We start from the raw sequence: 55,961 nt of genomic DNA, 5'->3' as shown, positions 1-55,961 counted from the left end.
CCATAGGTCTTGGGGTCCATCGGCCAGCCGATGGTGTGGACGATCAGGCCCGGCTTCGACTGGGAGGGATCGACCTCCCACAGCTCCTTGATGCCGATGCCGTATGTCTGCGGCTGGCAGTCGCGGCGCAGGTCGAACTTCTCGAACAGGGTCTTGGTCAGCGACCCGCGGCAGCCCTCGGCGAAGATGGTCTGCTTGGCGTGCAGTTCCATGCCGGGCGTGTAGTTGCCGGTCTTCTCGCCGTCCTTGCCGATGCCCATGTCGCCGGTGGCGACACCCTTCACCGCGCCCTTGTCGTCATACAGCACTTCCGCGGCGGCGAAGCCGGGATAGATCTCGACCCCAAGCTCTTCCGCCTGCGTCGCCATCCAGCGGGCCAGATTGCCCAGGCTGATGATGTAGTTGCCGTGGTTGTTCATCTGCGGCGGGGCGAAGGGCGACTTGTAGGCCTTCGTTTCCGTCAGGAACAGGAAATGGTCTTCGCGCGCCTTGGTGGTGAGGGGGGCGCCCTTTTCCTTCCAGTCCGGGACCAGCTCGTCCAGCGCATGCGGTTCGAAGACGGCGCCGGACAGCAGGTGGGCACCCACCTCCGACCCCTTCTCGATCACGCAGACGCTGAGTTCCTGCCCGGTCTCGGCCGCGCGCTGCCGCAGACGGATCGCGGCGCTCAGGCCCGACGGGCCAGCGCCGACGATCAGAACATCGTATTCCATGACCTCGCGCGGTTCGCGTTCCATCACCACACTCCCCCACCGTCTTGTTTTGGTACTGTTTCCCTCGGGACGCCCTATGGTCTTTTTGCGGGCGCGTGCTTGTAGCACGGTTTGCGCCGCACCCAAATTGGGTATCTGGACATGTAAGACCACACGATCTGTGGTAAGGTCAAACGATGATTGACGTATGCGACATCCTCGACGCGCTGCGCTGGCATGCCGATATCGGCTGCGACGAGGCCATCGGCGACGAGCCGACCGACTGGGCCGCCCTGACCGCCCGGCCGGTGGCGCGCGCACCGTCCGCCGGCGCGGCCGCGGCCGGTGGCGCCGCTTTCGGCCCCGCTGCGGGGCCCAATGCGGCGCGCAGTTCCACCCCGACTCGGGCGCCGGCCCCGGCGGCAGCGCGTCCGGCAACCACCCTCTTCGCCTCGCCCGACCAGCCGCTGGGCGCCAGCGAGGCCGGAATCCAGGCCCGTGCCCGCGCCGGAGACGCGCAGACGCTGGAGGCGCTGGAGGCGGCCCTGCGCAGCTTCGACGGCTGCCCGCTGAAGGCGACGGCGATGAACACCGTCTTCGCCGACGGCAACCCGCAGGCGCGGGTGATGCTGATCGGCGAGGCGCCGGGCGAGGACGAGGACCGGCAGGGCAAGCCTTTCGTCGGGGTCAGCGGCAAGCTGCTGGACCGCATGCTGGCCCAGATCGGCCTGGACCGCAGCGCTGTCTACATCTCCAACATCCTGCCCTGGCGCCCGCCCGGCAACCGCAGCCCGACCCAGGCGGAAATCGCCGCCTGCCTGCCCTTCCTGGAGCGGCATGTGGAGCTGGTGCGGCCGAAGCTGCTGGTGGCGCTGGGCGGGGTTTCAGCCAAGACCCTGCTGAACCGGGCGGAGGGAATCACCCGCCTGCGCGGACAGTGGCGGACCTACGAGGTCGCGGGAACTCCCGTTCCGCTGATGCCCATGCTCCATCCGGCGTACCTCCTGCGCAACCCCATCGCAAAACGGGAAGCGTGGCGGGACATGCTTGCGTTGCAGCAAAAGATCGCCGAAGAAGGGATCAAGTAATCGAAAGAGAAAATGGGATGTCACAGAGCCGCCGAAATCGTTCGTATGATTGCGATCGCCGCGCAGCACAAATGTGGTCAGGCCATGCCGAAAGGCATTTTCCCAACGGGCTAGAGCCTTTTTCCCATCTTTGTTAAAGCGTTGTAACATCTGGCGAATACCGGGGCCGACACATTCCGAGCGAATCCGTTGCTTGCGGTTCGCGCCGACGTGAGGTATCCCAAAGCCATGCTCCGGATATTTTGCAGTGCAGCATACCGGGTCGCGAGCGCGGCCCCGCTGCGGCGGAACCTTCTGGGGGTGCTGGGTCTCACGGTGGCTTACACCCTGGGACCCGACGGTGCGGTCGGGTTCCGGCCCGCTTGCGCCGCCCTCATCATCCACGCGCCGGACGGTCACGCCGTCGTCCCGCCCGGCGGGGATTCCGTGCCTGACCCCGCCAGCCCCGTTTTCGCCGACGCGCCAATCGATCCTGCGCCGCTCGATCCAGCGATAGGGCTCCCCGAAACCGCCACCCCCGATTCCCCCACCCCTGATTCCTCGACTGCCGATTCCGCGGCATCCGGCAACCCGACCGCCGGGACGGCGCCATCCGCCGTCATGGACGACTCCCCCGCTTCCGCCGGCGCGCCGCTGCTGCTGGCGTCCGACGAGACGGCCCGCACCGTCCAGCTGGACGAGGTGGATGCCGCCCGCTACCGCCGCATCTTCGCAGCCCAGGAACGGGCCGAGTGGGATGCCGCAGATGCCGAGATGGCGAAGCTGAAGGACCGCCGGCTGATCGGCTATGTCCTGCGCCAGCGCTATCTCCACCCCGACCGCCGCGCCGGCTACGAGGAACTCGCCCGCTGGATGCAGGATTACGGCGACCTTGCCGGGGCGGAGCGGATCTACACTCTGGCCCAGAAACGCCAGCCCGCCGGCCAGCGGGCGCCGAAGCCGCCGCGGGGCGAGGATCGTGTCCGCCTCGTCGGGTCGCTGGAGCGGCTGGGCGGCCTGCGCACCGTCGCCAGCAACGAGGAGGAGGACGACGACAGCGTCACCGTCGCCCCGCGCAGCCGCACCGTGTCCCGTGCCCGCAGCGACCGTGCGGCGGTGGCCCGGGTGGAAGAGCTGCTGCGCTCCGGCCGCACCAACAGCGCGCTGAGCCTGCTGGGCCAGGACGAGTTCGGCGGCAAGCTCGACACCGTGCAGTACGACGCCGCCCGTGCCCGCATCGCGACATCCCTCTATTATGCCGGCGAGACGGCCCAGGCACTGACGCTCGCCTCGGCCAGTGCCGCGCGGTCGGGCGACATGCTGCCGGAAGCGCATTGGATCGCCGGTCTGGCGGCATGGCGGCTGAAGCAGACCGACCGTGCCGCCCGCCATTTCACCGGCATGGCCGCCGCCGGCCCTCGCAATCCCTGGAAGGCCGCCGCGGCCGATTACTGGGCGGCCCGCGCGCTGGCCCGCAAGCCCGGCAAGGAAAAGGAAGCGGCGGAGCATCTGGCCGCCGCCGCCCGCTATCCCCACACCTTCTATGGCCTGATCGCCCTGCAGACGCTGGGCAGCCTGGGCGACGTGCGCTGGCAGGCACCGGATCTGACCGGGCGGCAACTGGCGGCGGTGGCGGCCAAGCCGGCAGGATCCCGTGCCATCGCCCTGCTCCAGGCCGGTCAGCGCGAACTGGCGGGGCTAGAGCTGCAACGCATCGACCCGCAGGGCGAGCCGCTGATCGAACAGGCGATGGTCGCGCTGACCGACCGCGCCGGGGTGGCCTCGCTGGCGCTGCGGCTCGGCAATGCGGTCGCCGGTCCGGACGGCGCCCCCTATGCCGCCGCACTCTACCCGCTGCCCCATTGGACGCCGCGCGACGGCTTCGCGGTCGACCGTGCACTAGTCTTCGCGGTGATGCGGCAGGAATCGCGCTTCGACCCGCGGCTGGTCAGCTCCGCCGGAGCGACGGGGCTGATGCAGATCCTGCCAAGCACCGCCCAGCATGTGCGGGAGCGCAACGCCGACATCGGCAGCGACGACGCCAACCGCGACGCCCTGTTCGATCCGTCCCGCAACATGGAGCTTGGCCAGCGCTACCTGTCGGAACTGCTGGGCATGCCGGAGATCGACGGCAACATGTTCCTGGCGACGGCCGCCTACAATGCCGGGCCGGGCACGCTGGCGCGCTGGCGACGGGATCTGAGCGACATCACCGATCCGCTGCTGTTCATCGAAAGCCTTTCCTTCGGCGAGACGCGCGACTATGTGGAGAAGGTGATGGCGAATTTCTGGATCTACCAGCTTCGGCTGGGCCAGGAGACCGCCTCGCTCACCGCCGTCGCCGACGGGAAATGGCCGGCCTATGTTCCCATGGACGGCCGTCCGCCTCAGGTCGCCGCCCGTCCAGACCCGCAGCCTGCGGCGAAGGCGGCTTCACCGGCTGCCGATTTGCCTGTCGCGGCGGCCCCGGACCCGGTGGAAACGGCGCCAATGGGACCGATCCCAGCGGGAACGGTGCCGGTTGAAACGGTTGCTGAGCGGGGAGAGGCCAGCCCGATACCCTGACCGCCGGCGCCCATGTCGGGCTCCGGCCCGACATGAGGACACGCCTGCCGCCATGCCGAAGATCGACGAGAGCCGCCCCTTCCTTCCCGTGAACATCGCCGTGGTGACGGTGTCCGACACCCGCAGCGCCGCCGACGACCGCTCCGGCGATGCGCTGGCGGAGCGGATCGCCGGGGCCGGCCACCGGGTCGCCGCCCGCACCATCGTCCGGGACGACATCGCCGCGATCCGCGCCCAGGTGCAGTCCTTCATCGCCGATCCGCAGGTCGACGTGGTCCTGACCACCGGCGGCACCGGCGTCACCGGCCGCGATGTGACGCCCGAGGCTGTCGAGGCCCTGTATGAGAAGGCGATCCCCGGCTTCGGCGAGCTGTTCCGCTATCTCAGCTATGCCAAGGTCGGCACCTCCACCATCCAGAGCCGGGCGACCGGCGGCGTCGCCAACGGCACCTACATCTTCGCGCTGCCCGGATCGCCCAGCGCCTGCCGCGACGCCTGGGACGACATCCTGGTCTGGCAGCTCGACAACCGCCATCGCCCCTGCAATCTGGTCGAGCTGATGCCCCGCCTGCGCGAGCACATGGCGTGAGCGAACCCTTGGGCTTTGCGATGGAGGCGCTGCACGCCGCCCTGATCCGGCTGCCGCGCCTTGCCGATCTCTCCCCCGACGCGCTGGAGCCGATGCCGCTGAAGGGCGTCGCCCACGACCATGTCCGCCTGCGCGGCCGGCGGCTGGTCGCCCGCATCCCGCGCTGGAGCCAGCTCGGACTCGATGCCTGGACCGCACTGGACCGGCAGGCCGCCGCCTTCCGGCGGGCAGAGATGTCGGGCCACACCCCGCGCTTCGCCGGCCTGCTGCCGCCCGGCGAGGGGCTGCCGCTGGGCGCCCTGGTGGTGGGCGAGGTCGAGGGGCGGACGCCCGTCCTGCCCGGCGACATGCCGGCCATCGCTCGCGCGCTGGCGGCATTGCACCGCATGGCGCCGCCGGACTTCTACGAGCCGCTGCCCGCCCCGCCCGATCCGGTCGCCGCATTGCTGGCCCAGGTCGAACGGCAGGCGGCGTGGTTCGACAATGCCCCCCTGTCGACCGAGGCCCGCGTCCTGATCGCAGAGGAGCTTGCCGCCGCCCACGTCGGCGACCTCTTACCGCCGCCCGAAACGCCGATGCCGCTGACCGCGGTCGGGGTTGATGTGCATCCCGGCAATTTCCTGATCGACGGCCACGGCAAGGCTTGGTTCACCGACCTGGAGAAGCTGCAATACGGCCATCCGGCCAGCGACCTTGCCCATGCCAGCCTCTATACCTCGACCAGATGGGACCCGGCGGTGAATGCGGAACTGGCCCCGGAGGACATCGACGCCTTCGTCGCAGCCTGGGCGATGGCGGTGCCGGGCGACCTCGCCGACGAGGTGCTGCCCTGGCTGAAGCCACTGCGCCGGCTGACCTGGCTGCGCACCCTGTCCTGGATGGCCCGCTGGTCGGTGGAAGGCGCCAGCCTGTCGCCGGGCATGCCGGAAGACTTGCGCGCCCATATGGACGCCCACGCCACCGACATCCTGCGGCCGGAGCGGATCGAGCAGGTGCGGCGGGAGTGGCGTTAGCAGCCGCGAAAAGGGGAAGCGCGCGAAAGTCTCTTGCCCGCGCCCTGCCGAAGATGATGGGATACCGACTCGGAAAACGAGGTGACGAGAGCATGACGAGGTTCCGACGCCGGTTGCTGCCGGTCTCCCTGGCCATCCTGATGTCCGGGACCACCCTGACGCCCGCCCTCGCCGCCGGTCCCGGTGTAGACCGGGGCGCGGATGGCGGTGGATCGGCCACCGGCAGCTATCTGGCCGGCCGCTATGCCCAGCACCAGGACGATTGGACCGCGGCGGCGCGCTTCACCGCGCAGGCGCTGGCCGCCGACCCGGACGACCCCGCCCTGCTGGGCCGCACCTTCCTGCTGCGGCTGGGCGAGGGGCGGATCGAAGCGGCGATCGACCATGCCAACCGGCTGCTCAACGGCCAGGGCGAGCCGCAGATGGCGCTGACCCTGCTGGCCGCCGATGCGCTGGCCAAGGGCAAGCTGGACGAAGCCGACGGCTATGCCGCCCGGCTGCCGTCCGACGGGATCGGCCGCTTCCTGACGCCGCTGACCCGCGCGTGGCTGGTGACTGCCCGCGGCAAGACGGACGAGGCGCTGGCCGCCCTGCAGCCGCTGTCCGACGTCAAGGGTTTCGAGGCGCTTTACAACCTACATGCCGCGCTGATCCTCGATCTTGCCGGCCGCAACGACGAAGCGGCGGCCCGCTACGCCAAGGTGACGGACACCGATGCGCCGCTGCGGGTGGTGCAGATCGTCGGCAACTTCATGACGCGCACCGGCCGCAAGGACGAGGCGCGCAAGCTCTATCAGACCTTCCAGGGCAACAACCCCGACGGGCTGCTGGTGGAGCCGGCGCTGGCCGCCATGGCAAATGCGCCGTCGGAAGCCCGCCCGGTCCCCGATGCCCGGTCCGGTCTGGCGGAGGCGCTGTTCGACCTGGGCAGCGCGCTGCACCACGAGAATGCCGACGAGCCGGCCTTGCTGTTCGGCCGCATCGCCCTGCATCTGCGTGACGATCTGGCGCTGGCCCATCTGCTGATCGGCGATATCACCGCCTCGCGCGATCATCACGAGGAGGCGCTGGCCGCCTACAAGCGGCTGGAGACGGATCCGCTGCTGGGCTGGACCGCCCGCATGCGCGAGGCCGACAGCCTCGCCCGCATGGATCGCAACGACGAGGCCATCGCGATCCTCAAGGATCTCTCCGCCGAACGGCCGGAACGCACCGACGCGATCACCCGGCTCGGCGACATCTACCGCTACTCCAAGCGCTACGCCGAGGCGATCCCCGCCTACACCACGGCGCTGGAGCGGATCGGCACGCCGCAGGAGCGGCATTGGCCGCTGCTCTACGCCCGCGCGATGTGCTTCGAGAAAACCAAGCAGTGGCAGCAGGCCGAGGCCGACCTGCAGACCGCGCTGAAGCTGCGCCCGGACGAGCCGTCGCTGCTCAACTTCCTCGGCTACAGCTGGATCGACCGCGGTGAGAATCTGCCCAAGGCCAGGGCGATGGTGGAGCGCGCGGTGGAACTGCGCCCGCGCGACGGCTACATCGTCGACAGCCTGGGCTGGGCGCTCTACACGCTGGGCGATTACGAGGCGGCGGTCGCCAAGCTGGAACGCGCGGTCGAGTTGAAGCCGGGCGATCCGACCATCAACGACCATCTCGGCGATGCCTATTGGCGGGCCGGCCGCCGGAACGAAGCCCGCTTCCAGTGGATGCGCGCGCTGCGCAGCGCCGACGAGGAGACCGACAAGGGAGCCATCCAGGCCAAGCTCGACAAGGGCCTGCCCGACCAGAAAGCCGCGGCGAAGCAGTGAAGAAGCCCCTCTCTCCTTCGGGGGAGAGGGAATTGTCCCGCCTTATGCAAGCTGTCCCACATAGGGCTTGTACTGGCTGTCGGTCTGCTGGATGTGCTCCACGAACCAGTCCTTGAGCAGCAGGATCAGGTCCACGCGCAGCATGGTGGGGTTGTCGCCCTCGAAGTCGCGGGCCAGTTTCTCCACCTCGTCGGCGAAATAGCGGTGCGCGGCGAGATGGCCGTCCAGGTCGGGATAGCCGCAGCGCACCATCATCGCCTCCTCCCGCGCGAAATGGACGGCGACATAGTCGCGGAGGCTGGCGAGCAGGCTGGACAGCTCCTCGCGGTTGGCAGGGGTGATGCCGCTTTCCAGCAGGCCGTTGAACAGGTCGAGGAGCCGCCGATGCTCGTCGTCGAGCACGGGCACGCCGACGCTCATGGATTCGTCCCAGACGACATAGCTCATCGCAGCGATCTCCCCCCTCGCATCCCGCAATTGCAGGTGCATCCCGCGGAATCAAGCGGTTGCGGCCGGCCATGGCAGGGTTGTGGACATCTTGACAGGGATCCTAAAACCGGCAACCGTGCCAGTCCAAGCGGCAAATCCCCGCAGGGGGGCGGCAGGATGCGCGGTGCGCCACCCCCTCCCCTGCCAAAGCGACAGAGTGACCGATGGCCCTGCTCGACGAGATCGCGGAGAAGAAACGGGCGTTGGACGCCGCACGCCCCCTGCCGCAGGAGGTCGTCCACGGCATCGCCGACCGGTTCGAGCTGGATTTGACCGCCGCCGCCGCGGCGCTGGAGGATTATCCGCTCAAGCGCGCCGACGTGAAGGCCATACTGGAGCGCGGCAACGTCCTGCGCCACCGTGCGGTCGAGGAGCAGCGATTCGTCCTGAATCACCGCGCCGCCCTGGAGTTGATGGCGCGGCTGTCCTTCGATCCGTCGGGGGCGGTCACCGAGCGCACCGTCACCGCCTTCCACAATGTGCTCTATCGCGGGATCGACGACGACGCCGGCAAATACCGCAATGCTGCGCCGAAGGACGATCCGGCGGAAACCGCACCGGATCCGGCCAAGCTGCGCGTGTCGATGTCGGCGCTGTCGACCTGGATGCGCAAGTCCGACGCCGGCCCCGACACCGCCTTCGAGGCGCATCACCGGCTGAGCGCCATCCGTCCCTTCGATGCCGGCAACCGGGCGACGGCGCTGCTCCTGTGCAACCTGATCCTGAACCGTTCCGGCTATCCGCCGGTGGTGATCGGCGCCGACGACCGCAGCCTCTATCTCGACCTTGTCGAGCGGGCTTGGTCTGTCGGCGACAAGACGCCCTTCCGCGACCTGATGCTGCGTTTCCTGTCGCAGAGCCTCGACTTCTGCCTGGAGGCCGCCGGCCAGGGCACGGAAGGGAACGAGACGCCTTAGGCGGACAGGCCGGCCGGCAGGCGCAGGCGCGAAGGCCGGTCGGGACCGCTGTGGATCAGCACCGTGATCGGCAACGCATCGACCCGGCGGGTCTCGCCGGGTTCCGCCCCGGTGCCGGGATTGACCGGATAGGCCGGGAAGCAGGAGCCGGCAAGGCTGAGGCGCAAGGCCGATCCCGGCGCCAGGGTGGCGCAGGTCGCCCGCATGGCGACGGTCAACGGCCGGGTCGGGTTGCCCGGTTCCACCCGGGTATGGCCCTGGGTCAGCGGCAGTACCTGCCCGTCGGGCCGCACCACCGACAGCACGGCGCTGACGTCGAAGGACGGAGCGTCGGCCTCCACCCACACCTCCAGCGCCACCCGCCCGGCCAACGTCAACGGTTCGTCCAGCGGCAGGCTGGTGTAGGTGGCGACATCCGGGCGGCGGTCCACGGCGGCGCGATCGGGGCGGCCGCAAGCGTCCGGCACCGCATGGCCGCCGACCGTCGGCACCGGCGTGCGCGGATCGTGGACCACCACGTCGAGTGCCTCCATTTCGGGCATCTCCAACTCCAGCCGCCCGCCCTGCCGGTTGGCGAGGCCGTCGCTGGATAGATGCAGGACAGCCTCGGCCGCCGGAAGGTCGGGCAGGTCGTGCCAGCGCCCCGCTTCCACGTCATGCAGGCGGACCGGACCGCCGCGGTCGGCCACCTCCCCCTTCAGCACCCGTTCGAACCAGGCAAGCTGCAGCGTGTCGAGCGTCGGCACCTGCCCCGGCGCCGCTGCCGGTCCGTCAGCGCTCCAGGGGCCGACCACCAGCCGCACCGGCGCCCGCCCGCGTGTCTTGAGGCGGTCGTGGGCATCCAGCATCCCGGCCAGCCGCGGATCGTACCAGCCGCCGATCTGCAGGACCGCCACATCGGCCGGCATGCTGTCCTGCATGGCCTTGGGCGACAGCGCGGCCCAGGCCGGGCCGGGCGCCGGGTTGGTCAGCCAGTCATCGTAATGGGTGTAGCGGGCGTAGTCGCGCAGGGCCTGCGGCCGTGACGGGATTTCGTCATCGATCGGCAGGCTGCGCGCCGCGTCCGACAGCACGCGGTGGCCGGTGCCATCCTCGACCCGCTTTGCCGCGTCGGCGGCGGTACGCAGGGCCCAGACCATGGCATCTGCAAGCCGGAAGGCCCCACCTTCGTAAGCCCAGTCGGAGAACACGTCCCAGCCGGCGAAGGCCGGCGCCACCGCCCGCAGGGCCGCTGGGGCCTCGGCCAGCGCCAGCCACTGCGCCATGCCGGCATAACCGCAGCCATACATCGCCACAGCCCCCGACGATCCCGGCAGGGACGCCGCCCAGGCCACGGCGTCGGCCCCGTCCTCCCGCTCCGCCTCGAAGGGTCGGAACCGGCCGTCGGAGGTGCCGCAGCCGCGCATATCCTGCACCACCACGACATAGCCGCGCGCAGCATACCAGCGCGGGTGGGCGTAATGGCTGGTCAGGGCGACACGACGGCCGCAGGGAACGCGCAGCAACAGGACCGGCCAAGTCCCGGCGGCGTCGGGGCGGTAAAGGTCGGCGTCCAGCTTTACACCATCCCGCGTCCGCATCGACACGGTTTCCGGCGGCCGGACCGGCAGCAGGCTGTGCAACGGGTGGATCATCGGGGCCAGATGGGTCATGGCGGGTCGGGCTCGCTCGATGACAGACAACGAAACATGTGTTGTCGTGGCAAAGCTCGTGCCAGAGCGCCTGCACCAAATTGTATAAATCTTTGAGCCAGGTCTTGCGTCTCTCAAAGCCCCTCTGCCCTTGTGGGAGAGGAGTTGAGGTGAGGGGTGCGGCGGTTGGAAGGCCAACGGAAATCCAGGGTTTGCAACCCCTCACCCTAACCCTCTCCCACAAGAGGAGAGGGATCCGTCAGGTGGGCAGGCTCCCGGCTTCCCGACCGACCACCTCCGCTCGATCCTCAGGCTTCTGCTGTTTCCTTGGGCAAATCGCCTGCTCAGGCGGCAATCAGCTCGAAGCGGTCGACATCGACCATGCCGCGGTCGGTGATTTTGAGGTGCGGGATGACCGGCAGCGGCAGGAAGGCCAGTTGCAGGAAGGGCTCGGCCAGCGGGCAGCCCATGGCGCGGACGGCGGCGCGCAGGGACCGCAGCCTCACCTCCACCATCTCGAACGGCTCCAGGCTCATCAGCCCGGCCAGCGGCAGGGCCAATTCGCCGACCACCAGTCCGTTGCGCACGGCAACGAAGCCGCCCTGAAGCTCGATCAGCCGGTTGACCGCGACGCGCATGTCGGCGTCGCTGGCACCGACCACGCAGATGTTGTGGCTGTCATGGCCGACCGACGAGGCCAGCGCCCCCTCCGCGATGCCGAAGCCCTGGACGAAGCCGCGGCCGATGTTGCGGTTGCTGCCATGGCGGGCGAAGACGCAGATCTTCAGCAGGTCGCGCGACGGATCGGCAACCATCCGGCCGCCCACCGCCGGCACCTCGATCCGGCGGTGTTCGGTCAGGATCCTGCCCGGCTCCAGCCCGATCACCGATTGGACCGACCCGCCGGCCGGCACGACGAAATCCTCGTCCGCCACCGGCTCCAGCTTCACCGAAGCGAGCCCCACCGGCGTTACCGCCGGCCGGCCGTCGAAACTGTGCGGCCCGACGACTTTGCCGTTGCGGATGACCCGGTTGACCGCACAATCCTCCAGATCGTCGAGCAGGACGAGGTCGGCGCGATGCCCCGGCGCCACCAGCCCGCGGTCATAGAGGCGGAAGCCGCGCGCCGCCGACCAGGTGGCGGCACGGTAGACATGGGCGACCGGCGCACCGAGGCGGATGGCGCTGCGGATCAGGTGATCCATGTGCCCCTCCTCCGCGATGTCCAGCGGGTTGCGGTCATCGGTGCAGAAGCCGAGGAAAGGGGAGGTTTCCGGCGTGATCACTTCGGCCAGGGCATGGACGTCCTTCGACACCGAACCGTCGCGGATCAGCACCTGCATGCCCTTGCGCAGCTTCTCCATCGCCTCATCCGCGCTGGTCGTCTCGTGGCAGTTGCGGATGCCGCAGGAGAGATAGGCGTTCAGCTCCTTCCCCGACACCAGCGGGGCGTGGCCGTCGATGTGGCGCCCGTCGAAGGCGGCCAGCTTGTCGAGCACCCCGTCCACCTTGTGGAAGACGCCGGGGAAGTTCATGAACTCTGCCAGCCCCAGCACGCGGGGATGGTCCATGTGGCGGATCAGGTCCGGCGCCTCCAGCCGGGCACCCGACGTTTCCAGCTCCGTCGCCGGCACGCAGGAGGACAACTGCACGAACAGGTCGAGCGCCGTCCCGCCGGCACTGTCGAGGAAATAGCGCAGCCCCTGCTCGCCCAGCACATTGCAGATCTCGTGCGGGTCGCAGATGGCGGTGGTGGTGCCGCGCGGCAGGACGCAGCGGTCGAACTCCTGCGGGGTGACGCAGGTGGACTCGCAATGGACATGGGTGTCGATGAAGCCGGGAACCACGGTCAGCCCGCGCCCGTCGATCTCCTCCACCCCATCATAGGACTCGTAGGTGCCGACGATGACCTCGCCGCAGACGGCGATGTCGCCTTCCGCGATCTCACCAGTCACGACATTGAGAAAGCGCGTGTTCTTGATGACCAGATCGGCCTTCGCCTCGCCCAGCGCCTGCCCGATGCGCGTCTTCAGATCGTCGCGGCTTACAGTCATGTCCTACTCCGCCAGTCTTCCATTCAAAGAGGCAAGGTGGCCCGCCTCACCATGCCGTGCAAGCACCTATCGGCCATCCCGTTGCCGGTAAGGGGAGCGGGCCTGCTCCTGCGCGAATTTGGCGAGAGCCTTTGCGTTGTACAGATCCAACCCTTCCGCGACCGCGCCGCGCATGTTGGTGTGAAGGAACCAGTGGCAGGCATGGGCCAGCACCGGCAGGAAACCGCGTTCAAGCTTGTGCGGCCCGCCGCGCCCGCCATTCACCCGGCTCAGGCCATGGGCAATCGCCCGTTCGATGCTGCGGTAATAGCAGGTTTCGAAATGAACGAAGCGCGCCTCCTCTCTCGCCCCCCAGGTTCGGACATAGAGGCAGTCATCTCCTTCCACCGTCATCAGCGCACCGATCGCAACGCCGCCTGATTCGGCAAAGGTCAGCGTCACGGCATCGCCCAGAACGGCACAAAGCCGCAGAACGAAATCCATGGTCAGTGCCTGACGCCTTCCCCGGCGGAGATGAAGGTCGCTCAGCAAGTCCAGGAAAATCGCGACATCGGCCTCTGCGACCCGGCTGCCCGGCACCTCGCGGAACCGCACCCCGCTCGCAGCGATTTTGCGGCGCTCCCACAGCATCACTCTGCGCCGGTGGCTCGACAGGGCGGCGGTGAAATCGGCGAAGTCGCGATATCCCTCGTTCCGCCACTCGTAATCGACGGCATGGCGGGTCAGCCATCCCGCCGCCTCGAAACGGGCCCGGTCCTCTTCGTCGGGAAAACCGACATGAATGGACGACAGTCCGTGCTTGTGGGCCAGCGACCGCAGGGTGCCGATCAGCGCATCGGCAGTGCCGGACGGCGCCCCATTCCGCAGCAGGATGCGCGGCCCGGTCACCGGCGTGTAGGGAATCTCCATGACCATCTTCGGGAAATAGCGGCCGCCCGAAGCCTGATAGCCATCGACCCAGGCCTGATCCGGCCAGAATTCGTCCGTCGAGCGGTCGCGCAGATAGAGGGGAGCCGCGCCGACCAGCCGGCCAGACGCCTCCCGTACGATCATGTGGGCGGGGCGCCAGCCGATGTCCGGGCCCGCCAGACCGCTTTCCTCCACCGCCCTGAGATAGGCATGGCTGACGAACGGCCCTTTGCCGGCGGCGCAGGCATCCCATTCCAGCGGATCGACCCCGGAAATCCCGAACACCATCGCGACCGACAACGGCACATCGTTCCGGTCGCCGTCCTGCGCCGCCGGTTCCTGTATCACAGACATGTCATTCCCTGATTGTTCCGAGCCCTGGCTATTCCCCGTCATACGGCAACGCCACCGGCAGGCGTACGCTGACCGTCGTGCCTTCCCCTTCGCGGCTGCGGATGTCCAGCGTGCCGTTCAGCAGATCGACGAAGGACCGCACCAGCGGCAGGCCCAGTCCGGTGCCGCCGGACCGCCGGGACAGCTGGCTGTCGACCTGACCGAAGGGTTGCAGCGCGATGGCGATGCCCTCCGCGCTCATGCCGATCCCGCTGTCCGCGACCTCGATCAGGATGCGGTCGCCCTCCGGACGGACCCGCAGGGCGACGCTGCCGCCGACGGGGGTAAACTTCACCGCATTGCTCAGCAGGTTCAGCAGGATCTGCTTCACCCGCACCGGGTCGCCCAGCAGGTGGGGGGTGTCGGGGGCGATGTCCTGGGACAGGGTCAGTCCGCCCTCCTCCGCCCGCTCGGCGATCAGAAGGAGCGAGCTTTCCACCGCGTCGCGGACATCCATCGGCTGGGGGTGCATTTCCAGCTTGCCGGCCTCGATCTTGGCGACGTCCAGGATGTCGCTGATGACCGCCAGCAGATGCTGGCTCGACTTGCCGATCACCTTGGCATAGTCGAGATATTTGGGATGGCCGAGCGGCCCGACGATCTCGCTCTCCATCATCGAGGAAAAGCCGATGATGGCATTCAGCGGCGTGCGCAGCTCATGGCTCATGTTGGCCAGGAACTCGCTCTTGGCGCGGTTGGCCAGTTCGGCCTGCTCCTTGGCCTGGATCAGCGCCTGCTCGGCGCGGCGGCGTTCCTGAACCTCCTGCATCAGCGCGCGGGTGCGCTCGACCACCCGCATCTCCAGCTCGTCACGGGCCTGCCGCAGGGCCAGTTCGGCCCGCTTGCGCCGGGTGATGTCCTGGCCGACGCACAGGATACCGGCAGAACCACCGTCGGCCTTCGGCAGGCGGTTCAGGTTCCACAGCAGCACCCGCTCGCTCATGCAGTCCTGCTCGCGCAGCACCTGCTCGAAGTTGCGGACCTCCGTGCCCATCGCGGCGACGGAAAGCTGGGCGGCGAAGGGGCCGGTCGGCTGCTCCCTCATCGCCTCGGCCCAGAGGCGGCCGATGGCGCTGCCGGCTTCCAGCCCGAAGGCGCGCTCTGCATCGCGGTTGGCCTCCACGATGCGGCCGTCCTCGCCCAGAACCAGGATGATGCTGGCCGCCGTCCGCAACAAGGATCGGAATCGGGCTTCGCCGGCCCGCGCCTCGCTCTGGCGGAGGGCGCATTCCAACTCGGCGATGCGGCGTTCCAGCCGGCGGACGGTGTCGGCCGGACCACCGCCTGCCGGCTGGTCCGGGCCGGAGAAAAAGGTCGGGTCGGTCACGCCGCCGCGTTTTCCGGCTGCATCATGTCGCCCAGCTTCGCCAGCAGGAATTCCAGATCCTCCGGCGCCAGATCCTCGTACTGGGTCAGGATGCGCTCGATGACGCGGCGGCGGTGGCGTTCGCGGTCGCCCGGCTCGCCGTCATAGGGGGTCTCCTTCAGCACGTCGATGGCGATGCGGCAGGCCGGCAGCAGAGCCGGCGGCAGCTTGGCCTTGTCGTACAGCGACTTCAGCCCAAGCCGGCCGGCATCGTGGATCAGCAGCCGGGCATTGGTCATCGGCACATTCGCCATGCGCGACATCGCCGTCTCGAAGAAGGCGATGTCGCCGGTGCACAGCGAACGCACCAGCAGCGACGGCGTCAGGCGGCCGGTACGGGCAAGCTGCGTCACCAGACGGTCCAGCGCCCCTTCGTCGCTCTCGCCGGTGAACAGGGCGACGGTCGCCCGCTCGCGGCTCTGCAGGATCAGTTCCGACGCGACCTTCGACGGCAGTTCGTGATGCGAAACCAGATGCTGGCGCAGCCGTTCCGACACCACCGCCACCAACCGTTCGGCGATGGTGATCGGCAACCTGGAGCGGTGGACCAGCGGGTCCTGCACCGCCTCGCTGGCGCCGAAACGGTCGATGACGCGGCCCAGGCTCTGCTCGCCCAGTTCCGCCCCCTCGTTGGCGACCAATGCTGCGACCGCGCGTTCGGACCCGCTTTCGATCAGCGCGTCGGCGACGGCGGCCGGCACGGTCGGGCGCTGGGCGATGGCGGTGCTCTTGGCGTCGGCACCGGAGCGCACGATCTCGACCAGATCGGCCGGAGTCAGCACGGTGGAGACGCTCAGCACCGGAATCGCCACCGCCTCCACGTCGCGGGCCAGGGTCAGGGCGACGTCCCGCGGCAGGGAGGGGCTGGATTTCAGGTTCTCCGCCAGGGTCTGGCGGACGCGCAGGACCGTGTCCTTGACCATGACGCGGATGATGTCCTCCGCCAGCTTGCGCTCCGCCTGCGACAGCTCGGGACTGTCGAACTGCTGGGACAGCTTGGCGGCCAGATCGGTCCGGCTGTTCGGCGACGGGTCGGCCAGAAGCCGCGCCACGTCCTGCTGGGTCAGATGACCCGACTTGAAATCGTCACTCATGGGTCCCGGACCCTTCCTGCCCTGGTCCGTCTCCATATTGGACGCGGAACGCAAAACCCGCGCGGGTGTGGGCGGAGACTTGTCCACACGTTCAGGATCTTCCGAAACGGTTGAACCTTCCTTAACGCCCTGCGGTCATAAGTCCAACGGCCGGGACGCCGATCACGGGATTTCGACGAAACTGGGCGGTTCCGGCAGGATGGAGCCGCGGCGGCGCGTCCCGCGCAGGTGCAGCGCCACCTCGGCGATCTGCCGCTCCACCGAGATGTGGCGCTGCGAGGCGACTTCCAGACCGCGGTCCTCGTAGACATAGGCATCGGGATGGCTGTCGGCCCAGTCCCGGATGGCGATGTCGCGTTCGCGCAGCAGGGCGACGACGGTCGGGCGGAACAGCCGCATCATCGCCGTGATCCAGCGGTTGGCCGGCCAGGACGGCCGGGCGTGATCGATCTCGAAGGCGTCCAGCATGGCGATCACGTCATCCGCCTTGTACCAGGTCTCGCCCGTCACCCAGCGGTTGGTCGTGAACAGCCGCACCGGCTGGCCGGCGACGTCCATGGCGATGCCGATCAGGTGGGACAGCGCGTCGTTGTCGTTGTCAGGCGCCACGAAATCGGCCAGCGGCGCCGGCCGCAGGCCCGGCGGCATGCCGTGCGGGCGCAGGAAGGTGTGGAAATGGCCGTGCTCGCCGTGCGGCCGCTCGCCTTCGGGATGACAGTGGTAATAATACTGGGCATGGAACTCGGCGTCGTAGACGTCGCCCGGCGGATAATGCTTCCACTCGTACAGCGTGCCGTGGCCGCGCAGAAGCTCGCCCACCACCGTGTCGCCGGTCTTGGCAAGGACGCGCTGGCACAGGCGCACTTCGCGTCCCGCCTCGGCCATCGCCTCCAACTCTTCCCGGGACACGTCCGACAAATCCGTCATCGCCCGATCCTGCGCTGCGCGAACATCCCTATTACGTACGCGGCTATGCGGGCGTGGCAAGGCCTTTTCGGAAATCGCACCTGCGGTTGCAACCCCGCCTGCGCTTCCCCGCCATCAGCTGCCGGAAGGGCGGACGCGCTGCGACAGCGACCAGCCGACCAGTTCGGCGGTGACCTGTCCCAGCGCCTGGTCGAAGGCGGCGATCACGTCGGTGAAGGAGCGGCCGCGCACCGGGGCCGACGCCTCGAAGGTCTCGCCGGCCTCGATGGTCCGGCGCGGCATGGCGACCAGCTTGGCCGACAGCCGAACATGCACCCGGTCCGGCATGGCGGCACCCGGCGTGGCGTATTCCGCCTGGAAATCGCGCAGTTCCGACTTCAGCACATAGTCGGAGCGCAGCCCCACCGTGTCGCGCCCGACCGAGACGATGCGGCCGCTGTCCTCGAAGGTCTGGACGATCAGCCCCTGCACCATGTTCGGCGCCCTGTCGGCCCAGGACACGTCGGCGAAATAGTCGAGCGAGGTCGGCGTGCGGGCCAGCGCAATGCGCGGCGTGTCGATCCCCGCCGCCGCCGCCGGCGTCTCCACCAGCAGCTGCCAGTCGGCCTTCGGGCCGGCGGCGACGCTGGCGCGCGGGGTCAGGGTGTAGAGATGCGGCGCCGTCGGGTTCAGCGTCGAACAGGCGGCCAGCCCCAGCAGCAGGGCCGCCCCGCACATCCCGCGCACGACAGCCCCTGCAAACCCGCTCCGCACCATCGTCACCCGCCTCATTTCCCACGCACCTCCACGCCCTGCCGCGTTCCGCCGAAGAGGAAGTTCGACGGGTCGTTCTCGATCCGGGTGACCACCCGCGACAGCTGTCCGGACAGATCGCGCAGCTGGGTGATCAGCAGCGTCAATTCATACAGCCCCGTGGCGGTAAAGTCGCGCACCGGCTCGCGGTTTTCGGCGACCAGCGAATTCAGCGTGTCCGACGTGCGCTTCAGCGAGCGCAACAGCTCGCGCGTCTCGCCGCCCAGCTGCTTGGCGGTGCCGTCGACCGTCGCCAGCGTGTCGTGCGCCTGGGCCAGCGTGCGGTCCAGCTGCGGCCCGACCGTCTCGAAGCCGTGCAGCGTCCGGCGCGCCTGGGTCATGGTTTCCTCCAGACCGGCGCTGGCACGGGCAAGCTCGGCGCTGATGGTGCGGGCGTTGGCCAGGATGTCGCCGATGGCCTTCTGGTTCTCGCCGTTCAGCATCTCGCCCAGCTTGGTGATGACCTCCAGCGAGCGGTTGACCAGCTGCGGCGCGCTGTCGACCACCGCGGTCAGCGAGCTGGGGCGCGACGGGATGGTCAGCACGCCATCGGCATCGGTGGCGGTCAGACGCTTGCCCCCCACATTCCCGCCGGAGATCTGGACGTAGGCGCCGCCGGTGATGCCCTGCACCTCCAGCGAGGCGATGGAGTCGGACATGATCGGCGTGCCGTTCTGCACCATGATCGTCACCCGGACCCGCGTCACGTTGTCGGGGTCGAGCCGGATGTCCGACACGGTTCCCACCGGCACGCCGCGGTAGCGCACCGGGCTGCCCTGCTGCAACCCGGTGACGGAGCCGGTGAAATAGATGCGGTAGGTCTCGCGCGTTTCATCGAGCTGGACCTTGGCGATCCAGGCGGTGAAGACCAGCAGGCCGGCGACCAGAGCCAGCACGAAGCTGCCGACCAGAATGTAGCTGGCGCGGGTTTCCATGACGTGCCCCTACCCTTTCGCAAGACGCCTGGCGTCTTCTTCTTCGTGGCGTCGAGCCTGGTTGCGCTCTTTGGCGTCGAGGGCCGCGCGGCCGCGCGGTCCGTGGAAATAGTCGTGGATCCAGGGGTGCGGGTCGGCCAGATGCTGGGCCAGGGTGCCCACCCGGATCTTCTTGTCGACCAGCACGGCGATGCGGTCGCAGATGGAGGTCAGGCTGTCCAGGTCGTGGGTGACCATGAAGACGGTCAGCCCCAGGCTGCGCTGCAAGCCCTGGATCAGCGTGTCGAAGGCGGCGGCGCCGATGGGGTCGAGGCCGGCGGTCGGCTCGTCCAGGAACAGGATGTCGGGGTCGAGCGCCAGGGCGCGGGCGAGGCCGGCGCGCTTGATCATGCCGCCCGACAGCTGGGCCGGATGCTTGGTGCCGGCATCGGGCGGCAGCCCGGCCATGGCGATCTTCACCCGCGCCACCTCGGCGATCAGCGCCGGGGAGAGGTCAGTGTGCTCCTTCAGCGGCAGCATCACATTCTCTGCCACCGTCATCGAGCTGAACAGGGCGCCGTTCTGGAACAGCACGCCGGTGCGGGCCTGCAACGCGGTGCGCTCCGCCCGGTCCAGGTCGGCGGTGTCGTGGCCCAGCAGCTCGATCCGGCCGGCAGCAGGGTCGATCAGGCCGAGAATCTCCTTCAGCAGCACCGACTTGCCGGTGCCGGAACCGCCGACGACGCCCAGCACCTCCCCCCGCTCGACATCGAGGTCGAGGCCGTCATGGACGGTCTGCGGGCCGAAGCGGGTGACCAGTCCGCGCACGCGGATGACGGGGGATCCTGCCATCACACCCCCAGCATGGAGAAGAGGACGGAGAACACCGCGTCGATGACGATGACCAGGAAGATGCCCTCCACCACCGCCTTGGTGGTCATGATGCCGACGCTCTCCGCACTGCCGGAGACCTTCAGCCCCTCGTAGCAGCCGACCATGGCGATCACCAGGGCGAAGACCGGCGCCTTGATCAGGCCGGCGATCACCGTGTTGATGCCGACGGCGCTGTGAAGCTGGCGGATGAACTGCCCGAAGGTGATGTCCAGCGTGGCATACGCCATCACGGCGCCGCCGAACAGCCCCATCACGTCGGCGTAGAAGGCCAGCAGCGGCAGGGTGACCATCAGCGCCAGCGCCCGCGGCACCACCAGCAGTTCCACCGGATCGAGGCCCATGGTGCCGATGGCGTCGACCTCCTGGTTGACCTTCATGGTGCCGATCTGCGCGGTGAAGGCGGAACCGGAGCGGCCGGCGACGATGATCGCAGTCATCAGGATGCCGATCTCGCGCAGGACGGAGATGCCCAGCAGGTTCACCACATACAGCTCCGCCCCGAAGCGCTTCAGCTGGTCCGCCCCCTGGAAGGCCAGCACCACGCCGATCAGGAAGGACAGCAGCCCCAGGATCGGCAGGGCGTTCAGCCCGGTCTGCTCGATGTGGAACAGGACGGAGGTCAGCCGCAGGCGCGACGGGCGCAGGATCAGCCGGGCGAAGGTGACGGTGACGAGGCCGAGGAAGCCGACGAGGTCGAGGATTTCCTTGGCGGCGTTCACCGTCGTCTGGCCGGTGCGCACCACCATGTCGAGAACCGGGTGGTGTTCGCGTTCGATCGGGTGGGGCGGCGCCTTGCCGGCGTCGCGCACGGCGTCGAACAGGGCGGCATGCTCCGGCCGGAGGCCGGCCACCGACACGGCATGCCCGTCGGCCCCCAGCCGTTCGGCCAAGCGGTTCAGCAGATAGGCGCCGACGGTGTCGAGCGCCTCCACCCGCGCCAGATCGAGCCGCACCGCGGCGCCGCCCGGCGGCTTGGGCGCACGGTCCAGCGCATCCGACACGGCAGTGGCCCATTCCAGGGTCCAGCGACCGGCGGCGGCGATCCGCCACCCGCCGTCGGGCAAGCCCGGATCGTTCCCGGCTTCGATCCGGGCACCGTCCTTCGCCGCTCCGTCCTTCGCTAATGTCGCTGCCACAGGCTCCGCCGCACGCATCCGCATATATCGACCGGTACGTTCGGCCGGCACGCCTGGAACGTGGCGGAGCATCGCCGGATGGTCAACCCCATCCGGCAAATCCCGCTCATCCGGGGCAAAGCGACACCTTGGCCTGCGGCCAATCGCGGCTTTGCGCCGGGGTGGCCAGCGGCTAGAGTGCCGGAAGGCGGACCGGGCCATGCATGCCGGCTTGCGATTCTTTACGGACAAGACCTCCGATGAACTTCAAAGACCATATCCGCGACATCCCGGATTTCCCGAAGCCCGGCATCCTGTTCTACGACGTCTCGCCGCTGCTGGCGAACGGCGCCGCCTGGAAGGCCGCCATCGACGCGCTGGCCGAGGCGGTGCGCCCGCACAAGCCGGAGCTGCTGGTCGGGATCGAATCGCGCGGCTTCCTGGTCGCCGCGCCGCTGGCGCTGACGCTGGGCATCGGGTTCATCATGGTGCGCAAGCACGGCAAGCTGCCGGGCGACAAGATCGCCCATTCCTATGACCTCGAATACGGCACCGACACCATCGAGGTGCAGGCCGACGCGGTGAAGCCCGGCCAGCGCGTGGTGGTGCTGGACGACCTGCTGGCGACCGGCGGCACCATGGCCGCCGCCATCAGCCTGCTGCGCCAGGTCGGCGCCGACGTCCGCGCCGCCGCCTTCCTGGTGGAGCTGACCTTCCTGAACGGCCGCGACCGGATCGACGTGCCCAGCCTTTCGCTGATGGCGTACGATTCCTGAGGTCAGCGCCGGCTGAGCCAGCCGTCGATGCTGAAGCGCCCGCCGCCCGATGCGACCAGCGAGAGGAAGCCGCCGATGATGGCGAGGTTCTTCATGAACTGGGTCTGCTGCATCTTCATGGCGTCGGGCGCCGAATCCCAGTAGCGGTGGGCGATCAGCGTCGCGGCGACGGTGAAGACCGCGACCAGCAGCGCCGCCAGCCGGGTCCAGGCGCCCAGCACGATGGCCAGACCGCCGAACGCCTCCACCAGCGCGCCGATGGGGGCGACGATGGTGGCCATCGGCACACCCTGGCTCTCCATCCCGGCGATGAAGCCGCTGAGCGCCATCAGCTTGCCGAAACCGCTCTGCACGAAGATGGCGCCCAGCAGCACGCGGGCCGCCAGCAGCAGCGCGTCCTGCCCGGTGGTGGCGGCGCCGTATCCCGCCGGTGTGGTCGCATAGTTCGTCATCCCGGATATCCCTTTCAATCTGTTGGAAGATGAGACGACGGCGGGCGGCCGGTTATTCCCACAGAAAACTCAGGCCGTCTTCCACAGGCTGATGATCATGACGCCGGCGACGGTCAGGGCGGCACCGGCCAGTTGCAGCCAGCCCATCGGTTCGGCCAGCACCAGATAGCCGAAGACCGCGGCGGAGACCGGGCCGATGGCGCCGCTCAAGGCCACCAGATTGGGGCCGACCCGCCGCAGCGCCTCCGCCGTCATCAGCACCGGCAGCACGGTGCAGACCACCGCCATCACGGCCGACAGCCCATAGACCGGCAGCGGCAGGTCCAGCGCCGACAGGGGCCGCAGCACCAGGAATTGCAGGATGCAGCACAGGCAGGCCGCCGTCATCGCATAGGCGGTGAAGCGCATGGAGCCGATCCGCTGGACCACGCGGCTGCTGCCGACCAGATAGATCGAATAGAGGAAGGCACCCATGAAAACCAGAGCCGCCCCGGTCGCGAAGTCGGGATGGCCGGTCCCGATCTCCGACCAGACCACCAGGGCCACGCCGGCATAGGAGACGACCAGCGCCACCACCTCGCGCAGGCCGATCCGTTTGCCGAGGAACATCGCCGACAGCAGCACGACGATGGTCGGGTAGAGGAACAGCAGAAGCCGCCCCATCCCGGCCGAGACATAGCGCAAGCCCAGGAAATCGCAGAAGCTGGCGGCGTAATAGCCGGTGACGCCCAGCGCCACCGTCAAAGCGAGGTCGCGGCCGGCAATCGGGGCGCGCTCTCCCTTCCTCGCCCCTGCCCACAGCGCCATGCCAAGGAAGAAGGGCAGAGCGAAGACCATGCGCAGCATGATCAGGGTGACCGGATCGACATTGTAGCGGTAGGCCAGCTTGATGATGACCGGCCGCAGCGAGAAGGCGACCACCCCGGCCACGGCAAGCCCCAGCCCGGCCAGCATCTGGACGGGCGGCAGCAGGCGCGTCCCGGACAGGTCGGGCGCGGTCGCTTCGGAAGACAGGCTGGACTGGGACAAGGGGCGAATCCGGGGACTGGAGGGGGGAGGCCATTCAAGCATCCCCGCCGCCGTTTGGCTTCCGTCAAGGCCATGTCGGGCCATGACCGGTGCCATACCCTGGATTGCACCAGCCGCGACGCTGATGGTGAAGGGAGTGAACCGTCAGCCGCCCACTGCCCCGGCGGCGACGGCGGTGCCGGACATCGGCTCCAGGCCGGTGAAGGTGATCCGCGCCTGCTGGCCGATGGCGATGGCATGCACGCCGGTCAAAGCACCGGTGGAAATCCACTGCCCGGCCTTCAGCGGACGGCCGAGCCGGACCGCGATGCTCAGCGCCACCGCGACCGCGGCGGCGATGCCGCCCGGCAGCTTGGCGCTGCTGCCGACGCCGACGCTCTGCCCGTCGATCAGCACCTCGGCGCGCAGGGCATCGCTGCCCTCGACGCCGCCGACGATCTCCTCGCCGACGATCAGGCCGTTGTTGTTGCCGAAGACGGCGGTGGAGGCGGTGGGCCCCAGCGTGTTGACGGGAGCCAGCGGCCCGCCCGCCACCTCGATGGCGACATGGACGGCGGCGATGAAGGCCGCGGCCTCCGCCGGGCTGTAATCCAGCTTGTCGGCGGGGGCGTCGGCGGCGATGCGCACCGCGAACTCCGCCTCGACCGCCCCGAAGCCGCCGGGGATGACCGGGAAGGTCAAGGGACCGCCAGCACCCGTCACCACGGTGCCGGCGAAGATCGGGCCGATGTAGCGCATGGCGCCCAGCGTCTCCTCCAGGGCCGGCGGCACCCGCGCCACCTTCCAGCCGGCGACCTCGTCGGGCCAGGCGGCGGTCGCCGTCGCCTGGATGGCGTAGGCGGTGGCGAGGTCGGCCGGCAGCGGGCCGGGGAAATCGGCAAGGCCGGTCGCGCTGCGGCGGGCGTCGACGAAGCGGGCCGCGGCCTCGGCGATCACCGGGTCGGCCAGGGTCGGGGCGCTCAGCCCGATGGGATGCGTGACGGTCATAGAGGATCTCCACTGAGAGGCGCCGCGACTTTAGCGGCCCCGGACGATCCGGGAAAGTGCGCTGCACAAGACTGCCAGCAGGGACGCTTCCCGAAAGGCGGGGTGGACGGACCATCGGGATGCGGCGACACTGGCGGGGTCCTTGCCGCGGGAGAGGCCATGCGCTCCGACACCGACGCCGCAACCACCCAGCTGTTCCGCCGGCTTTTCGGCCGGATCGAGTCGCGGCGCGACGAGCTGGTTGCGCTGACTCAAGCGCTGATCCGCATCCCCACCGTCAATCCGCCGGGCGACGTCTACACCGACTGCGCCGAGTTGATCGGCCGGCGGCTGGCGGCGCGCGGCTTCGCGGTGGAGTATGTGCGGGCGGAGGGGGCGGCCGGCGACAGCGACCGCTATCCGCGCACCAACATCGTCGCCCGCATCGAGGCGCCGCGTCCCGGACCCTGCGTACATTTCAACGGCCACATCGACGTGGTGCCGGCCGGCCAGGGCTGGACCGTCGATCCCTTCGGCGGGGTGGTGAAGGACGGCCGGGTCTATGGCCGCGGCGCCTGCGACATGAAGGGCGGCATCGCCGCCTCGATCATCGCGGTGGAATCGCTGCTGGAGGAAGGGCTGCTGACGGCCGGCGCCCTGGAGATCTCCGGCACGGTGGACGAGGAGTCCGGCGGCTATGGCGGGGTCGGGCATCTGGCGACGCTCGGCTATTTCTCCCGGCCCAGGGTCGATCACGTCATCATCCCGGAGCCGCTGAACGTCGACCGCGTCTGCATCGGCCACCGCGGCGTCTGGTGGGCGGAGATCGAGACCAAGGGCCGCGTCGCCCACGGCTCGATGCCCTTCCTCGGCAACTGCGCGGTTCGCCACATGGGCGCCGTGCTGCACCGGATCGAGACCGAGCTGATCCCGCGCCTCGCCGCCAAGCGCACCGACATGCCGGTGGTGCCGGAGGGGGCGCGCCAATCGACCATCAACATCAACGCCATCCATGGCGGCCAGCGCGAGGACCATGACGGTCTGCCCAGCCCGATGGTGCCCGACCGCTGCCGCATGGTGATCGACCGCCGCTATCTGATCGAGGAGGACCCCGAGGCGGTGCGCGGCGAGATCGTCGCCATCCTGGAGGAGCTGCGCCGCAGCCGTCCCGGCTTCGACTACGAGCTGCGCGAGGTGCTGGCCTTCCTGCCGACGATGACCGACGCCGACGCCCCCGTCGTGCGGGCGGTGGCCGCCGCCATCGAGACGGTGCTGGGTCGCCCGGCGCAGCATGTGGTGTCCCCCGGCACCTACGACCAGAAGCATGTGGTGCGCGTCGGCCAGTTGAAGGACTGCATCGCCTACGGTCCCGGCATCCTCGACCTCGCCCACCAGCCCGACGAATGGGTCGGCATCGACGACATGGTGCAGTCGGCGCAGGTGATGGCGCTGGCGACGATGGATCTTCTGGGGGGTGCTGCGGAGGCCGGCGGCGGGCTGCGCTTCTGACGGCACCGGCGCTGCGGCCGGGGGGAGGGATGGAACGGCGTGGAACAGTTTCCGCCGGATGTTCCATCTATTGCCGGCCGAAGGCACCGGCGGCGCGGCGGCTGACCGGGCCGGGGTTGAGGTTGGGGTACTCCTCATACTGGTTGAGCGTGTAGGGGAAGACGCCCTTGGGGCCCGCCGCCTCCGGCTGAGCGAGGACGGCGGCGACCAGGGCCGGGCTGGGCGGATGGCGCTCGCGGATCGCGCCGGGGATGGCGTCGTCATCCAGTTCGGGGACGATGACGGCGGGCGGGTCTTCCGGCTTCGGGGCCGGTCTCGGGGCGGGCGGCTGATCGGGCTGTTGGTCGGGCTGGGCGGCCTGCCACTTGGCCGCGGGCAGGTCGAGGCCGGCGAACAGGCCGAGCCGCTCGGCCAGCCAGCGCACGGTGGCGGGATCGCCTGAGGAGACCAGCCGCTCGATCTGCTCGGCCACCAGCACCCGCAGCGAGGACAGACGCAGCTCGGCCTCGCGGTTCAACGCCTGCCGTTCCCACCACACCCTGTGACGAAAATCCTTGGAACCGTAATAGGCCCGCCACAGCGTGGTGCGGCTGCACCCCATGGCGCGCGAGACCTGAAGGAAGCTGTTGCCGCGCGCGAGCATGCCGGCGGCCATGATCCATTGCTCCTCATGGAACTGCGAACCGGGAACCAGCGAGCCTTCGGACGGCGTCGGCGGCTCCTCGGCCCAGCGGGGGAAGTTGTCGGTGGTGAAGCTGCGGCTGTCGAGGGGCATGGCGGGACTCCACAAGTCGGGGGGCTTGTGGGGGAGATTACAGGAAAACTTTCCTTTTCGGTGGCGTTCTTTGAAAATGGAGATGGGGTGGTCGCTCCATCGGCGCAGCGGAAGTCTTCCCCTCTCGCTCTTGCGATCCGACTGTTCCGCTGCGAATATCCTCGCCATGAAGGCCGCACCAAGTACCACCTGCATCGCGCTCTCGCGCGCTTGACGCGAAGAGCATTGACGTGAGCAACCCGATTGGCGGCTCGCGTCGGTTGTCTGCGCGCCCACGCGGACAGGAAACCGCCTATCTGGCGGCTCAGATGCAGCGGAGCGATCCGATGAAGAACTTTTTCGAAAACCCCTTCAAGGGCATCCTTCTGGAAAAGCAGGTCACCAACCCGAACATCGTCTTTGGCCGGTACAGCTATTATTCCGGCTATTACCATGGCCACAGCTTCGATGACTGCGCCCGGTTTCTTCTCCCGGACGAAGGGACCGACAAGCTGGTGATCGGCAGCTTTTGCTCCATCGGGTCCGGCGCAGCGTTCATCATGGCGGGCAACCAAGGCCACCGGAGCGACTGGATCAGCACCTTTCCCTTCTTCTGGATGCCCGACGTGCCGTCATTCGCCGGCGCGCAGAACGGCTACCAGCCCGCGGGCGACACGGTGATCGGCAATGACGTCTGGATCGGTTCGGAAGCCATCGTCATGCCCGGCATCACGATTGGCGACGGTGCCGTGATCGGCACAAGGTCGCTGGTGACGCGGGATATCGAACCCTATGCGATTGTGGGTGGTAACCCCGCCAGAACGATCCAGAAGCGCTTCGATGACCATCTCGTTGCATTGCTGCTTGAGATGACGTGGTGGGATTGGTCCGACGACCAGTTGCAGAGCGCCATGCCGATCCTGACCAGCGGCGACGTTGCAGCGCTTCATCGTCACTGGGAATGCGTGATCAAACGCAGCTGACGGCGACCATGCCGGCTTCGCCTGTCCCGAGAGCGGGGTGGGCGAAGCCGGCACTTGCCGGGCCCATGTTGAGAACTGCAACAGCTGAGCCCCTTGGCGCTCTCGCGAAAGCAACCGTGTTTTGCGTAACGTAAACGACACCGTCAGAGCTGCAATCCCTGTCCGGCTCGTGCGTGTCTTCAGTGTCGATCTGGAGGGCAACCACCAGATTCTCTCGGTCGTGGCGAACCCCCGGTCGGCCACTTCCGAATGTCAGTTCAGCGCCAGGAGCGGACCTCCTTATCGGCCCGTGCAACTGCCGGGATTGGCTCGCCGCGTTGAGCCATTGCTTCGGTACCGATACCTTCGGCTTTATGAGCTGCGCCACTATGATCCTTGCTCTCTGTTGGCGAACCCATATGTTAGCAGCAAAATGACGCGGTAATGACTGTTTCCGATCATCGACATAAAACCCTACGGAAGCCCAGGATGAAGTTCGCCTATGAGGACCTGAGTGAGGATCAGTTCGAGACGCTGATCGTGCTGCTTTGCCAGCGGTTGCTCGGCCTGTCGGTGAAGGGCTTCGCCAAGGGACCGGATGGTGGTCGAGATGCGAAATTCATCGGTACGGCGGAACTCCACCCAAGCAAGGCCGCGCCCTGGAGTGGAACGATCATCATTCAGGCCAAGCATACTAACGGCTATAATCGGCATTTCGGTGAAGCGGACTTCCATAGCCCGAATTCGAACGATACGGTGATCGGCAAGGAAGTGCCGCGGATCGCAAAGCTTCGCAAGGGAAGTCAACTCGATCACTACATGCTGTTCGCCAACCGTCGTTTGGCGGGGAATGCCGATCAGAACATCACCATTCACATTGCGAAGGAATGCGACCTTCCGGAGGGTTCGATCTATCTTTGCGGAGTTGAACAGCTTGAACTTTATTTGAGACAATTCCCGGAAGTCGCTGAACTTGCCGACCTTGACCCGGTCGACTCTCCGCTCATTGTGTCACCTGACGAGTTGGCAATCGTCGTCCAGGCAATTGCCAGTCACGAGACTGATCTGTCGTCGGTTCTCGATACGCCGCCCGGCGAACGGACCACTTACGAACAGAAGAACGTCCTCAATAATATGACGCCTGAATATGCGAAGGAACTCCGCAAACGTTATTTGAAGGATACCGCGCAGATACGGACATTCCTGGCTGCACCTGAAAATCTGGAAATTCTCAAATCGTATGAAGCGACAACTGAGGAGTTCCAGATGAAGATCATCTCGAAACGTAAGGGATTCCAGAATTTTGATGCGGTAATGGAATATTTGCTTGACCTTCTGTTCCAACGTGATCCCATTCTACGTCAACGCCAGCATAAGCGCCTAACCCGCGCTATCCTGTTTTATATGTATTGGAACTGCGACATCGGGGAGGTTGCCGATGCTGAGGCCTAGCAAGCATGCTCATCCTGACCGCACCGTCGTCAATGTGGCGTTGCTGTTGCTCACTCGGTTGCGTGTCTATCGTCTGTGTGAGTATGGCGCTCTGCGCACTTACGTGCGAAAAGCCGTGGTCGGAGGTGATGTGCTGTTCTTGCCATCGCTCAACTTCCTCTATCTGCTTGGGCTGATTGAATATCATCCCAAAACCGACGCCATCGAGTATGTAGGCCAGAATGAAGCCTTCTAAGCTTTATTCCAACCGGCCGGCGGTGTTTGCACCGGTCGAGTTCAAACCCGAACTCAACGTCGTCCTTGCGGAAATCCGACGACCGGAGAACCGTGACCTCGACACCCATAATCTGGGAAAGACGACGCTTGGCCGCCTGATCGATTTCGGTTTCCTCGCCGGCCGTGACGCCAAGTTCTTTCTGTTCAAGCATCTCGACCGTTTTGAAGAGTTTACCTTCTTCCTTGAGATCGAATTGCTTGACGGAACCTATGTCACGGTTCGCCGTAGTGTCGCCGAGGCATCGAAGATCTCTTTCAAGAAGCACAGAACCCGGCATCAGGATTTCTCGACGCTGCCCGACCTCGAATGGGATCATGTCGATGTCCCCTTCGACCGCGCCAAGGACTTGCTCGACAGCCTGCTCGACTGGCGAGCGCTGAAGCCATGGCATTACCGGAAAGGATTGGGGTACTTTCTCCGATCACAAGAAGATTTCCGCGATGTCTTCCAGCTTAGGAAGTTTGCGAATGCGCACGCTGACTGGAAACCTTTCCTTGCTCATATTCTTGGTTTCGATGCCGATCTGATCACCCGGCATTACGACAAAGAAGACAAGCTCAAGGAGGCCGAGCAGAAGGCGACCACTGTCCGCCAGGAACTGGGTGGCGAGATTGAAGACGCCGGCAAGATCGATGGGCTTCTCCTACTCAAACGCCAAGAGGTTCAGAAAAAGCAAAATCTTCTCGACGCATTTGATTTCCGGAGTCAGGACAAGGCGGACACGAAGCAACTCGTCGACCAAATCGATGAGCGGATCGCCTCCCTCAACCAGCGTCGCTATTCGCTGACCCAGAACCGTAAGAAGGTGATCGCTTCGCTTGAGGAGGACCAGATCCTCTTCGATCCGGAGGCAGCGAGCGAATTGTTTCGCGAAGTGGGCGTGCTCTTCGCGGGCCAGATCAAGCGCGATTTCCAACAGTTGATCGCCTTCAACAAGGCGATTACCGACGAGCGGCGCGGCTATCTGATCGAGGAGCGCGCCGAGATTGAGGCGGAACTTAAGACGGTCAATGCCGAGCTGAACACACTCGGCAAACGTCGATCCGACATGCTAGCCTTCCTCAGCAGCACCGACTCATTTGCTAAATACAAGCATCTGTCCAATGAACTGGTGACTTTGCGTGCCGACATTGAGGGCCTCGAACGACAACGTGAATTCGTCCACCGTCTTCAGCAGCTTCGGAGCGATATCCGCAGCCTGACCGAGGAAAAGACACACCTAGAGGCGTTGATCGAGGCCGATGTCGAGGCCAAGAATGCGGATGAGGACAGCCTGTTCTCACGCATCCGCCTGTTTTTCAATGAGATCGTCGAGGAGGTTATCGATCAGAAGGCCCTGCTCAGTGTCGTCGTCAACCAACAAGGCCACTTGGACTTCCGTGCGGAGTTGCTTGACGATACGGGCATTGCCACCAGTGCCGACCGTGGGTTCAGCTATAAAAAGCTTCTGTGCATCGCCTTTGACCTCGCAGTGTTGCGCGCCCATCTGGATGATGCGTTTCCGCGCTTCGCCTTTCATGATGGCGTGCTCGAATCCTTGGATGATCGAAAGAAGGTAAATCTCCTTGAAGTGATCCGGCGCTACTCCACGCTCGGGCTGCAATCGATCATCACCCTCATCGATTCGGACCTGCCGCCACCCGATGATGATGTCCCGATCTTTGATCCTTCCGAAATTGTCCTCCTCCTTCACGACGAAGGTGACGATGGTCGCCTCTTCAGAATGAGACCGTGGTAGAAATCCTTGTCACAAGACAATGCCGTCGCCAGAAAGTCCGCAGATCAAGCGTTACCGGTACCGAATGGGATGGCCCCCCTTGTGCCCGGCGATACTGCGCGAGATCACAGCATTGGCCGAGCGTTGCAAGCTCTCCCGCTCGGCCATTGTTGAGGCCGCCGTCACCTCCCTTCTTCCTCCCGACGGCGCTAACTGACCCAAAGTGGTCCTCACCAAAGGTCCACTTCGGGTCAGAAGCAGCTGGCATTGCGATGAGAACCACACCGCAGGCAGAGCCTTCCGCCGGCTGCCGCTATGGGGCCACGTGCTCTTCGATGCAATCGACGCGGTCCGGATAGAACGCCAGATGGTTGCGGATGGCGGCCACGGCGGGATAGGGGGTCTCGTAGGTCCAGACCGCGTTGACCGCGACGCGGTCACCCACGCGCAGGCTGTGGTACGTGGCATCGCCCTTGTAAGGGCAATGCGTCCTGTGCGCCGTGCGCTCGAAGGCCGTCATGTCGGCGTCCGCGCGGGGAATATAGTGGACCGCGGGCAAATTCGCCTCCGTCAGCGTCAGGGCGCGTGCCGTTTCGGCGACGACCCGGCCGGCGAAGACGACACGGATCCGGTTCGGGTTGGGGACGATGGCGATGGGATGCTCGGGGCCGGGAATTTTCACAGCGATACTCCTTGCTCGCCAGCGGTCGCGCCGGTCATGGCGCATTCGTCATGCTACTCTGGGCGGTGTGACGGAGCGTTGTCTTCGTTTCGCATCCGTGCCACAGGTGGCTCCACCGAAGAAAGATTGGATCTCAATGAGCATGCAGCCATGGGAAGGACGTGACCGGCTGGTCGCAATCGACATCGAGACGACCGGACGGCGCCTGCCGAGCCTCCAGGACATCCGTAAGGCGCCCAAGGGCCTGCGTCAGCCCGGCATCGTCATCGAGATCGGGTGTCTCGAACTCCTCCGCGAGGGCGAGGGCTGGAGGAAGGCGCGCAGCTGGGAGACGCGGGTCAACCCCGACGCCCCTCTCCATCCCGACTCCATCAAGGTGCACGGCATCAAGCCCGCCGACCTGAAGACGGCGCCCCGCTTTCCCGAGGTGGCCGACGCGCTTCTCGCCTTTCTGGGCGAGGATCCTCTGGTGGCCCATGCCTATGAGAACGAGATGGACTTCCTGAACTATGAGTTCGCGCGCTGCGGACGCGCCGCATGGGGTGCCGACAGCTTCCCGGCCGACCGGTTCATCTGTACCAAGGAGATGTCGCACGAGGCCTTCCCCGGCGCTTCCGGCTCGCTCGATGCGCTGTGCGACCGGCTGTGGCTCGACCGGAGCGACCGCTTCGCCCGCCATGGCGCGCTGCTCGACGCGGACCTGACGGCCGACGCCTTCGTCAAGATGGCGTTGGGAGATACCGGCCCGCGCGACGCCGTGTATGAGTGAGGCACAACGCCCTCACTCCGCCGACACGGGCTGTACGGGAGGTTGCATGGGGGGCTGCACCGCCGTCAGCGTCTCCAGCAGCCGCTCGATCTCCTCGGCCGGGATGGGGCGGCTGAACAGGAAGCCCTGGTAGCTTTCGCAGGCCAGATCGCGCAGCAGCTGCAACTGCTCCTGCGTCTCCACCCCCTCGGCGATCACCGACAGGCCCAGGCTGCGGCCGAGACCGACGATGGCGCGCGGGACCGACGCGTCGCTGGCGCCGGTCGACAGGTCGTGGATGAAGGAACGGTCGATCTTCAGCTTGTCGATGGGCAGGCGGTGCAGGTAGCTGAGGCTGGAATAGCCGGTGCCGAAATCGTCCAGCGCGATCAGCACGCCGCGCTGCTTCAACGCCGCCAGGGTGGCCGCCGCGGACTCGACGTCGTCGATCAGCGTGCTTTCCGTCACCTCGATCTCCAGCTCGCAGCCGCTGAGGCCGTTGGCATCGAGCGCGCGGGCGACCTTGACCGGCAGCTGCCCGTCGCGGAACTGGGCGCCGGAGACGTTGACCGCCACCGGGATCGACAGGTCGAAGCGCTGGCGCCAGCGCCGGATCTGGGCGCAGGCCTCGAACAGAACCCAGTCGCCCATCGCCAGGACCAGCCCGGTCTCCTCCGCCACCGGCAGGAAACGGCCGGGCAGGATCAGCCCCTCCTCGGGATGGCGCCAGCGGACCAGCGCCTCCAGCCCGACCATGCGGCCGGTCAGGGTGTCGACCTGGGGCTGGTAGACCAGGAAAAGCTCGCCCTCGCGGATCGCCTGACGCAGCGCGCCCTCCAGATCCATGCGCTCGCGCGATTTGGCGCCCATCTCCTTGGTGACGAAGCGGAAGCCGTTCCGCCCCTGCTCCTTGGCATGGTACATGGCGATGTCGGCGCAGCGGATCAGCCCTTCGGGATCGTCGGCGTCGTCCGGGTACAGGCTGATGCCGATGCTGGGCGTCACCACGAAATTCTGGCCGCCGACGGCAAAGGGGCTGGCCAGATGCGCCACCACCTTCTCCGCCACGCGGGCGGCGTCGAGCGGCTCCGCCACCCGGCGGACGACGATCAGGAACTCGTCGCCGCCCAGCCGGCCGACCGTGTCGGATTCCCGCAGGCCCGCCTGGAGCCGGCGCGCCACCGAGCGCAGGACCTCGTCGCCGAAGCTGTGGCCGAGGCTGTCGTTGATCACCTTGAAGCGGTCGAGGTCGATGAACAGAACCGCCACCTTGCTGCCGTCGCGCCGCCCCTCGCGCAGCGCCTGGGCGATGCGGTCGTAGAGCAGGACGCGGTTGGGCAGGCCGGTCAGCGCGTCGAAATGGGCGAGATACTGGATGTGCTGCTCGGCCCGCCGCTTCTCGCCAATGTCCTCGGCGAAGGCGAGCACGAATTTCAGCGCCCCCCCGGCGGTGACCGGCTGGAAATGCAGGCTGAAATGGCTGCGCCGGCCACCCAGCAGCAGGGGCTGGTCGGATTCGAGCTTGCCGCTCTCGCCATGCAGCGCCGCCTCCAGCGCGAAGACCGACGCCTGGTCGCCGAAGCGCAGCCGGGCATCGGTGCCGAGCAGCCCCTGCCGCGGCAGGCCGGCGGCGCTGGCGAAGGCCGGGTTGCAGTCCATCACCAGCCCGTCGGTGCCGACCAGCGCGATGCCCAGCGGCGCCTGGGTGAACAGCTGCTGCCGCTCCGCCTCCTGCAGGCGCAGCGAGGCGGTCATCTCGCCGGCCAGCTCGACCGCGCGGGAATGGATCACCAGCACCATGCGCAGGACCAGCGACAGCGCGATGCTGAGCGCGATGCCGACCGCCAGCAGGGCGCCGGGCACCCAGTCATGGGCGGTGATCACGCCGTCGGGAAGGTTGTCGTAACGGACGGTCCAGATGCGCCCGCCGACCGGCAGCTCGCGGTCCAGGCTGATCGCGGGCGCGGTCTCCAGCAGGCGGTGGCTGCGGTAGAGCGGAAACTCGGCCTCCGCCGGCGGCACGTCGTAGATCTCGAGGCCGGTGTCGGGACGCTGGCTGTCGATCAGCCCGTCGACCAGCGGGCCGATCCGGACCGGGGTCAGCACCACGCCGGTGAAGGAGGCGCGGCGCGCCTCCAGCGACGGCGGCAGGGGGTCGCCGCGGTAGGTCGCCTGAAACAGGATGAAGGCGGGCCTGGCCCCCGCCGCCTCGTCGATCTTCAGGGTGATGGCGCGGGTGGCGGCCGGCTCGCCGCTGTCGCGCGCCCGCTCGACGGCCGAGCGCCGCACCGCCTCCGACATCAGGTCGAAGCCGATGGCCCGCACATTCGCCTCGTTGACCGGGGCGGTGAAGATGTTGACCACCCGGTCCGCCCCGGCATGCTCCGGCCAGATGCGGAAGGCCGTCAGGCCGGAGGCCCGCATCGACGCCACCAGATCGCCCGACCGGCCGGCCGCGACGGCGCGGGCATAGGCGATGGAGATGATGCCGGGATAGCGCTGCGGCATGTCGAGCGCCTCGACGAAGCGGCTCCACTGCGTCCAATGCAAATCGGGGAAGGTCATCGCCAGCGAGGCGGCGCTGCGCGCCACCTGCTCGTAGACCTTGATGCGGTCGGCCAGCTGGCCGTGGATTTCCTCGACCCGGGCGGAGAAGCGGTGCGCCTCCTCGCGGCCCAGCAGGCGCTCGGACTGGAGCATCGCCAGCAGGGACAGGCTGGCGCCGACAATCAGGGCCAGCAGGGGGACGGCCACCGGCACGTGGAGATTGCGCAGAAAGCGGCGGGCTGTCGGGTTCGGGCCGGAGGCCGACGGGCTGTCCGCAACGGGATCTGCCTTGGGATCGGCTGCCGGTTCCGGCATCAGAACTCCTCTAGAATCTTCGGGCTGGTCAGCAGAAGCGTTTCGATCATGCCGAGGATCTGTTCGATCTTGCTGCGGGTGGCGTCCAGCTCGTCGGCCATCCTGTCGTCGATGCCGGCTTCCATCAGCATGGTGTCGAAGGTGTGCAGGGTCTCGTTGAAGGCCTTCTGTTCCGCGACCAGAACGTCGAAGGCGCCCAGCGAGGCGGTCAGCGCCAGCGGCGGGTCGCTGACGAAGGAATGGCTGATGTCGGTGAAGATGGCGATGGCACTCAGCTTCTGCCGCAGCACCCATTGCGGGAAATTCGACGGCAGCTCCTTGCCGGCGATCTCCAGCCTTTCCTGGATCGAGAAGATCAGGCCCTGGATGTCGAGATAGGCCGCCCGGATTTCGCGGAAGCGCGGAAAGGTCTTCGGCTTGCCGGCGGCACGCAGGCGGGCCAGCGCGGCGATGTCCTCGGTCAATTTGCGGGCCATCCGAAGAACGACGTCCGTCACCTTCGACATCACACGCCTCCGCTCAACGGACCGCCCCCGCGCATCGCCTGATCCGGACCGCCGCTTTGACGGTCCGGAGGCCAGACTACACCAGTTTCTACCACGAACGTTAGTGTTGCCGGCTGATCGCCATGCGGCGACGTGCCGCCGCGGCGGATCAGAAGCCGACCGCGGACGCCGGCGTGGCGCCGGCCGCAGCACCGCCCGCAACACCGCCCGCCGGGCCGGCCTTGTCGAGGTCGTCGAGCAGCTCGATCACCTGCCGGGACGACCGCTCCACCTCCGCCACCTCGGCCAGCGCGCGCTCCATGTCGCCGTCGGCGAAGGCGCGGGCTGCCGCCTTGCCGTGGTCGTGGACGTCGCGGTGCGGGGTTTCCAACCGGCCGAAGGCGGGATGGGCGCGGTAGGCCAGCGAGGACGGGCCGTAATACCATTTGCCCAGCCGGCAGGCCTCGTGGCTCGCCAGCTCCTCCGGCCGCAGGGTCTCCAGCCCGACCAGCATGTCGGCCAGCCGCTTCTTCCAGATGACGTGGTCGACCTTGGCGATCTTGATGATCTTGCCCGGCACGTCCTGCTCCAGCAGCAGCGACAGCTGGCTGCCCAGCATGCTTTCGACACCGCGCGTCGCCTGGACGCTGCGCAGGATCGCGGCACTGTTGGCGGCGCTGCTTTCGGCGATGCGCGCCGTGCCGGAGGCGACCTCGTTGGCGGCGGCCGACTGCTGGGTCAGGATGCCGGCGATGTCGGCCATGCGCTGCCGGTTGAGGCCGATCTGGCCGCCGATGTCGGCCATGCTTTCGCTGACGGCGCGGATCGCGTGCTGTCCGGCATCGACGGCGCGCGTACCCTCCTCCATCGAGGTGACGATGGCGCTCATCTCCGCCTTCAGCGCGTCGATGCGCAGGCGGATGTCCTCCGTGGCGCGGGCGGTCTGGTTGGACAGGCCCTTCACCTCGCTGGCGACCACCGCGAAGCCCTTGCCGGCCTCGCCCGCCCGTGCCGCCTCGATGGTGGCGTTCAGCGCCAGCAGGTTGGTCTGCTTGGCGATGGCCTCGATGGTGGAGACGATCTCGGCGATGCGTTCGGAGGCGATGGACAGCTCGCCGACACGCCGGGCGGCCCCATCCACCGCGCCGGCGATCTCCTCCATGCGCCTGACGGCGTCGTCGACGGTGCGGCCGCCGTCCGCCGCCACCGCCTGGACTTCGGCGGCCTGATCGGCGATGTCGCGGGTGCGCCGGCCGATCTCCTGGATGCCGGTCACCGTTTCCTCGGTCGCCGCGGCGATGCCCTGCGACTCGTGGTCCACCGCCTGGAGCTGCCCGACCATCTGCGCGGTCGCCACCGCGGAGTCGTTGATGGCGATGGCGGCGTCCACGGTCCGGTCCATCAGCTGGCCGGCGAGCTTCACGAACTCCGCCCCCTGCGACGCGGCATCGGCCTGCGGGCCCAAGCCGGCGAGCGTGCGGCCGATGTCGCAGGCCACCGCACGCGCCACCGCCGCGGCGGAGCGGCGCGCCGTCCCCCGCCGCCAGAACAGGGCGTCCTGAACCAGGGCCAGCAGATCGCCGAGCATCAGGCCGTAGGCGGCGGTGCAGCCGGCCGGCGTCAGGCCGATGCGGCCGTAGGCATCGCCCAGGGCGCGGCAGCGTTCGGCATGCTGCGGAGTGCCGGCATCCTGGAACATCCGGCGCCAGTGATCGGTCAGCTCCGCCTGCAGGCGGGTGAGATCGGGCTTCGGCTCGACGGTCAGTGCCGCGTGGGCGAGGAAACCGCCGGCCAATGCAGGAAGGCGGTCGAGGGCGACCCGGCCGATGCCGGCAAGCAATCCCAACTCTTCCTGTCCCAGTCCGAAATCATCCCCGTCCAACCGCCGGCCAGCGCCACCACTCATTCTTTCATCCACCACGCCATGCGTGGCGCAAGATCATTCCCGCGCCACCCGTCAAGATTGAAAGAATTTTACCAAAAATTGTCGTCCATGACAAGTTTGAGGCAATCCGGTTAAAACAAGCGGCGGTTGCGAACAGTCTCCGGGAAGACTAATAGTCTATCCCGGATATTTTCCGTTTGCTTCGTTGAGAACCGCCGACTCTTTGCCAATGCTTCGCCGAAGGCGGTCAGGGGGCACAAAGAGACCCGATTGCGTCGGCGAGAAGGCCGCTGAGCGACAGGGCGTTGGAGGGGTGTGGCACGCCGTCGCAGGACAGCGGGCTGCCCAACCCTTCCGCCACGAAACGCTCGGCAACGATGTCGCCGAACAGGGCATGGACGCCATAGACCTGCACCCGGCTGGCCCCCAGGACCCGCGCCGCGCGGGCGCAGGAGAAGATCGTCTCGCCGGAGCTGATGACGTCGTCGACGATCACCACCGGCCGGCCATGGATCGGCGCGTCGGGGGGAAGCGCCACCGTCACGTCGCGGTCGCCGCGCCGCTCCTTGCGGCCGACGATGCCGGTCAGGCCGAGCGGGCCGGCCACCGCCTCCACCAGCGGGGCGGATTCCTCGTCCGGGCCGACGATGACGGTGCCCGACGCCACACCGTTCGCCCGCAGATGCTCGGCGATGGGGGTGCCGCCGCTGAGTGCTGCGGACGGGCGGCCGACGAAAACCTCGTCCAGCGTGTGGGTGCGGTGCAGATGCGGCTCGACGCAGACGAAACGGTCGAAACAGCGGCCGAGCCAGTCGCCGACCACCGTCTGGCTGACCGGCTCGCCCGGCCTGAAGATGGCGTCCTGGCGCATGTAGGCCATGTAGGGCGCCACCAGGCAGAGGTCGGTCGCCCCCTGGCGCCGCAGCACCGAGGCGGCGAGCGTCAGCTCGACCAGCTTGTCGTTCGGGCGGTCGAGCGAGCGGTAGACGATGGCGCGCTCCACCGGCTCCGGCAGCCGGACCAGGCTTTCGCCGTCGGGGAAGCGGTGCAGCTCGGCGATGTGGCAGGGGATCTCCAGCGCCTGGGCCAGACGGCGCGCGGCGTCCGCCGATTCCGGAAAGCCATAGACGGCCGTGTAGTTGCCCGTATTGCGGGCCATGCCCCTTCTCCCTCTACCACCTTGGACGGCGGCAAGCTTGGCGCAGGCGGTACGGGTGGGTCAATCACGGCAAAAGGCGGCATGGCGGACGGCGGTATGGCGAAAGGCCAGGAGTGCCGGCCTAATCGCCACCGGCCTGCGTCCCATCAGCCTGCGTCCCATCGGCCTGTACCGCCGGCCGCTTGTCCTCCTCGGCCTCGTCCGCGTCCGACGCGGCGGGATCGACATGGATGCTCTCGGCCTTGCGCGCCAGCAGCTGGAAGGCGCCCAGCCCGACGACCAGCAGCGTTACCACACCCAGCAGCATCACCGGATAGATGATGGCGGAAATCTCGCTGGTGCGCGCCTCGAACACCAAAACCAGCCCCTCCAGGCTGGCGGCGATGATGATCGTGGTCAGGAACTTGGTCAGGGTGCGGCGGGCCTCGTCGGCGCGGCGCAGCTCGCGTTCGCGGACGATCTCCTCCTCGTAGAGGTATTTGGCGATCTCGAACACCGCGATGGCCAGCACGATCATCCCCACCCCGTCCAGCATGGCCGAGGTCAGGACGGCGCTGTCCAGCGCGACCACCCCCTCCACCACCGTCAGGGCCGACAGGGCGATGAACATCATGGCGAACAGGCCGAGCGTCGCCGCCGCCAGAAAATACATCACGCGTGACGCCGATTCGAACATCGCCCTCGCCTTCCTGCAAGCTGGTCCTTGGCAGTGTCAACGCGCGAGGCCGCCGGTCCGCCCGGATGGCCGCCGCGGATTCATCGACGCTGCCGGGGAACCTCTTTAGAGTGGCGGCGACCTGCCGCCCCTCTTCCGGTTTTCCACTCCATGACGCCTCTGCCCTCCCAGACCCCCTCCCCGTCCCCCTCCCCCGACCCGTCTCCCGACCGGCCCCGCAACGCCGTGGTGGCGAGTGCCGCCTATTGCGACGGACGTCGCATCGCCGAGGTGCCCATCGGCGAGGCGGGCGCCTGGGCCGCGAAGGATGGGCATTTCGTCTGGATCGGCCTGTGGGAGCCGGACGAAGCCCTGCTGATGGAGGTGAAGCGGCAGTTCGGCCTGCATGAGCTGGCGGTGGAGGACGCCCTGCACGCCCACCAGCGGCCGAAGCTGGACGTCTATGGCGACAGCCTGTTCATGGTCCTGCGCACCGCCCGGCTGGAAAAAGGCGAGCTTGTGCTGGGCGAAACCCATGTCTTCGCCGGCCGCGGCTATGTCGTCACCGTGCGGCATGGCGCCTCGACCAGCTATTCGCCGGTGCGGGCACGGGCGGAAAGCGCGCCGCAGCTTCTGAAGCATGGTGAGGACTTCATCGTCTACACCATCATGGATTATGTGGTGGACTGCTACTTCCCCGTGCTCGACCAGATGGCCACCACCGTGGACGAGTTGGACGCCATGCTGATCGTCCGGCCGCCGACCATGGGGGAGATCGAGAGCATCCACCGCCTGCGCCGCGACCTGGAACGGCTGCGCCGCAACGCCTCGCCGATGCTGGAGGTCTGCTCGCGGCTGGAGCGCTTCGACCTGCCGATGATCGACCAGGCGATCCGGCCCTATTACCGCGACGTGCAGGACCATGTGATCCGCGTCAACGAACAGATCGGCTCGCTGCGCGAGGTGCTGTCCTTCGCCTTCGAAACCAGTATGATCCTGGCGACCGCGCGGCAGAACGACGTGACGCGCAAGCTGGCCGCCTGGGCCGCCATCCTCGCCGTGCCGACGGCCGTCGCCGGCCTCTATGGCATGAACTTCGAGCATATGCCGGAGCTTCACTGGCGGTACGGCTACCCGGCGGTGCTGGCGGCGATCGCTGTGGTCTGCACCGCGCTGTATGTCCGCTTCCGGCGGACCGGATGGCTGTGACGGCGGTAGGGATCGGGATGGCTTGGTTCCGGCCGGCTCGCTTGAAATGGTTGGTTTTGGAGTTTGGTGACGGACATGACCGACGCGACGAACACGCTGCGCGCCCTGCTGGACGCCTATCTGCGCTGCCCGGTGGAGGCCGCGCGCACGGACCTGGAACAGGCGCTGCGCGGCTACCAGACCGACTGGATCCGCGCCCGTGCCGGGGCCGACGCCCCGCCGCTGCCGGTTGCCGCACCGGCACCGGCACCGGCCGCCAAGCCGGTGGCGAAGCCGCGCTTTCCCATCGCGTCGGCCGACCTCGACGTTCTGAAACGGCTGGCCGACGGCTGGGCCGGCACCACCGCCGAGGTGACGCGCTGGGCCTGGTTCGAGAACCGCGAACTGGTCGGCCTGGAGCCGAACCCGGCCGGCGAAGGGCCGGAGGTGCTGCGCCTCACCCCGCTCGGCTGGGCCGCCATCGGGCGGATGCCGCCGGGCTGAGGGCAATAGACCGGATCGCAACCGGACTGGTCGCAACTGGACTGGGCGCCCCTCAATTCACCTGCGGCAACGCGAAAATCTGGCCGGGATAGATCATGTCCGGGTCGCGGATCTGCTCGCGGTTGGCGGTGTAGATGGTGGTGTAGAGCATGCCGTCGCCATAGGTGCGGCGTGCCAGCCGCCACAGGCTGTTGCCGGGCTGGACGACGACGTTGCGCCCATCGCTGGCGACCGGCATGGCGGAGACCTGGACCGGCAGCTCGGCCCGCGACACCACCTTGCCGGACAGGGTGACCTGATCGGCGCGCAGGGTGTAGAGGCCGGGGTCGATCAGCTTTTCCGGGGTCAGGCGCCAGTTGCCCTTGGGGTCGCTGTGGGCGCTGCCGACGAGGATGTTGTCGAGGTAGAGCTGCACCGCGCTGTTCGGCGCCGCCCGTCCGCCCAGCGCCACCCGGCCGGCGGGATCGTAGTCCATCGTCTCCACCGAGACGCCGCCCGGCGGCGCGGGCGCGCCGTTGTCGGGAAGCGGCGGGGCCTGCAGGACAGAGCTGCCGCCCATGGCGGGGGCCGTGCCGGCCAGCCCGTCGCGCGGCACCGCCACCGCGACCGGAGCCGCCGGAGGGGCCGACTCGGATCCGGGCTTCGCCGCGGGTTCCGGCACCATCACCACGACCACCTTGTCGGCGGGAAGCGGGACGTCGGCGCCGGGGCGGGTCTCGGTCAGGTTCAACTCGCGGGTGCCGGGCGACAGCGGCTTGTCGGGCAGCATCACCCATTCGCCGCGCTGGTCGGCCTTGGCCGAGGCGACGCGGGTGCCGCCATCGGTGACCGTCACCTCCGATCCGGGGGCGGCACGGCCGGCCATCACCGTCGCCCCGTCCGGCGCCACCCGCACCACGTCGAAGCTGGGTGCGGCGGGCTTCGCCGGTTCCCTGGCCGGTTCCGGCGTTGCCGCAGGCGTTGCCGGGGCGGCCTTCTGCGTGTCGGTGCGCGTCGCCGTCTGTGCCGGCACCGGTGCCGCCGTGGAAACGGCGGCCGGAGTCGCCGGCCCGGGCGCGGGTTTCCCGGCGGGCCAAAGGGCGACCGCCGCCGCCCCACCCATCAGAGCCACGCCCAAAGCTGCGAACAACGCGTTTCGTTTCACCTGAGCACCCATCCGGCGGCCCGCCGCAATGGCAGGATGCCTGACTATAGCAGAAGGACAGGTCGCAAAAGAATGGCGCCGTTGGAGCGGAACCCTCCGCCAATCGGGCTGGATTGCCCGAACGGATCATGAGTCCGCACCAATTCGGCGCCTGTTGCAGCGAAGACTCACTCCTTCGCCGGCACCGTCCGCAGATAGGCGACGATGGCAGCGCGGTCCTCGGCGGTCAGCTTGGAGGTGGTGTTGCGCACGACCTCGCCCATCGCGCCGCCGGCGACATCGCCGTCGGGGGTCAGGCCGGCTTCGAGGAACAGCGACAGGTCGCCGTCCGACCAGTCGCCGATCCCCTTGCCCTTGGCCTTGGAGCCGGTGATCCCCGGCACCTTGTCGTTGTCGGGCCCCTGCGGGTTGCCGGCGAGGTAGCGGTCGGCATCGAGCCCGCCGAGCTGCGTGCGCGGGCTGTGGCATTCGGCGCAATGGCCCAGCGCATCGACCAGATAGCGCCCGCGGTTCCAGGCCGGCGGCCTGGCCGGGTCGTCGGCGACCGGGCCGGGGGTCAGGTACATCCACTGCCAGACCGGCACCAGGAAGCGCCAGGAGAAGGGCGGCGACAGGTCGTGCGGCTTGTTGGCGGTGGATGCCGCCGGCAGGCTGAGCAGATAGGCCTTCAGATCCAGCAGGTCGCGGTCGGTCATCCGCGTGTAGCTGGCATAGGGAAAGGCCGGGAACAGGGCGGCACCGTCCGGCCGCACGCCCTCGCGCACCGCGCGGATGAAGTCGGCGTCGCTCCAGCGGCCGATGCCGTTGACCGGGTCCGCGGTGATGTTCGGGGTGTAGAAGGTGCCGAACGGGGTCGCCAGCGCCCGGCCGCCGGCCAGCGGCTGGCCGCCGCCCTTCTCGTCGGTGTGGCAGCCGAGGCAGCCGGCGGCGTTGAAGATGTAGGCGCCCCGGCCGACGGCGTCCTTTGCAGCGTCGCCCGCGGGCACATCACCGGCAGCACGCGCACTGCCGCCCGCGAAGGCGAGCGGCAGCAGCATCGCAACGGCGGTCAGGACGCGCCGCACCGGTCAGTTCTTCTTGACGCGGAAGTCCTCGTGGCAGCTCCCGCAGGTCTTGGAGGTGGCGCCGAGCGCCTGGGCGATCTGCGCGCGGTCGCCGGTCTTGATGGCGGCGTCGAGCTTCTCGGCCGCGGGCTGGACGGCGCTCCAGTATTTCTGGGTCTCGGCCCAGCTCTTCCACAGCTCCGGCTTGGCGGCGCTGTCGGCCACGCCGACGGCGGTGCCTTCGGGGAAGATCTTCTTCGGATCCATCTTGGACACCGCCAGCACGGCTTCCGCACCCTTGGCCGCATCCTCGGCGGTGGCGCCCTCGTTCTTCACGAACTTGGCGACGGCGCCCATGCCGCCGCCCAGCTTCTTCATGGTCTGCTGCCGGTCCTTGACCTGCTCGGCCGGATCGGCGGCACCGGCGGTCCCCGCCGACATGCCGAACAGCGTGAACATCAGACCGGCGACGGATGCCGCCGCAAGAACATTGACGACCCGGTTGCTCATGTGGTCCCTCCCGATGATGCCGTGGCTTAACGGTGCCTGTGCCGCTGTTGACGCGCCGCCCCCGCCCGATATTCCATGGCATTCGCCAGATTTTTTCCGGCCGCGCTTCCGATGGGTGGCGGCGGCGAGAAAGGTTGACCCGCGATGAAGAGCCTGTCGTCCGTTTGCGTCTATTGCGGTGCGTCGTCCCGTGTCGCCGATGTCCACAAGGAAGCCGCCCACGCGCTGGGCGACGGGCTGGCGCGGCGCGGCATCCGCATGGTCTATGGCGGCGGCCGGGTCGGGCTGATGGGCATCGCCGCCGACGCCGCGATCGCCGCCGGCGGCGAGGTGGTCGGCATCATCCCCGAACACATCCAGTCGGCGGAGATCGAGCACACCGGCCTGACCGAGCTGCACGTCGTCGACAGCATGCACACCCGCAAGCGCATGATGGTGGAGCGGTCGGACGCCTTCGTCATCCTGCCGGGCGGCCTGGGCACGCTGGACGAGGCCTTCGAGATCCTGACCTGGAAGCAGTTGCAGCTGCACGACAAGCCCATCGTCATCGCCGACGTCGACGGCTACTGGCGCCCGCTCCTGGGGCTGATCGACCATATGGTCGCCCAGGGCTTCGCCCGCATCGACCGCTCCGCCCTCTACCGCGTCGCCGACCACGTCGACGGCGTGTTCGAGGCGCTGGGGGCGATGCCCGACGCGGCGCATCCGGCGCAACCCAGGAAAATGTGAGGCCCCGGAAGCTCTGAGGCGCGGTCTTTAAGGCGCCATCGGCGCTTCCCGCGGTTATCCCCAGACTTCCCAAGCTGTGGATAACTTCTGTGCACAGCTTTTGTGGAGGGTCACCCACCCTTCGCAGGGCGTTCCCGTTCTGTTTCTGATACTGTGTCCTCCATGAGCAACCAGACCTCATCGCTGTTCGATCCCCGCCCCTCCGCCGCGGTCAAGCCGACGGCGGAATACCGAACGCCCCCCAACAACGAGGAGGCGGAGCAGGCGCTGCTGGGCGCGATCCTGGTCAACAACAAGGCCTATGAGAAGGTCGGCGAGTTCCTGCGCCCGGAGCATTTCTACGATCCGGCCCACCAGCGCATCTTCGCCGCCATCACCAAGATGGTCGACCGCGGCCAGATCGCGAACCCGGTCACGCTGAAGGCCCTGTTCGACAACGATCCCGAACTGGCGGTCGAAGGCGGCAGCGCCTATCTGGCGGAACTGGCCGCCAACGTGGTGACGGTGGTCAATGCCGGCGACTACGGCAAGACCATCCACGACCTGTTCATCCGCCGGCAGCTGATCGAGGTCGGCACCGACATGGTGAACGAGGCGTACCGCCACGACCTCGACATCACGGCACTCGACCAGATCGGCGAGGCGGAGAAGCAGCTGTTCGACCTCGCCTCCACCGGCGACGTGCAGGGCGGCTTCGTGGCCTTCGGCGAGTCGGTCAAGCACGCCATCACGACGGCGGAGGCGGCCTTCCGCCGGTCCAGCCACGTCACCGGCGTCACCACCGGCCTGATCGACATCGACCGCAAGCTGGGCGGCCTGCACCCGTCGGACCTGATCATCCTTGCCGGCCGCCCCTCGATGGGCAAGACGGCGCTCGCCACCAACATCGCCTTCAACGCCGCCAAGGCGCACATGCGCTCCTCCGGCGAGGAGGGCGGCGTCGTCGGCTTCTTCTCGCTGGAAATGTCGGCGGAACAGCTGGCCACCCGTATCCTCGCCGACGAGGTGCAGGTGCCCGGCGACAAGATCCGCCGCGGCGAAATCCGCGACACCGACTTCCCGAAATTCGTCCAGGCCAGCCAGGATCTGGCGCGCTGCCCCTTCTATGTCGACGACACGCCGGCCCTGTCGGTCGCCGCGGTGCGCACGCGCTGCCGCCGGCTGAAGCGGACCTCGGGCCTCAGCATGGTGGTGGTCGATTACCTCCAGCTGCTGCGCGGTTCGTCCTCGCGCGGGGCGGAGAACCGGGTGCAGGAAATCTCGGAGATCACCCGCGGCCTGAAGGCCATCGCCAAGGAGCTGGACGTGCCGGTGGTGGCGCTGTCGCAGCTGAGCCGTGCCGTGGAGCTGCGCGAGGACAAGCGCCCGCAGCTGGCCGACCTTCGCGAATCGGGCTCCATCGAGCAGGACGCCGACGTCGTGATGTTCGTTTTCCGCGAACAGTATTATCTTGAGCGCGCCGAGCCGTCGCGCCGGCCCGACGAGAGCGACGACAAGTTCAACGACCGCTATCAGCGCTGGCAGCAGCGCCTGGGCGAGGTGCACAACACCGCCGAGGTGATCATCGCCAAGCAGCGTCACGGTCCGATCGGCACCGTCCGTCTCTACTTCGACGGCCAGTTCACCAAGTTCGGCGATCTCGACCAGCATCACCAGACCGACGAGTGACCAGAGTGACGAGCGATCTCAATCCGCGTGCCGGCGCCATTCTCACCGTGGATGTGGGCGCCGTCGTCGCCAATTGGACGCAGCTGCGCGACCGGGTGGCCCCGGCGGAGTGTTCCGCCGTGGTCAAGGCCGACGCCTATGGGCTGGGGGTGACGCGGGTGGTGCCGGCGCTGGCATCCGCCGGCTGCCGGACCTTCGTCGTCGCCCAGCTGGAGGAGGCGCTCGCCGTCCGCCGGGCGCTGGAGCCGGTGGCACCCGAGGCGCAGGTCTTCTCGCTGGGCGGGCTGCCGCCTGGGTATGAGGGCGATTTCCTCGCCGGCCGCATCCTGCCGGTGCTGAACCACCTGGGCGACATCGCGGCGTGGCGGGCCTTCGCCGTCTCGCGCGGCGAGGTTCTGCCGGCGGTGATCCACATCGACACCGGCATGAACCGGCTTGGCCTCGGCCCCGACGAGCTGGACGAGCTGGCCGGCCATCCGGAGTGGCTGGAGGGCATCGACGTCCGCTATTGGATGACCCACCTCGCCTGCGCCGACGAGTTCGACAACCCGATGACCGGGGAGCAGCTCGACCGCTTCCGCGGCGCGCTGGCCCGGCTGCCCAAGGCGAAGGCCAGCTTCGCCAACTCGTCCGGCATTTTCCATGGGCCGGACCATCACTTCGACCTCGCCCGGCCGGGCTGCGCGCTCTATGGCGTGAACCCGACGCCGCACCTGCCCAACCCGATGCGCGGCACGGTGCGGCTGGACGCGCGGCTCTTGCAGGTGCGCAACTGCACGGCGCCGATGACGGTCGGCTATGGCGCCGCCCACAAGGTGACCGGCCCGGCGCGGATCGCCACCATCGGCGTCGGCTATGCCGACGGCTATCTGCGCTCGCTGAGCGGCAAGGGGCATGTCTTCCTCGACGGCGTCGCAGCACCCATCGTCGGCCGCATCTCGATGGACCTCATCACCATCGACGTGACCGGACTGCCGGAGAGCGTGGCCCAGGCCGGCCGCATGGTCGAGCTGATCGGCCCCAGCCGTCCGGTCGACACGGTGGCGAATGAGGGCGGCACCATCGGCTATGAGGTCCTGACCTCGCTCGGCCGGCGCTATCACCGGGTTTATGTGGGTGGGTGACCCAATTCCCCTCTCCCCCCCGGGGAGAGGGTCAGGGTGAGGGGGATGCGTGGCGAGGATTCCCGCGAAGGCACGCGGTGCATCCCCCTCACCCTCCCCACTTCGTGGGTCCCCTCCCTCTCCCCGGGGGGGAGAGGGCGAGATCGCCGCGACGACCGACTCCGCCCACCATTGCAAAGTCCAAGGATGACCTAGCCGTTCATCGGTGCTATGACCGCATCGCCCAAATGAGTCTCAAACCAAGGATGCGGTCCGACTGATGGGTTTCCTTGCCGCCACCGGCCGGGCCTTCCTGATCTTCCTGGAAGCGACCGGACGCCTTGCCCTGTTCACCGGGTCCGCCCTGTCGCACTGCGTGCGGCCGCCGTTCTATCCGCGCCAGATCCTGCGGCAGATGATCGACATCGGCTATTACTCGCTGCCGGTGGTCGGGCTGACCGCGCTGTTCACCGGCATGGTGCTGGCGTTGCAGAGCTACAGCGGCTTCTCCCGCTTCCAGGCGGAGGGCGCCATCGCCACCGTCGTCGTGCTGTCGATCACCCGCGAGCTGGGGCCGGTGCTGGCCGGCCTGATGGTCGCGGGCCGCATCGGCGCCGCCATGGCGGCGGAGATCGGCACCATGCGGGTGACCGAGCAGATCGACGCCCTGTCCACCCTGTCGACCAACCCGCACAAGTATCTGGTGGCGCCGCGGCTGATCGCCGGGCTGACCATGGTGCCGCTGCTGGTCATCGTCGCCGACATCATCGGCGTGTTCGGCGGCTTCCTGGTCGGCGTCTACCGGCTGGACTTCAACGCCGCCAGCTACATCAACCGCACCTGGGAATTCCTCCAGCCGGTCGACGTGATTTCCGGCCTGGTCAAGGCGGCGATCTTCGGCTTCCTGATCGCGCTGATGGGCTGCTACCACGGCTACCACTCCAAGGGCGGCGCCCAGGGCGTCGGGGCTGCGACCACCAACGCGGTGGTGTCGGCCTCGATCATGATCCTGGTGTGGAACTACCTGATCACCGGCCTCTTCTTCTCGACCAAGTGAGCGCCACCGCATGACCGTTCCCAAGATCGCGCTCAAGAACGTCACCAAGCATTTCGGCCCGAAGAAGGTGCTGAACGGCATCGACCTGGAGGTGGCGAAGGGCGAGTCTCTGGTCGTCATCGGCGGGTCGGGCACCGGCAAGTCGGTGATGCTGAAGAGCATCCTCGGCCTGCTGACGCCGGATTCCGGCTCGATCCAGGTCGATGGGCAGGAGACGACCCGGCTGCGCTCGCGCGAGCGCGAGAAGCTGCTGCACAAGTTCGGCATGCTGTTCCAGGGTGCGGCCCTGTTCGACAGCCTGAAGGTGTGGGAGAACGTCGCCTTCGGCCTGATCCAGGGCGCGCACATGCCGCGGGCCCAGGCCAAGGAGATCGCCGTCGCCAAGCTGGGCGCCGTCGGCCTCACCCCCGACGTGGCGGAGCTGTCGCCCTCGGAGCTGTCGGGCGGCATGCAGAAGCGCGTCGGCCTCGCCCGCGCCATCGCCGACGAGCCGGAAATCATCTTCTTCGACGAGCCGACGACCGGCCTCGATCCGATCATGGCCGACGTCATCAACGAGCTGATCGTGCAGTGCGTGAAGGATCTCGGCGCCACCGCGGTCACCATCACCCACGACATGGCGTCCGCCCGCAAGATCGCCGACCGCATCGCCATGATCTACCAGGGCCGGATCATCTGGACCGGCCACGCCCGCGACATCGACAATTCGGGCAACGCCTATGTCGACCAGTTCGTCCATGGCCGGGCGGACGGGCCGATCAAGATGCAGATCAAGGCGCTCTAGACTCTGTCTGATGCTTATTGAAGCATCAGACAGAGTCTAAGCTTTTGGTTTTCCGTGTGATTCACGCTTCAAGCGATACCGCTTCAAGCGATCACACTCTAAAGCGGAACAATCGCGGGATTTGCCGGTTACCGGACGGGGCTCCTCAATGCCCCGTTCCCCGGAGGTGACCTCCCGTGAGTGTGCAGCCCGCGACGTCCCAGGACTTCGACATCGACGAGGTCTTCCGCCGCCTGCGGGTCGCGGTCGCGCCCTATCCCAAGGCGGCGATGTTCGAGCTGCGCGACCGCGGCTATGCCACCCCGTTCCAGCAGCTGGTCGCCAGCCTGATTTCCGCCCGCACGCGGGACGAGACGAGCCTGGAGGTCGCCGAACGGCTGTTCGCCGTCGCCGGCACGCCGGCCGCCATGGCCGCCCTGCCGGAGGAGCGGCTGGTGGAGCTGCTGCGCGGCGCCACCTTCCCGGAACCCAAGGCGCGCGACATCCGCGCGCTGTCCCGCCGCATCGTCGAGGAGCAGGACGGCGAGGTGCCCGACACGCCGGACGGTCTGATGCGCTTCCATGGGGTGGGGCCGAAGATCGCGGCGCTGACGCTGGCGGTCGGCTTCGGCATCCCGGCGCTGGCCGTCGACATCCATGTCCACCGCATCGCCAACCGCTGGGGCTATGTGCAGGCACGCACGCCGGAAAAGACGATGGCCGCGCTGCTGGCGGTGCTGCCGAAACGCTATTGGGTCGAGATCAACGAGCGGCTGGTGCCCTTCGGCAAATGGGTGTGCACCGGCGAACGGCCGCGCTGCTCGACCTGCCCGCTGCTGTCGATGTGCGCGCGGGTCGGCGTGACCGACTCACGCTAGAGTGCGATCGGTTCAAGCGGAATCGCTTGAAGCGTGAATCACACGGAAAACCAAACTCTAACTCTGCGGGCTGACGCGTCCGATTGATGCAGATCCTGGCGGGATGCCGGGCGGCTGGCTAGAAGAGCGCCGGAATTCGGCTTTTCGAGGCTCCCGCGATGATCGTCTACGCCCTGCACTGCGCCTGCGGCCATGATTTCGACCAGTGGTTCGACAACATGGCCGATTACGACACCAAGAAGGCTGCCGGCATCCCCTGCCCGTCCTGCGGCGGCACCGAGGTCGCCAAGGCCATCATGGCGCCGCGCGTCGGAAAGTCCCAGCCGGCGCCCGCCCCCGCCTGCGGCCCCGGCGGCTGCGGCGGAGGCGGCTGCCCGATGATGATGTGAGGGCGGCGGCGCTCAGCGCCGCCGGGCTTCCGCCGTCAGCCGCGGGCCGGTGGTCAGTTCCTCGCGGCGGCGGGGGGTGCCGAAGCTCGGCTCGACGCGGTTTTCACGAGGCCGGTCGTCGCCGGCCGGCGTCCGGCTGAGCGGATCGACGCCGCGGCCGCTGCGCCACCAGGCGAAGCCGATGCCGCCCAGCGTCGCGGCGATCAGGCCAGCCACACCGGCCCGCGCGGTGTTGGACTGCCAGATCGAAGGGGCAGCGCCGACCGCCGCCGGCTCCTCGACCGGGGCCGGCTTGCCGTCCGGCGTGGTCGCCGCCACCGCTCCGCGGGGTGCCGCCTGCGGAACAGGCCCTTCGGACGTATTGGACGATGGGGGGGCCGACTGGTTGGCCGCCGGGGCATTGGCTGACGGGCGCGGCGCGCTTTGGGGCGCTGCGCTTGCAGCCGGCGCCGATGGGCGGGCCGACGGTGCCGCAGCGGGCGCGCTGGCCGAGGACGACGCGGAGGAGGAAGACGACGAAGACGAGGAATGGGAGGACGGCGACGACACCGGGGCGCCGCCGAACTGGGCCATGCCGCCGACGCTCTCGTTGCCGGATTCGACCCGGCCGGTCGGGGCGGCGCGCGGCGCCACCTCCTTGTCGTGGCGGGTCTGGCCGACCTGGCTCTTGGACAGGCTGCCCATGGTCGGCGCGGCCTTGCTCTCGCGCTCGCCCATCATCTTGGCGATGGTGGCCTGGTCGAGGTTGCCGGTGGCGGGAAGGCCCGCCGACTTCTGATAGGCGCTGAGCGCGGACCGGGTTTCCGGCGTCATCTGGCCCTTGGCCCGGCCGCCGATGTTGTAGCCCTTGTCCTTCAGGATGGTCTGCGCCCACTGGATGTCGGCGACCGACGCCTCGGCCCATGCCGGGCCCGGCGCTCCCACCGTCAGGGCCGAAACCACCAGTGCCACCGCCGCCACCGCGGCGCCACCATGCACCCGCCGCGAAATCCCAGACATTGCCTCTCCCTCCGTCCGTGACATCAGACCGACTTCAGAGCCACGACACTCCCCCGAATCGGGGACCTGGATCGTGTTACCAGATTGCGTCCGATTCCCGGCGGCGATTTTTCGGCGTCTGCCTTGTCAGCCGCGCAGCGTTGCCGAAAAGGCGCGTTCCCGGAAATGGTGCGCGAAAATGGATCGGAAAGGGCCGGACGTGGTAGCGTCAAATCGGGGGCGAAAAAGGAACAGGACGCACGCCATGACCGGGACCACGACCGGGACCGATACCGCAAGCCCGCGACTCCTGCCGGCCTTGCCGATGCTGGCCGTCCTGTCGGCCGTGGCCCTGCTGTCCGGTTGCAGCAGCCCGCCGGCCTACCGCGAGTGGACCGCCAGCCCGGACGTGCCGACCGTCGCCTATGACGAATGCACCGAGCAGGTGGACACCACCATGCGCCTGCGCGGCTATCCGCTGCGCCCGCTGCCGGAAACGCCGCAGTTCGGCTATCGCAAGGAAATCTTCGCCCAGTGCATGCGCCGCAAGGGCTACACGGCGGAGTGAGGCTCTACCGTCCACCGGCGAAGTGCAGATAGACGAGGCCACCCGCCAGCGTGCCGATCAGGATCACCGCCAGATAGATGCGCAACGGCAGGGCGACGGGCTCCACAGCCTTGCGCTTGCTGCCCGGCTTCCGCCCAGGCGCCGCAGCCGGCTTCGGCGCCGGCCTGACCCGGCCGCCTTGGGTGGGGCCGCCTTGGGTCGGATCGTACAGCTCGATCAGCGTCCAGTTGAACTCCATGCCCTCATAGCCGGAGTCGGCGTTGTAATCGAGCTGGATCAGCCGGAAATAGGCCCGCGGGTTGACGCCGACCATCCGGTCGAAGCGCGCCTTGGCATGGGCCAGCTCCTCCCCCACCTCCAGCGTCTTCCAGCCCTTGCCACGCGCCTTCTGGATGGCGAATCGGGTGGGCTGTTGCGGGCGGGGGGACGGCATGGGTCACGGGGGGTCTGGGCTGATTGGTCGCAGGGTATCACGAACCGGCCGCCATGCTATCGTTCCGCGATGCGAATCCAGACGATCTTCGCCCATCCCCTGCCGCAAAGTTTCGCCGCCGCCGTCCATCGCACGGCGGTGTCCGCCTTGCGCGCATCCGGCCACGAGGTCGTGGAAACCGACCTCTATGCCGAAGGCTTCGCACCGGCACTGACCGTGGCCGAACGCTCCAGCTACTTTTCGCCCGACTACGATGCCTCGGCCGTGGCCGGTCTCGTCGAGCGGCTGCGCTGGTCGGAGGGGCTGGTTTTCTGCTACCCGCACTGGTGGTTCGACCAGCCTGCGATCCTCAAGGGATATATCGACCGCGTGTGGGGGCCGGGCATCGCCTTCCGGCATGATCGCGACGGCGGCCGTATCCTGCCGCTGCTGACCGGACTTCGGACGGTAGCGGTACTGACCAGTTTCGGATCGCCCTGGTGGCTGACGGAACTCTATATGCGCAATCCCGCCCGCCGCATTTTCAAGAATGGCGTGCTGACCGCCTGTGCTCCGCAAGCGAAGCTGCGCTATCTCGCTCACTACGACATGGATCGCTCCACCGAAGCCAGCCGGAAGCGTTTCCTCGACCGGGTGGACGACTCGATGCGCTGCTTCGCCTGACTCTCCCTTGTTCAGACCAGCGGAACGGCGTTGTTGCGGATGACCGAGGCGTACCAGTCGTAGCTGGCCTTCGGCGTGCGGGCCATCGTCTTGCGGTCGACCTGGACGAGGCCGAAATGGCGGCGGTAGCCCTCCGACCATTCGAAATTGTCCAGCAGGGTCCAGGCCATGTAGCCCTTGAGGTTGCAGCCCTCGTCGATCGACTTGGCGGCGGCCAGCAGATGGTCGCGCAGGTAGGCGATGCGGTCGCGGTCCTCGACCCGGCCGCTGGGGCCGACGCTGTCGGGGTAATCGGCGCCGTTCTCCGTCACATAGACCGGCGGGTTGCCGTATTTCTCCTGCAGCTCGGCCAGGATCTCGCTGAGGCCGTCCGGCTCGACCGGCCATTCCATGCCGGTCTTGCGCGTGCCCTCGGGCGCCGAGCCGTAGCCGGTGCCGAACAGCCCCTGCCCGTCCGGCTGCTGGTGCATGCGGCTGTAGTAATTGACGCCGAGGAAATCGACCGGCTGCTTGATGCGGGCCAGATCGTCGGGCTTGGCGATGCGGGTGAACTCGGCCTCCAGCTGCTCCGGGAAGCGGCCCTTGAACAGCGGGTCCAGGCAGGAGCGGTTCCACAGCGCATCCCACATCAGCGAGGCGGGATAGTTCGAGTCGAGCCCGCCGACCGGCCAGGAGGGCTGGAGCGACAGCACGGTGCCGAGCCGCCAGTTCCTGCCGCCGGCCTGGCGCAGCGCCGCGATCGCCGTGCCCTGGGCAAGGTTCTGGTGGTGGATCGCCTTCAGGCAGTTCTGGCGGCCGGTCATCCCCGGCGCATGCCCGCCGGTGCCGTGGCCGAAGATGGCGACCACCGACGGCTCGTTCAGCATCGCCCAGTTGCGGGCGCGGTCGCCCAGCCGGGCGGTCACCGCCAGCGCGTAGTCGGTGAACCACCCGGCGATGTCGCGGTTGGTCCAGCCGCCCTTGTCCTGCAACGCCTGCGGCAGGTCCCAATGGAACAGGCAGGGCCAGGGCTGGATGCCCTTGGCCAGCAGCGTGTCGGTCAGCCGGTCGTAGAAATCCAGCCCCTTGGCGTTCACCGCCCCGGTGCCCTGCGGCATCACCCGCGGCCAGGCGATGGAGAAGCGGTAGGCCTTCATCCCGGCCTTCGCCATCAGATCCACATCCTCGGCATAGCGGTGGTAATGGTCGCAGGCGACGTCGCCGGTGTCGCCGTTGGCGATCCGCCCGAAGGAATGGCTGTAGGTGTCCCAGACGCTGGGTCCGCGCCCATCCTCGGCGACGGCGCCCTCGATCTGGTAGCTGGAGGTCGAGACGCCCCACAGGAAGTCCATCGGGAAGGACACCGACGGGACCGCGGCGGGAGCGGCCCCGGGAGCAGCCAGGACGGCCGGACGGCTCAGCGCCGCCAGGGCGCCGGTGCCGGCCGCGGTGACCGCGGTCGCCTTCAGGGCCGTCTTCAGGAAAGTCCGCCGCTGCATCGCCTGCTTCTCCAAAGTCATACCGGTTCCGCGCGCCCGGTTCCGCAGCCGCGCACTGTATGCAGTCCAACGGCGTTGGCAACCGGGTGATTACCCCAAGCCCCGATTCCGTCGCCATAGGCGCGGGCCGGATGCTGGGATATAGTGAGCCCCATGCAGACTCTCTTCCCCATCCTGATGGTCATGGCGATGCTGGCGGTGGTCGGCTCGCTGTTCGTCGGCCTCTTCTTCATGGCCCGCGGCGGGAGGGGCGACCCGCGCCGCTCCAACAAGGCGATGCGGCTGCGCGTGATGCTCCAGGGTGCGGCCCTGCTGCTGTTCGTCCTCGCCATCCTGACCCAAGGCTGACGCTTCCCCATGGTAAAGCTGACCAAGATCTACACGCGCGGCGGCGACGCCGGCGAAACCTCGCTCGGCGACGGCAGCCGGGTGCCGAAGGGCGACCGCCGCGTCGCCGCCTACGGCACGGTGGACGAGGCGAACGCCGTCATCGGCATGGCGCGCCTGCACACCCGTGATTGGCCGGACGCCGACGCCATGCTGGGCCGCATCCAGAACGATCTGTTCGATCTGGGCGCCGACCTCTGCACGCCGGAGGAGGAGGAGCCGAAATACCCGCCGCTCCGCATCGTCCAGGCCCAGGTCGACCGGCTGGAGGCGGAGATCGACGCGATGAACGCCGGTCTGGCGCCGCTGACCTCCTTCATCCTGCCCGGCGGCTCGCCGGCCGCGGCCCATCTGCATCTGGCCCGCACCGTCGTGCGCCGGGCGGAGCGGCTGATGACCGATCTGGCGCGGCACGAGCCGGTGACCGCGGCGGCGCTGAAATACGTCAACCGGCTGTCGGACCACCTGTTCGTGCTGAGCCGGGTGGTGAACCGCAACGGGGCGGACGACGTGCTGTGGGTGCCGGGCGCCAACCGCTGAGCAGGCGCATTCCGATTGGCGCCGTGCAGTCTCCCCTGCCGCGACAACCGGGCCGGCACATGAGGCCACCCGCGCGTCCGGCGCGTCATTGACAGTGGTATTTCCAGATCCTATGGTCCGTTCGCAACCACAGCAATTTTCGCGGTGTTCGCCGTAACAGGCGCGCGCTCAGCAGCCAGGGTGAGTTATGAAAGTCCTCGTCCCCGTTAAGCGAGTGGTCGACTACAACGTGAAGATCCGCGTCAAGGCGGATGGCAGCGGCGTCGAGACCGCCAACGTGAAGATGAGCATGAACCCCTTCGACGAGATCGCCGTCGAAGAAGCCGTGCGCCTGAAGGA

The 55,961-nt window shown here is 67.9% G+C and carries 54 protein-coding genes and 1 pseudogene (1 of these 55 running past the window's edge); 27 read left to right on the top strand and 28 right to left on the bottom strand.

Annotated features, from left to right (window positions below; translation table 11 throughout):
• Window positions 1-737, bottom strand: partial view of an electron transfer flavoprotein-ubiquinone oxidoreductase gene (locus CRT60_RS04135; RefSeq protein WP_098735193.1) — the 5' end (the start) only. Its footprint begins 913 nt before the window's first position; only the first 737 of its 1,650 coding nucleotides appear in the window; its start codon is at window positions 735-737; its stop codon lies beyond the left edge, outside the window.
• Window positions 738-889: 152 nt separating this feature from the next.
• Between CRT60_RS04135 and CRT60_RS04130 the strand changes: the two genes are divergently transcribed.
• The 5 genes from CRT60_RS04130 (at window position 890) to CRT60_RS04110 (ending at window position 7,734) form a co-directional block, all read left to right on the top strand.
• A complete protein-coding gene (locus CRT60_RS04130) occupies window positions 890-1,780 on the top strand; it encodes a uracil-DNA glycosylase (protein ID WP_098735192.1) in 891 nt (296 codons plus the stop codon).
• Window positions 1,781-2,008: 228 nt separating this feature from the next.
• Window positions 2,009-4,324: a transglycosylase SLT domain-containing protein gene (locus tag CRT60_RS04125; RefSeq protein ID WP_098735191.1), complete on the top strand. Its 2,316-nt coding sequence runs from the start codon at window positions 2,009-2,011 to the stop codon at window positions 4,322-4,324.
• Between the two features lie 52 nt (window positions 4,325-4,376).
• On the top strand, window positions 4,377-4,913 hold the full coding sequence (moaB, locus tag CRT60_RS04120; RefSeq protein WP_098735190.1) for a molybdenum cofactor biosynthesis protein B: 537 nt from the start codon (window positions 4,377-4,379) through the stop codon (window positions 4,911-4,913).
• Window positions 4,910-5,926, top strand: coding sequence for an aminoglycoside phosphotransferase family protein (locus CRT60_RS04115; protein ID WP_244592256.1), 1,017 nt, complete (start codon window positions 4,910-4,912; stop codon window positions 5,924-5,926). The genes moaB and CRT60_RS04115 overlap by 4 nt, the downstream gene beginning before the upstream one ends.
• Before the next feature lie 92 nt (window positions 5,927-6,018).
• Window positions 6,019-7,734 carry a tetratricopeptide repeat protein gene (locus CRT60_RS04110; protein WP_098735188.1) on the top strand — a complete coding sequence of 572 codons (1,716 nt, stop codon included), beginning with the start codon at window positions 6,019-6,021 and terminating at the stop codon, window positions 7,732-7,734.
• 42 nt (window positions 7,735-7,776) lie between these two features.
• Here CRT60_RS04110 and CRT60_RS04105 read toward each other — a convergent pair whose 3' ends face one another.
• Complete coding sequence (locus tag CRT60_RS04105) at window positions 7,777-8,181, bottom strand: bacteriohemerythrin (RefSeq protein ID WP_098735187.1); 405 nt, start codon at window positions 8,179-8,181, stop codon at window positions 7,777-7,779.
• 206 nt (window positions 8,182-8,387) lie between these two features.
• On the opposite strand from CRT60_RS04105, the gene CRT60_RS04100 reads away from it, so the two are divergent.
• Window positions 8,388-9,140, top strand: a complete 753-nt coding sequence (locus tag CRT60_RS04100) for a Fic family protein (RefSeq protein ID WP_098735186.1) — start codon at window positions 8,388-8,390, stop codon at window positions 9,138-9,140.
• Here CRT60_RS04100 and CRT60_RS04095 read toward each other — a convergent pair.
• From CRT60_RS04095 to CRT60_RS04050, 10 genes are all read right to left on the bottom strand, one after another.
• Entirely contained in the window at window positions 9,137-10,792 is a 1,656-nt protein-coding gene (locus CRT60_RS04095) for a CocE/NonD family hydrolase (protein ID WP_098735185.1), read from the bottom strand. The two genes, CRT60_RS04100 and CRT60_RS04095, sit on opposite strands and share 4 nt — an antisense overlap.
• Window positions 10,793-11,115: 323 nt before the next feature.
• Window positions 11,116-12,825, bottom strand: a complete 1,710-nt coding sequence (gene ade, locus CRT60_RS04090; RefSeq protein ID WP_098735184.1) for an adenine deaminase — start codon at window positions 12,823-12,825, stop codon at window positions 11,116-11,118.
• 66 nt (window positions 12,826-12,891) lie between these two features.
• Window positions 12,892-14,088 (bottom strand): GNAT family N-acetyltransferase, encoded by a 1,197-nt coding sequence (locus CRT60_RS04085; RefSeq protein WP_098735183.1) that lies wholly within the window; start codon window positions 14,086-14,088, stop codon window positions 12,892-12,894.
• Window positions 14,089-14,116: 28 nt separating this feature from the next.
• On the bottom strand, window positions 14,117-15,454 hold the full coding sequence (locus tag CRT60_RS04080) for a PAS domain-containing sensor histidine kinase (protein WP_098735182.1): 1,338 nt from the start codon (window positions 15,452-15,454) through the stop codon (window positions 14,117-14,119).
• Window positions 15,451-16,587 carry a SpbR family protein gene (gene spbR / locus CRT60_RS04075; protein WP_098735181.1) on the bottom strand — a complete coding sequence of 379 codons (1,137 nt, stop codon included), beginning with the start codon at window positions 16,585-16,587 and terminating at the stop codon, window positions 15,451-15,453. The genes CRT60_RS04080 and spbR overlap by 4 nt, the downstream gene beginning before the upstream one ends.
• A gap of 162 nt (window positions 16,588-16,749) precedes the next feature.
• On the bottom strand, window positions 16,750-17,514 hold the full coding sequence (locus tag CRT60_RS04070) for a DUF6969 family protein (RefSeq protein ID WP_098735180.1): 765 nt from the start codon (window positions 17,512-17,514) through the stop codon (window positions 16,750-16,752).
• Window positions 17,515-17,628: 114 nt separating this feature from the next.
• On the bottom strand, window positions 17,629-18,231 hold the full coding sequence (locus CRT60_RS04065) for an ABC-type transport auxiliary lipoprotein family protein (protein ID WP_244592306.1): 603 nt from the start codon (window positions 18,229-18,231) through the stop codon (window positions 17,629-17,631).
• A gap of 50 nt (window positions 18,232-18,281) precedes the next feature.
• On the bottom strand, window positions 18,282-19,241 hold the full coding sequence (locus CRT60_RS04060; protein ID WP_098735178.1) for an MlaD family protein: 960 nt from the start codon (window positions 19,239-19,241) through the stop codon (window positions 18,282-18,284).
• Between the two features lie 9 nt (window positions 19,242-19,250).
• Window positions 19,251-20,072, bottom strand: coding sequence for an ABC transporter ATP-binding protein (locus CRT60_RS04055; RefSeq protein WP_098735177.1), 822 nt, complete (start codon window positions 20,070-20,072; stop codon window positions 19,251-19,253).
• Window positions 20,072-21,250, bottom strand: a complete 1,179-nt coding sequence (locus CRT60_RS04050) for an ABC transporter permease (protein ID WP_244592255.1) — start codon at window positions 21,248-21,250, stop codon at window positions 20,072-20,074. Before CRT60_RS04050 ends, CRT60_RS04055 begins: the two co-directional genes overlap by 1 nt.
• 239 nt (window positions 21,251-21,489) lie before the next feature.
• Here CRT60_RS04050 and CRT60_RS04045 point away from each other — a divergent pair, with 239 nt between their 5' ends.
• Window positions 21,490-22,005: an adenine phosphoribosyltransferase gene (locus CRT60_RS04045; RefSeq protein ID WP_098735175.1), complete on the top strand. Its 516-nt coding sequence runs from the start codon at window positions 21,490-21,492 to the stop codon at window positions 22,003-22,005.
• A 2-nt stretch (window positions 22,006-22,007) separates the two neighbouring features.
• Here the strand turns inward: CRT60_RS04045 and CRT60_RS04040 are convergent, their stop codons facing one another.
• From CRT60_RS04040 to CRT60_RS04030, 3 genes are all read right to left on the bottom strand, one after another.
• Complete coding sequence (locus tag CRT60_RS04040) at window positions 22,008-22,457, bottom strand: DoxX family protein (protein WP_098735174.1); 450 nt, start codon at window positions 22,455-22,457, stop codon at window positions 22,008-22,010.
• Between the two features lie 69 nt (window positions 22,458-22,526).
• Window positions 22,527-23,486 carry a DMT family transporter gene (locus CRT60_RS04035; protein ID WP_244592254.1) on the bottom strand — a complete coding sequence of 320 codons (960 nt, stop codon included), beginning with the start codon at window positions 23,484-23,486 and terminating at the stop codon, window positions 22,527-22,529.
• Between the two features lie 144 nt (window positions 23,487-23,630).
• Complete coding sequence (locus CRT60_RS04030; protein ID WP_098735172.1) at window positions 23,631-24,473, bottom strand: 2-keto-4-pentenoate hydratase; 843 nt, start codon at window positions 24,471-24,473, stop codon at window positions 23,631-23,633.
• Window positions 24,474-24,632: 159 nt separating this feature from the next.
• On the opposite strand from CRT60_RS04030, the gene CRT60_RS04025 reads away from it, so the two are divergent.
• Window positions 24,633-25,961, top strand: coding sequence for an acetylornithine deacetylase/succinyl-diaminopimelate desuccinylase family protein (locus CRT60_RS04025; protein WP_098735171.1), 1,329 nt, complete (start codon window positions 24,633-24,635; stop codon window positions 25,959-25,961).
• A gap of 67 nt (window positions 25,962-26,028) precedes the next feature.
• On the opposite strand, the gene CRT60_RS04020 is transcribed toward CRT60_RS04025, so the two are convergent.
• Complete coding sequence (locus CRT60_RS04020) at window positions 26,029-26,736, bottom strand: hypothetical protein (protein ID WP_098735170.1); 708 nt, start codon at window positions 26,734-26,736, stop codon at window positions 26,029-26,031.
• 326 nt (window positions 26,737-27,062) lie between these two features.
• On the opposite strand from CRT60_RS04020, the gene catB reads away from it, so the two are divergent.
• From catB to CRT60_RS04000, 4 genes are all read left to right on the top strand, one after another.
• Window positions 27,063-27,698 (top strand): type B chloramphenicol O-acetyltransferase, encoded by a 636-nt coding sequence (gene catB, locus CRT60_RS04015; RefSeq protein WP_098735558.1) that lies wholly within the window; start codon window positions 27,063-27,065, stop codon window positions 27,696-27,698.
• 468 nt (window positions 27,699-28,166) lie between these two features.
• Window positions 28,167-29,129, top strand: a complete 963-nt coding sequence (locus tag CRT60_RS04010; RefSeq protein WP_098735169.1) for an ABC-three component system protein — start codon at window positions 28,167-28,169, stop codon at window positions 29,127-29,129.
• Window positions 29,116-29,364, top strand: a complete 249-nt coding sequence (locus CRT60_RS04005; protein WP_098735168.1) for an ABC-three component system middle component 8 — start codon at window positions 29,116-29,118, stop codon at window positions 29,362-29,364. The genes CRT60_RS04010 and CRT60_RS04005 overlap by 14 nt, the downstream gene beginning before the upstream one ends.
• Complete coding sequence (locus CRT60_RS04000; protein ID WP_098735167.1) at window positions 29,351-31,144, top strand: DUF2326 domain-containing protein; 1,794 nt, start codon at window positions 29,351-29,353, stop codon at window positions 31,142-31,144. The genes CRT60_RS04005 and CRT60_RS04000 overlap by 14 nt, the downstream gene beginning before the upstream one ends.
• 292 nt (window positions 31,145-31,436) lie before the next feature.
• Here CRT60_RS04000 and CRT60_RS03995 read toward each other — a convergent pair whose 3' ends face one another.
• A complete protein-coding gene (locus CRT60_RS03995; protein ID WP_098735166.1) occupies window positions 31,437-31,805 on the bottom strand; it encodes a DUF427 domain-containing protein in 369 nt (122 codons plus the stop codon).
• Window positions 31,806-31,941: 136 nt separating this feature from the next.
• Here CRT60_RS03995 and CRT60_RS03990 point away from each other — a divergent pair, with 136 nt between their 5' ends.
• Window positions 31,942-32,574, top strand: a complete 633-nt coding sequence (locus tag CRT60_RS03990) for a 3'-5' exonuclease (protein ID WP_098735165.1) — start codon at window positions 31,942-31,944, stop codon at window positions 32,572-32,574.
• A gap of 12 nt (window positions 32,575-32,586) precedes the next feature.
• On the opposite strand, the gene CRT60_RS03985 is transcribed toward CRT60_RS03990, so the two are convergent.
• From CRT60_RS03985 to CRT60_RS03965, 5 genes are all read right to left on the bottom strand, one after another.
• A complete protein-coding gene (locus CRT60_RS03985; protein WP_098735164.1) occupies window positions 32,587-35,415 on the bottom strand; it encodes a bifunctional diguanylate cyclase/phosphodiesterase in 2,829 nt (942 codons plus the stop codon).
• Window positions 35,415-35,921 carry a hypothetical protein gene (locus CRT60_RS03980; RefSeq protein ID WP_098735163.1) on the bottom strand — a complete coding sequence of 169 codons (507 nt, stop codon included), beginning with the start codon at window positions 35,919-35,921 and terminating at the stop codon, window positions 35,415-35,417. The genes CRT60_RS03985 and CRT60_RS03980 overlap by 1 nt, the downstream gene beginning before the upstream one ends.
• Before the next feature lie 148 nt (window positions 35,922-36,069).
• Complete coding sequence (locus CRT60_RS03975; protein ID WP_098735162.1) at window positions 36,070-37,806, bottom strand: methyl-accepting chemotaxis protein; 1,737 nt, start codon at window positions 37,804-37,806, stop codon at window positions 36,070-36,072.
• Window positions 37,807-38,032: 226 nt separating this feature from the next.
• The gene (gene prs / locus CRT60_RS03970) at window positions 38,033-38,944 is read right to left on the bottom strand and encodes a ribose-phosphate diphosphokinase (protein WP_098735161.1); all 912 of its coding nucleotides are present in this window, start codon (window positions 38,942-38,944) and stop codon (window positions 38,033-38,035) included.
• A gap of 121 nt (window positions 38,945-39,065) precedes the next feature.
• Window positions 39,066-39,620, bottom strand: coding sequence for a hypothetical protein (locus CRT60_RS03965; RefSeq protein ID WP_098735160.1), 555 nt, complete (start codon window positions 39,618-39,620; stop codon window positions 39,066-39,068).
• A 150-nt stretch (window positions 39,621-39,770) separates the two neighbouring features.
• Here CRT60_RS03965 and corA point away from each other — a divergent pair, with 150 nt between their 5' ends.
• Entirely contained in the window at window positions 39,771-40,808 is a 1,038-nt protein-coding gene (gene corA / locus CRT60_RS03960) for a magnesium/cobalt transporter CorA (RefSeq protein WP_098735159.1), read from the top strand.
• Between the two features lie 75 nt (window positions 40,809-40,883).
• Window positions 40,884-41,291, top strand: a complete 408-nt coding sequence (locus CRT60_RS03955) for a hypothetical protein (protein WP_098735557.1) — start codon at window positions 40,884-40,886, stop codon at window positions 41,289-41,291.
• A 52-nt stretch (window positions 41,292-41,343) separates the two neighbouring features.
• Here CRT60_RS03955 and CRT60_RS03950 read toward each other — a convergent pair whose 3' ends face one another.
• From CRT60_RS03950 to CRT60_RS03940, 3 genes are all read right to left on the bottom strand, one after another.
• Window positions 41,344-42,303 carry a LysM peptidoglycan-binding domain-containing protein gene (locus tag CRT60_RS03950; RefSeq protein ID WP_244592253.1) on the bottom strand — a complete coding sequence of 320 codons (960 nt, stop codon included), beginning with the start codon at window positions 42,301-42,303 and terminating at the stop codon, window positions 41,344-41,346.
• Between the two features lie 299 nt (window positions 42,304-42,602).
• Window positions 42,603-43,499, bottom strand: a complete 897-nt coding sequence (locus tag CRT60_RS03945) for a c-type cytochrome (protein ID WP_098735157.1) — start codon at window positions 43,497-43,499, stop codon at window positions 42,603-42,605.
• A gap of 3 nt (window positions 43,500-43,502) precedes the next feature.
• Entirely contained in the window at window positions 43,503-43,988 is a 486-nt protein-coding gene (locus CRT60_RS03940; protein WP_098735156.1) for a c-type cytochrome, read from the bottom strand.
• 144 nt (window positions 43,989-44,132) lie between these two features.
• Here CRT60_RS03940 and CRT60_RS03935 point away from each other — a divergent pair, with 144 nt between their 5' ends.
• The 7 genes from CRT60_RS03935 (at window position 44,133) to CRT60_RS03905 (ending at window position 50,575) form a co-directional block, all read left to right on the top strand.
• On the top strand, window positions 44,133-44,717 hold the full coding sequence (locus tag CRT60_RS03935) for an LOG family protein (protein ID WP_098735155.1): 585 nt from the start codon (window positions 44,133-44,135) through the stop codon (window positions 44,715-44,717).
• Between the two features lie 162 nt (window positions 44,718-44,879).
• The gene (locus tag CRT60_RS03930) at window positions 44,880-46,385 is read left to right on the top strand and encodes a replicative DNA helicase (protein ID WP_098735154.1); all 1,506 of its coding nucleotides are present in this window, start codon (window positions 44,880-44,882) and stop codon (window positions 46,383-46,385) included.
• Window positions 46,386-46,390: 5 nt separating this feature from the next.
• Window positions 46,391-47,509: an alanine racemase gene (gene alr, locus CRT60_RS03925; protein WP_098735153.1), complete on the top strand. Its 1,119-nt coding sequence runs from the start codon at window positions 46,391-46,393 to the stop codon at window positions 47,507-47,509.
• Between the two features lie 259 nt (window positions 47,510-47,768).
• Window positions 47,769-48,545 (top strand): MlaE family ABC transporter permease, encoded by a 777-nt coding sequence (locus CRT60_RS03920; protein WP_098735152.1) that lies wholly within the window; start codon window positions 47,769-47,771, stop codon window positions 48,543-48,545.
• A 10-nt stretch (window positions 48,546-48,555) separates the two neighbouring features.
• Window positions 48,556-49,329 carry an ABC transporter ATP-binding protein gene (locus tag CRT60_RS03915; protein WP_098735151.1) on the top strand — a complete coding sequence of 258 codons (774 nt, stop codon included), beginning with the start codon at window positions 48,556-48,558 and terminating at the stop codon, window positions 49,327-49,329.
• Between the two features lie 176 nt (window positions 49,330-49,505).
• Window positions 49,506-50,186 (top strand): endonuclease III domain-containing protein, encoded by a 681-nt coding sequence (locus tag CRT60_RS03910; RefSeq protein WP_244592252.1) that lies wholly within the window; start codon window positions 49,506-49,508, stop codon window positions 50,184-50,186.
• Window positions 50,187-50,344: 158 nt separating this feature from the next.
• Window positions 50,345-50,575 (top strand): DUF1178 family protein, encoded by a 231-nt coding sequence (locus CRT60_RS03905; protein ID WP_098735150.1) that lies wholly within the window; start codon window positions 50,345-50,347, stop codon window positions 50,573-50,575.
• 12 nt (window positions 50,576-50,587) lie between these two features.
• Here the strand turns inward: CRT60_RS03905 and CRT60_RS03900 are convergent, their stop codons facing one another.
• Complete coding sequence (locus CRT60_RS03900) at window positions 50,588-51,574, bottom strand: peptidoglycan-binding domain-containing protein (RefSeq protein ID WP_098735149.1); 987 nt, start codon at window positions 51,572-51,574, stop codon at window positions 50,588-50,590.
• Window positions 51,575-51,818: 244 nt separating this feature from the next.
• Here CRT60_RS03900 and CRT60_RS03895 point away from each other — a divergent pair, with 244 nt between their 5' ends.
• Window positions 51,819-52,121 carry a hypothetical protein gene (locus CRT60_RS03895; protein WP_244592251.1) on the top strand — a complete coding sequence of 101 codons (303 nt, stop codon included), beginning with the start codon at window positions 51,819-51,821 and terminating at the stop codon, window positions 52,119-52,121.
• Window positions 52,122-52,125: 4 nt separating this feature from the next.
• On the opposite strand, the gene CRT60_RS03890 is transcribed toward CRT60_RS03895, so the two are convergent.
• A complete protein-coding gene (locus CRT60_RS03890; RefSeq protein ID WP_098735148.1) occupies window positions 52,126-52,554 on the bottom strand; it encodes a hypothetical protein in 429 nt (142 codons plus the stop codon).
• A 69-nt stretch (window positions 52,555-52,623) separates the two neighbouring features.
• On the opposite strand from CRT60_RS03890, the gene CRT60_RS03885 reads away from it, so the two are divergent.
• Window positions 52,624-53,217 (top strand): NAD(P)H-dependent oxidoreductase, encoded by a 594-nt coding sequence (locus tag CRT60_RS03885; RefSeq protein WP_098735147.1) that lies wholly within the window; start codon window positions 52,624-52,626, stop codon window positions 53,215-53,217.
• An 11-nt stretch (window positions 53,218-53,228) separates the two neighbouring features.
• Here CRT60_RS03885 and CRT60_RS03880 read toward each other — a convergent pair whose 3' ends face one another.
• Window positions 53,229-54,716: a GH1 family beta-glucosidase gene (locus CRT60_RS03880; protein ID WP_244592250.1), complete on the bottom strand. Its 1,488-nt coding sequence runs from the start codon at window positions 54,714-54,716 to the stop codon at window positions 53,229-53,231.
• A gap of 132 nt (window positions 54,717-54,848) precedes the next feature.
• Here CRT60_RS03880 and CRT60_RS03875 point away from each other — a divergent pair, with 132 nt between their 5' ends.
• The 3 genes and pseudogenes from CRT60_RS03875 to CRT60_RS36815 all read left to right on the top strand — a co-directional run.
• Window positions 54,849-55,043, top strand: coding sequence for a twin transmembrane helix small protein (locus tag CRT60_RS03875; RefSeq protein ID WP_098735145.1), 195 nt, complete (start codon window positions 54,849-54,851; stop codon window positions 55,041-55,043).
• Between the two features lie 9 nt (window positions 55,044-55,052).
• Complete coding sequence (locus tag CRT60_RS03870) at window positions 55,053-55,622, top strand: cob(I)yrinic acid a,c-diamide adenosyltransferase (protein WP_098735144.1); 570 nt, start codon at window positions 55,053-55,055, stop codon at window positions 55,620-55,622.
• A gap of 187 nt (window positions 55,623-55,809) precedes the next feature.
• Window positions 55,810-55,961 (top strand): annotated as a pseudogene (locus CRT60_RS36815) (electron transfer flavoprotein subunit beta/FixA family protein); the annotation flags it as partial.

Origin of the sequence: Azospirillum palustre (genome assembly GCF_002573965.1) — a bacterium.
Lineage (GTDB): Bacteria > Pseudomonadota > Alphaproteobacteria > Azospirillales > Azospirillaceae > Azospirillum > Azospirillum palustre.
This window is presented reverse-complemented; position numbering and strand designations above follow the sequence as displayed.

Bases quoted from the DNA above. Each gene is read 5' to 3' on its own strand.
- CRT60_RS03875 (WP_098735145.1), top strand. From the start codon at position 54,849: ATGCAGACTCTCTTCCCCATCCTGATGGTCATGGCGATGCTGGCGGTG.
- CRT60_RS03930 (WP_098735154.1), top strand. From the start codon at position 44,880: ATGAGCAACCAGACCTCATCGCTGTTCGATCCCCGCCCCTCCGCCGCG.
- prs (WP_098735161.1), bottom strand. From the start codon at position 38,944: ATGGCCCGCAATACGGGCAACTACACGGCCGTCTATGGCTTTCCGGAA.
- CRT60_RS04105 (WP_098735187.1), bottom strand. From the start codon at position 8,181: ATGAGCTATGTCGTCTGGGACGAATCCATGAGCGTCGGCGTGCCCGTG.
- CRT60_RS03900 (WP_098735149.1), bottom strand. From the start codon at position 51,574: ATGTCTGGGATTTCGCGGCGGGTGCATGGTGGCGCCGCGGTGGCGGCG.
- corA (WP_098735159.1), top strand. From the start codon at position 39,771: ATGACGCCTCTGCCCTCCCAGACCCCCTCCCCGTCCCCCTCCCCCGAC.
- CRT60_RS04130 (WP_098735192.1), top strand. From the start codon at position 890: ATGATTGACGTATGCGACATCCTCGACGCGCTGCGCTGGCATGCCGAT.
- CRT60_RS03935 (WP_098735155.1), top strand. From the start codon at position 44,133: ATGAAGAGCCTGTCGTCCGTTTGCGTCTATTGCGGTGCGTCGTCCCGT.
- CRT60_RS04125 (WP_098735191.1), top strand. From the start codon at position 2,009: ATGCTCCGGATATTTTGCAGTGCAGCATACCGGGTCGCGAGCGCGGCC.
- catB (WP_098735558.1), top strand. From the start codon at position 27,063: ATGAAGAACTTTTTCGAAAACCCCTTCAAGGGCATCCTTCTGGAAAAG.
- CRT60_RS03885 (WP_098735147.1), top strand. From the start codon at position 52,624: ATGCGAATCCAGACGATCTTCGCCCATCCCCTGCCGCAAAGTTTCGCC.
- CRT60_RS04040 (WP_098735174.1), bottom strand. From the start codon at position 22,457: ATGACGAACTATGCGACCACACCGGCGGGATACGGCGCCGCCACCACC.
- CRT60_RS04055 (WP_098735177.1), bottom strand. From the start codon at position 20,072: ATGGCAGGATCCCCCGTCATCCGCGTGCGCGGACTGGTCACCCGCTTC.
- CRT60_RS03975 (WP_098735162.1), bottom strand. From the start codon at position 37,806: ATGAGTGGTGGCGCTGGCCGGCGGTTGGACGGGGATGATTTCGGACTG.
- CRT60_RS03940 (WP_098735156.1), bottom strand. From the start codon at position 43,988: ATGAGCAACCGGGTCGTCAATGTTCTTGCGGCGGCATCCGTCGCCGGT.
- CRT60_RS04020 (WP_098735170.1), bottom strand. From the start codon at position 26,736: ATGCCCCTCGACAGCCGCAGCTTCACCACCGACAACTTCCCCCGCTGG.
- CRT60_RS03990 (WP_098735165.1), top strand. From the start codon at position 31,942: ATGAGCATGCAGCCATGGGAAGGACGTGACCGGCTGGTCGCAATCGAC.
- CRT60_RS04100 (WP_098735186.1), top strand. From the start codon at position 8,388: ATGGCCCTGCTCGACGAGATCGCGGAGAAGAAACGGGCGTTGGACGCC.
- CRT60_RS03985 (WP_098735164.1), bottom strand. From the start codon at position 35,415: ATGCCGGAACCGGCAGCCGATCCCAAGGCAGATCCCGTTGCGGACAGC.
- CRT60_RS03965 (WP_098735160.1), bottom strand. From the start codon at position 39,620: ATGTTCGAATCGGCGTCACGCGTGATGTATTTTCTGGCGGCGGCGACG.
- CRT60_RS03915 (WP_098735151.1), top strand. From the start codon at position 48,556: ATGACCGTTCCCAAGATCGCGCTCAAGAACGTCACCAAGCATTTCGGC.
- CRT60_RS03880 (WP_244592250.1), bottom strand. From the start codon at position 54,716: ATGACTTTGGAGAAGCAGGCGATGCAGCGGCGGACTTTCCTGAAGACG.
- spbR (WP_098735181.1), bottom strand. From the start codon at position 16,587: ATGAGTGACGATTTCAAGTCGGGTCATCTGACCCAGCAGGACGTGGCG.
- CRT60_RS04095 (WP_098735185.1), bottom strand. From the start codon at position 10,792: ATGACCCATCTGGCCCCGATGATCCACCCGTTGCACAGCCTGCTGCCG.
- CRT60_RS04045 (WP_098735175.1), top strand. From the start codon at position 21,490: ATGAACTTCAAAGACCATATCCGCGACATCCCGGATTTCCCGAAGCCC.
- CRT60_RS04010 (WP_098735169.1), top strand. From the start codon at position 28,167: ATGAAGTTCGCCTATGAGGACCTGAGTGAGGATCAGTTCGAGACGCTG.
- CRT60_RS03980 (WP_098735163.1), bottom strand. From the start codon at position 35,921: ATGTCGAAGGTGACGGACGTCGTTCTTCGGATGGCCCGCAAATTGACC.
- CRT60_RS04030 (WP_098735172.1), bottom strand. From the start codon at position 24,473: ATGACCGTCACGCATCCCATCGGGCTGAGCGCCCCGACCCTGGCCGAC.
- CRT60_RS04110 (WP_098735188.1), top strand. From the start codon at position 6,019: ATGACGAGGTTCCGACGCCGGTTGCTGCCGGTCTCCCTGGCCATCCTG.
- CRT60_RS04085 (WP_098735183.1), bottom strand. From the start codon at position 14,088: ATGTCTGTGATACAGGAACCGGCGGCGCAGGACGGCGACCGGAACGAT.
- CRT60_RS04065 (WP_244592306.1), bottom strand. From the start codon at position 18,231: ATGTGCGGGGCGGCCCTGCTGCTGGGGCTGGCCGCCTGTTCGACGCTG.
- CRT60_RS03905 (WP_098735150.1), top strand. From the start codon at position 50,345: ATGATCGTCTACGCCCTGCACTGCGCCTGCGGCCATGATTTCGACCAG.
- CRT60_RS03890 (WP_098735148.1), bottom strand. From the start codon at position 52,554: ATGCCGTCCCCCCGCCCGCAACAGCCCACCCGATTCGCCATCCAGAAG.
- CRT60_RS03955 (WP_098735557.1), top strand. From the start codon at position 40,884: ATGACCGACGCGACGAACACGCTGCGCGCCCTGCTGGACGCCTATCTG.
- CRT60_RS04005 (WP_098735168.1), top strand. From the start codon at position 29,116: ATGCTGAGGCCTAGCAAGCATGCTCATCCTGACCGCACCGTCGTCAAT.
- CRT60_RS03895 (WP_244592251.1), top strand. From the start codon at position 51,819: ATGACCGGGACCACGACCGGGACCGATACCGCAAGCCCGCGACTCCTG.
- CRT60_RS04025 (WP_098735171.1), top strand. From the start codon at position 24,633: ATGCGCTCCGACACCGACGCCGCAACCACCCAGCTGTTCCGCCGGCTT.
- CRT60_RS03870 (WP_098735144.1), top strand. From the start codon at position 55,053: ATGGTAAAGCTGACCAAGATCTACACGCGCGGCGGCGACGCCGGCGAA.
- CRT60_RS03920 (WP_098735152.1), top strand. From the start codon at position 47,769: ATGGGTTTCCTTGCCGCCACCGGCCGGGCCTTCCTGATCTTCCTGGAA.
- moaB (WP_098735190.1), top strand. From the start codon at position 4,377: ATGCCGAAGATCGACGAGAGCCGCCCCTTCCTTCCCGTGAACATCGCC.
- CRT60_RS04060 (WP_098735178.1), bottom strand. From the start codon at position 19,241: ATGGAAACCCGCGCCAGCTACATTCTGGTCGGCAGCTTCGTGCTGGCT.
- ade (WP_098735184.1), bottom strand. From the start codon at position 12,825: ATGACTGTAAGCCGCGACGATCTGAAGACGCGCATCGGGCAGGCGCTG.
- CRT60_RS04000 (WP_098735167.1), top strand. From the start codon at position 29,351: ATGAAGCCTTCTAAGCTTTATTCCAACCGGCCGGCGGTGTTTGCACCG.
- CRT60_RS04070 (WP_098735180.1), bottom strand. From the start codon at position 17,514: ATGACGGATTTGTCGGACGTGTCCCGGGAAGAGTTGGAGGCGATGGCC.